General features: G+C 60.8%; 45 protein-coding genes and 2 pseudogenes. 29 read left to right on the top strand and 18 right to left on the bottom strand.

The window, feature by feature from the left end:
• Nucleotides 1-17: 17 nt before the first annotated feature.
• The 4 genes from BXY39_RS00230 to BXY39_RS00215 all read right to left on the bottom strand — a co-directional run bounded on the left by BXY39_RS00230 (nucleotide 18) and on the right by BXY39_RS00215 (nucleotide 7,000).
• On the bottom strand, nucleotides 18-2,426 hold the full coding sequence (locus BXY39_RS00230) for an aldehyde dehydrogenase family protein (RefSeq protein ID WP_121936838.1): 2,409 nt from the start codon (nucleotides 2,424-2,426) through the stop codon (nucleotides 18-20).
• A 27-nt stretch (nucleotides 2,427-2,453) separates the two neighbouring features.
• Nucleotides 2,454-3,518 (bottom strand): deoxyribose-phosphate aldolase, encoded by a 1,065-nt coding sequence (gene deoC, locus BXY39_RS00225; protein WP_121936837.1) that lies wholly within the window; start codon nucleotides 3,516-3,518, stop codon nucleotides 2,454-2,456.
• 208 nt (nucleotides 3,519-3,726) lie between these two features.
• Nucleotides 3,727-5,367 carry a hypothetical protein gene (locus BXY39_RS00220; protein ID WP_121936836.1) on the bottom strand — a complete coding sequence of 547 codons (1,641 nt, stop codon included), beginning with the start codon at nucleotides 5,365-5,367 and terminating at the stop codon, nucleotides 3,727-3,729.
• 163 nt (nucleotides 5,368-5,530) lie between these two features.
• Nucleotides 5,531-7,000 (bottom strand): adenosine deaminase family protein, encoded by a 1,470-nt coding sequence (locus BXY39_RS00215; protein WP_121936835.1) that lies wholly within the window; start codon nucleotides 6,998-7,000, stop codon nucleotides 5,531-5,533.
• 232 nt (nucleotides 7,001-7,232) lie between these two features.
• Between BXY39_RS00215 and BXY39_RS00210 the strand changes: the two genes are divergently transcribed.
• On the top strand, nucleotides 7,233-7,865 hold the full coding sequence (locus BXY39_RS00210; protein WP_121936834.1) for a thymidine kinase: 633 nt from the start codon (nucleotides 7,233-7,235) through the stop codon (nucleotides 7,863-7,865).
• Between the two features lie 79 nt (nucleotides 7,866-7,944).
• Here the strand turns inward: BXY39_RS00210 and BXY39_RS00205 are convergent, their stop codons facing one another.
• Together BXY39_RS00205 and BXY39_RS00200 are read right to left on the bottom strand one after the other, a co-directional pair.
• Complete coding sequence (locus BXY39_RS00205) at nucleotides 7,945-8,691, bottom strand: hypothetical protein (protein WP_121936833.1); 747 nt, start codon at nucleotides 8,689-8,691, stop codon at nucleotides 7,945-7,947.
• Nucleotides 8,691-10,148: an aldehyde dehydrogenase family protein gene (locus BXY39_RS00200; RefSeq protein WP_121936832.1), complete on the bottom strand. Its 1,458-nt coding sequence runs from the start codon at nucleotides 10,146-10,148 to the stop codon at nucleotides 8,691-8,693. Before BXY39_RS00200 ends, BXY39_RS00205 begins: the two co-directional genes overlap by 1 nt.
• Nucleotides 10,149-10,434: 286 nt before the next feature.
• On the opposite strand from BXY39_RS00200, the gene BXY39_RS00195 reads away from it, so the two are divergent.
• The 4 genes from BXY39_RS00195 to BXY39_RS00180 all read left to right on the top strand — a co-directional run bounded on the left by BXY39_RS00195 (nucleotide 10,435) and on the right by BXY39_RS00180 (nucleotide 14,740).
• Nucleotides 10,435-11,646: a glutathione S-transferase family protein gene (locus BXY39_RS00195; RefSeq protein WP_121936831.1), complete on the top strand. Its 1,212-nt coding sequence runs from the start codon at nucleotides 10,435-10,437 to the stop codon at nucleotides 11,644-11,646.
• A gap of 184 nt (nucleotides 11,647-11,830) precedes the next feature.
• Nucleotides 11,831-12,517 (top strand): TetR/AcrR family transcriptional regulator, encoded by a 687-nt coding sequence (locus BXY39_RS00190; protein ID WP_121936830.1) that lies wholly within the window; start codon nucleotides 11,831-11,833, stop codon nucleotides 12,515-12,517.
• A gap of 189 nt (nucleotides 12,518-12,706) precedes the next feature.
• The gene (locus BXY39_RS00185; protein WP_121936829.1) at nucleotides 12,707-13,762 is read left to right on the top strand and encodes a saccharopine dehydrogenase family protein; all 1,056 of its coding nucleotides are present in this window, start codon (nucleotides 12,707-12,709) and stop codon (nucleotides 13,760-13,762) included.
• Nucleotides 13,763-13,834: 72 nt separating this feature from the next.
• Complete coding sequence (locus BXY39_RS00180; RefSeq protein WP_121936828.1) at nucleotides 13,835-14,740, top strand: haloalkane dehalogenase; 906 nt, start codon at nucleotides 13,835-13,837, stop codon at nucleotides 14,738-14,740.
• Between the two features lie 460 nt (nucleotides 14,741-15,200).
• Here BXY39_RS00180 and BXY39_RS00175 read toward each other — a convergent pair whose 3' ends face one another.
• On the bottom strand, nucleotides 15,201-16,895 hold the full coding sequence (locus BXY39_RS00175) for an EAL domain-containing protein (protein WP_121936827.1): 1,695 nt from the start codon (nucleotides 16,893-16,895) through the stop codon (nucleotides 15,201-15,203).
• 254 nt (nucleotides 16,896-17,149) lie between these two features.
• Between BXY39_RS00175 and BXY39_RS00170 the strand changes: the two genes are divergently transcribed.
• Entirely contained in the window at nucleotides 17,150-20,506 is a 3,357-nt protein-coding gene (locus BXY39_RS00170) for a S41 family peptidase (protein WP_121936826.1), read from the top strand.
• 181 nt (nucleotides 20,507-20,687) lie between these two features.
• Nucleotides 20,688-20,915: a hypothetical protein gene (locus tag BXY39_RS00165; protein ID WP_121936825.1), complete on the top strand. Its 228-nt coding sequence runs from the start codon at nucleotides 20,688-20,690 to the stop codon at nucleotides 20,913-20,915.
• Nucleotides 20,916-21,241: 326 nt separating this feature from the next.
• Here BXY39_RS00165 and BXY39_RS19235 read toward each other — a convergent pair whose 3' ends face one another.
• Both BXY39_RS19235 and BXY39_RS19610 read right to left on the bottom strand, forming a co-directional pair.
• On the bottom strand, nucleotides 21,242-22,348 hold the full coding sequence (locus tag BXY39_RS19235) for a hypothetical protein (protein ID WP_170163512.1): 1,107 nt from the start codon (nucleotides 22,346-22,348) through the stop codon (nucleotides 21,242-21,244).
• Nucleotides 22,349-22,461: 113 nt separating this feature from the next.
• Nucleotides 22,462-22,668, bottom strand: a pseudogene (locus BXY39_RS19610) (hypothetical protein); the annotation flags it as partial.
• Between the two features lie 260 nt (nucleotides 22,669-22,928).
• On the opposite strand from BXY39_RS19610, the gene BXY39_RS00145 reads away from it, so the two are divergent.
• The 7 genes from BXY39_RS00145 to hydA all read left to right on the top strand — a co-directional run bounded on the left by BXY39_RS00145 (nucleotide 22,929) and on the right by hydA (nucleotide 32,856).
• On the top strand, nucleotides 22,929-24,356 hold the full coding sequence (locus tag BXY39_RS00145) for an NAD(P)-dependent oxidoreductase (RefSeq protein WP_281269985.1): 1,428 nt from the start codon (nucleotides 22,929-22,931) through the stop codon (nucleotides 24,354-24,356).
• Nucleotides 24,349-25,713 (top strand): NAD-dependent dihydropyrimidine dehydrogenase subunit PreA, encoded by a 1,365-nt coding sequence (gene preA, locus BXY39_RS00140; protein ID WP_121936821.1) that lies wholly within the window; start codon nucleotides 24,349-24,351, stop codon nucleotides 25,711-25,713. Before BXY39_RS00145 ends, preA begins: the two co-directional genes overlap by 8 nt.
• Before the next feature lie 151 nt (nucleotides 25,714-25,864).
• Nucleotides 25,865-27,184 (top strand): omega-aminotransferase AptA, encoded by a 1,320-nt coding sequence (gene aptA, locus BXY39_RS00135; RefSeq protein ID WP_121936820.1) that lies wholly within the window; start codon nucleotides 25,865-25,867, stop codon nucleotides 27,182-27,184.
• Between the two features lie 68 nt (nucleotides 27,185-27,252).
• Complete coding sequence (locus tag BXY39_RS00130; protein WP_121936819.1) at nucleotides 27,253-28,749, top strand: CoA-acylating methylmalonate-semialdehyde dehydrogenase; 1,497 nt, start codon at nucleotides 27,253-27,255, stop codon at nucleotides 28,747-28,749.
• Nucleotides 28,750-28,847: 98 nt separating this feature from the next.
• Complete coding sequence (locus BXY39_RS00125) at nucleotides 28,848-29,717, top strand: nitrilase-related carbon-nitrogen hydrolase (protein ID WP_121936818.1); 870 nt, start codon at nucleotides 28,848-28,850, stop codon at nucleotides 29,715-29,717.
• Nucleotides 29,718-29,866: 149 nt separating this feature from the next.
• Complete coding sequence (locus BXY39_RS00120; RefSeq protein ID WP_121936871.1) at nucleotides 29,867-31,318, top strand: NCS1 family nucleobase:cation symporter; 1,452 nt, start codon at nucleotides 29,867-29,869, stop codon at nucleotides 31,316-31,318.
• Between the two features lie 95 nt (nucleotides 31,319-31,413).
• Nucleotides 31,414-32,856, top strand: a complete 1,443-nt coding sequence (gene hydA, locus BXY39_RS00115; RefSeq protein ID WP_121936817.1) for a dihydropyrimidinase — start codon at nucleotides 31,414-31,416, stop codon at nucleotides 32,854-32,856.
• Nucleotides 32,857-32,954: 98 nt separating this feature from the next.
• Here the strand turns inward: hydA and BXY39_RS00110 are convergent, their stop codons facing one another.
• The 4 genes from BXY39_RS00110 to BXY39_RS00095 form a co-directional block, all read right to left on the bottom strand.
• Complete coding sequence (locus tag BXY39_RS00110) at nucleotides 32,955-34,136, bottom strand: ABC transporter permease (protein WP_121936816.1); 1,182 nt, start codon at nucleotides 34,134-34,136, stop codon at nucleotides 32,955-32,957.
• Between the two features lie 3 nt (nucleotides 34,137-34,139).
• Nucleotides 34,140-35,297 (bottom strand): ABC transporter permease, encoded by a 1,158-nt coding sequence (locus tag BXY39_RS00105; protein WP_121936815.1) that lies wholly within the window; start codon nucleotides 35,295-35,297, stop codon nucleotides 34,140-34,142.
• Nucleotides 35,294-35,986: an ABC transporter ATP-binding protein gene (locus tag BXY39_RS00100; RefSeq protein ID WP_121936870.1), complete on the bottom strand. Its 693-nt coding sequence runs from the start codon at nucleotides 35,984-35,986 to the stop codon at nucleotides 35,294-35,296. Before BXY39_RS00100 ends, BXY39_RS00105 begins: the two co-directional genes overlap by 4 nt.
• A 147-nt stretch (nucleotides 35,987-36,133) precedes the next feature.
• Nucleotides 36,134-37,288, bottom strand: a complete 1,155-nt coding sequence (locus BXY39_RS00095; RefSeq protein ID WP_121936814.1) for an efflux RND transporter periplasmic adaptor subunit — start codon at nucleotides 37,286-37,288, stop codon at nucleotides 36,134-36,136.
• Between the two features lie 415 nt (nucleotides 37,289-37,703).
• Between BXY39_RS00095 and BXY39_RS19230 the strand changes: the two genes are divergently transcribed.
• The 6 genes from BXY39_RS19230 to BXY39_RS00070 all read left to right on the top strand — a co-directional run bounded on the left by BXY39_RS19230 (nucleotide 37,704) and on the right by BXY39_RS00070 (nucleotide 41,638).
• Nucleotides 37,704-37,859, top strand: a complete 156-nt coding sequence (locus tag BXY39_RS19230) for a hypothetical protein (RefSeq protein WP_170163510.1) — start codon at nucleotides 37,704-37,706, stop codon at nucleotides 37,857-37,859.
• Nucleotides 37,860-37,949: 90 nt separating this feature from the next.
• Entirely contained in the window at nucleotides 37,950-38,207 is a 258-nt protein-coding gene (locus BXY39_RS00090) for a type II toxin-antitoxin system RelE family toxin (RefSeq protein WP_121936813.1), read from the top strand.
• Between the two features lie 12 nt (nucleotides 38,208-38,219).
• On the top strand, nucleotides 38,220-38,570 hold the full coding sequence (locus tag BXY39_RS00085; protein ID WP_121936812.1) for a helix-turn-helix domain-containing protein: 351 nt from the start codon (nucleotides 38,220-38,222) through the stop codon (nucleotides 38,568-38,570).
• Between the two features lie 455 nt (nucleotides 38,571-39,025).
• Nucleotides 39,026-39,442 (top strand): rubrerythrin family protein, encoded by a 417-nt coding sequence (locus BXY39_RS00080; protein WP_121936811.1) that lies wholly within the window; start codon nucleotides 39,026-39,028, stop codon nucleotides 39,440-39,442.
• Between the two features lie 193 nt (nucleotides 39,443-39,635).
• Nucleotides 39,636-41,042, top strand: a complete 1,407-nt coding sequence (locus BXY39_RS00075) for a (Fe-S)-binding protein (protein ID WP_121936810.1) — start codon at nucleotides 39,636-39,638, stop codon at nucleotides 41,040-41,042.
• A complete protein-coding gene (locus BXY39_RS00070) occupies nucleotides 41,039-41,638 on the top strand; it encodes a DUF3501 family protein (RefSeq protein ID WP_121936809.1) in 600 nt (199 codons plus the stop codon). Before BXY39_RS00075 ends, BXY39_RS00070 begins: the two co-directional genes overlap by 4 nt.
• 43 nt (nucleotides 41,639-41,681) lie before the next feature.
• Here BXY39_RS00070 and BXY39_RS00065 read toward each other — a convergent pair.
• A pseudogene (locus BXY39_RS00065) lies at nucleotides 41,682-42,411 on the bottom strand (integrase core domain-containing protein); the annotation flags it as partial.
• A gap of 375 nt (nucleotides 42,412-42,786) precedes the next feature.
• Between BXY39_RS00065 and BXY39_RS00060 the strand changes: the two are divergent.
• The 5 genes from BXY39_RS00060 (at nucleotide 42,787) to BXY39_RS19080 (ending at nucleotide 48,891) form a co-directional block, all read left to right on the top strand.
• Nucleotides 42,787-43,344 carry an RNA polymerase sigma factor gene (locus tag BXY39_RS00060; protein ID WP_170163509.1) on the top strand — a complete coding sequence of 186 codons (558 nt, stop codon included), beginning with the start codon at nucleotides 42,787-42,789 and terminating at the stop codon, nucleotides 43,342-43,344.
• Nucleotides 43,345-43,348: 4 nt separating this feature from the next.
• Nucleotides 43,349-44,440 (top strand): FecR domain-containing protein, encoded by a 1,092-nt coding sequence (locus tag BXY39_RS00055; protein WP_121936807.1) that lies wholly within the window; start codon nucleotides 43,349-43,351, stop codon nucleotides 44,438-44,440.
• 111 nt (nucleotides 44,441-44,551) lie between these two features.
• Nucleotides 44,552-46,918, top strand: coding sequence for a TonB-dependent receptor (locus BXY39_RS00050; RefSeq protein ID WP_121936806.1), 2,367 nt, complete (start codon nucleotides 44,552-44,554; stop codon nucleotides 46,916-46,918).
• A 54-nt stretch (nucleotides 46,919-46,972) separates the two neighbouring features.
• Nucleotides 46,973-48,079: a PepSY-associated TM helix domain-containing protein gene (locus BXY39_RS00045; RefSeq protein WP_147453403.1), complete on the top strand. Its 1,107-nt coding sequence runs from the start codon at nucleotides 46,973-46,975 to the stop codon at nucleotides 48,077-48,079.
• Complete coding sequence (locus tag BXY39_RS19080) at nucleotides 48,076-48,891, top strand: Spy/CpxP family protein refolding chaperone (RefSeq protein WP_147453402.1); 816 nt, start codon at nucleotides 48,076-48,078, stop codon at nucleotides 48,889-48,891. The genes BXY39_RS00045 and BXY39_RS19080 overlap by 4 nt, the downstream gene beginning before the upstream one ends.
• 38 nt (nucleotides 48,892-48,929) lie before the next feature.
• On the opposite strand, the gene BXY39_RS00035 is transcribed toward BXY39_RS19080, so the two are convergent.
• Both BXY39_RS00035 and BXY39_RS00030 read right to left on the bottom strand, forming a co-directional pair.
• Complete coding sequence (locus BXY39_RS00035; RefSeq protein ID WP_170163508.1) at nucleotides 48,930-51,542, bottom strand: TonB-dependent receptor; 2,613 nt, start codon at nucleotides 51,540-51,542, stop codon at nucleotides 48,930-48,932.
• Between the two features lie 397 nt (nucleotides 51,543-51,939).
• Nucleotides 51,940-53,187, bottom strand: coding sequence for an APC family permease (locus BXY39_RS00030; RefSeq protein WP_121936802.1), 1,248 nt, complete (start codon nucleotides 53,185-53,187; stop codon nucleotides 51,940-51,942).
• Between the two features lie 168 nt (nucleotides 53,188-53,355).
• On the opposite strand from BXY39_RS00030, the gene BXY39_RS00025 reads away from it, so the two are divergent.
• A complete protein-coding gene (locus BXY39_RS00025) occupies nucleotides 53,356-54,036 on the top strand; it encodes a class I SAM-dependent methyltransferase (protein ID WP_121936801.1) in 681 nt (226 codons plus the stop codon).
• A gap of 211 nt (nucleotides 54,037-54,247) precedes the next feature.
• Here BXY39_RS00025 and BXY39_RS19075 read toward each other — a convergent pair whose 3' ends face one another.
• Nucleotides 54,248-54,544, bottom strand: a complete 297-nt coding sequence (locus BXY39_RS19075) for a hypothetical protein (protein WP_147453401.1) — start codon at nucleotides 54,542-54,544, stop codon at nucleotides 54,248-54,250.
• A 34-nt stretch (nucleotides 54,545-54,578) separates the two neighbouring features.
• Between BXY39_RS19075 and BXY39_RS00020 the strand changes: the two genes are divergently transcribed.
• On the top strand, nucleotides 54,579-55,436 hold the full coding sequence (locus BXY39_RS00020; RefSeq protein WP_121936800.1) for a MipA/OmpV family protein: 858 nt from the start codon (nucleotides 54,579-54,581) through the stop codon (nucleotides 55,434-55,436).
• Between the two features lie 144 nt (nucleotides 55,437-55,580).
• Here BXY39_RS00020 and BXY39_RS00015 read toward each other — a convergent pair whose 3' ends face one another.
• Nucleotides 55,581-57,074 (bottom strand): DcaP family trimeric outer membrane transporter, encoded by a 1,494-nt coding sequence (locus BXY39_RS00015; RefSeq protein WP_121936799.1) that lies wholly within the window; start codon nucleotides 57,072-57,074, stop codon nucleotides 55,581-55,583.
• On the opposite strand from BXY39_RS00015, the gene BXY39_RS00010 reads away from it, so the two are divergent.
• Nucleotides 57,073-57,252: a hypothetical protein gene (locus BXY39_RS00010; RefSeq protein WP_121936798.1), complete on the top strand. Its 180-nt coding sequence runs from the start codon at nucleotides 57,073-57,075 to the stop codon at nucleotides 57,250-57,252. The two genes, BXY39_RS00015 and BXY39_RS00010, sit on opposite strands and share 2 nt — an antisense overlap.
• 144 nt (nucleotides 57,253-57,396) lie before the next feature.
• Nucleotides 57,397-57,671 (top strand): acetyl-coenzyme A synthetase N-terminal domain-containing protein (locus BXY39_RS00005; RefSeq protein WP_211332014.1); only part of this gene is annotated, 275 nt, incomplete at its 3' end.

Here is a 57,671-nt window from a genome sequence, read left to right as displayed (position 1 = left end):
GGCCGGCCCTGTCACGATCAGTAGGACTTGCCACCCTCATTCCGGTCGCCGTAGGGCACCCAGATATTCTTGATCTCGATTCCGCGATCCATCAGCAGGCGGCTGGACAGGCGCGACGTGTCCGCCCAGTCATAGGCCTTGCCGCAGGCAAGCCATGTGCGTTTCATATTGTCGGTGGCGGCGGTCTCAATCGCCGCCTCGTCCGTTTCGGCGCCAAAGTACCACAGCCCGTCCACACCCAGATGTCTGGCCAGTTCCATGGCCAGCGCCTGCTTCGGACCGGTCACGATGTTGACCACGCCGCCGGGCACATCGGAGGTTTCGAGAAGCTGGTAAAAATCCGTGGCGATCAGGCCGTAACGCTCACTGGGCAAGAGTATGGCGGTGTTGCCGGCGGCAACGGCATGGCCCATGAGCGTGACAAAGGCCAGGAGCGGCGCCTCTTCCGGACAGACGATGCCGAGCACGCCGACAGCTTCCTTCATGGCGATGGCGACACCACGCATGGGCGGCTCATGCACCGTGCCTTCGTGCTTGTCGGCCACCGCCGCCGCGCGGAACAGACGGTCGATCGACGCCTGTACCTCATCCTTGGCGGCACCGGCGTCGGCCCCCGTCAGAGTGCGCAGCCGCGCCTCGAACTCATCCGAACGGTAGCCCAGATTTTCAGCGATGTAATAGAGGATCTGCGCTTTCAGATGCGATGTGCTGGCCGCCCAGCCGCGCGCCTTGTAAGCGGCCTCGACCGCGTTGCGGATGTCCTTGCGGTTGCCTTCGCCCACCACACCGGCAAAGCGGCCTTTCGCGTCCGCGACGACCATTGAATTGCCGCCGTCGGGCCGGGCCTGTTTGCCGCCGATATAATGCTTGGCCGTACGGTCCACGGGGATCATGCCCGTCACCGCCCTGGGCGGTTCGATGCGGGCCGGGATGTCGACGGATTTCACCGGTTTCAGCCGGGCCTCGAACGCCGGCCGCAGATAGGCGGCCATGCCTTCGCGCCCGCCCTCGCGGCCAAAGCCGGATTCACGGTATCCGCCGAAGCCGACCGCGGCATCGAACATATTGGTGCCATTGATCCAGACGACGCCGGCCTTCAACGCGGGCGCCACTTCGAGTGCGCGGGACAGGCTTTCCGACCAGACGGACGCGGCGAGGCCGTACCGCGTGTTGTTGGCAAGCGCCACGGCTTCGGCCTGCGTGCGGAACGTCATGGAGGCGAGGACGGGGCCGAACACCTCCTCGCGGATCAGCACATTGTCCGTGCCCACATCGGTGGCCAGCGTCGGCGGGTAGAAAATCCCGTCGCCAGGCAGTTCACACGGGGCCTGCCACACGGTCGCGCCCTCGTTCTCACCCTGCTGGACGAGACTGGCGATACGGTCCCGCTGTACCGCGTCGACCACCGCGCCGATATCGACACATTTGTCGAGGCTGTCGCCCACCCGCAGCATGGACATGCGGTGTTTCAGCTTGGTGTAAAAACGGTCGGCAATGCCCTCCTGCACAAGGAGGCGCGACCCGGCGCAACACACCTGCCCCTGATTGAACCAGATGGCGTCCACCAAGCCTTCGATGGCACCGTCAATATCGGCGTCCTCAAAGACGATGAACGGCGACTTGCCGCCAAGTTCCAGCGTCAGCTTCTTACCCGTGCCCGCGATGGCACGGCGAATGATCTTGCCCACCTCGGTCGAACCGGTGAAGGCGACCTTGTCCACGTCCGCCCCGACCACATGCGCGCCCGTCTCGCCCGCGCCGGTGACGATGTTCAGGACACCGGGTGGCAGGCCGGCCTCTTCGGCCAGTTCGGCGAACTTCAGCGCGCTGAGGGAAGTAAATTCCGCCGGTTTCAGCACCACGGTGTTGCCGGCGGCAAGCGCCGGGGCCACCTTCCACGCCAGCATCAGCAGCGGAAAGTTCCACGGGATCACCTGCCCCGCCACCCCCAGCGGTTCAAAGCCGGGAAATTCCTCATCCATCAGCTGCGCCCAGCCCGCGTGATGATAGAAGTGACGCGCGGCGAGCGGTATGTCGATGTCGCGGCTCTCGCGGATCGGCTTGCCGTTGTCGAGGGATTCGATCACCGCCAGAAGACGCGAATGCTTCTGGACCAGCCGCGCCAGCGCATAAAGATAGCGGGCCCGGCCGTGCCCGCCGAGCGCTGCCCATGTCCCTTGCGCCGCGCGCGCGGCGGCGACGGCGGCGTCGACCTGCCCTTTGTCCGCGATGGTGATGTCGGCGAGCTTTTCCCCCGTCGCGGGCGCATGGGACGGCAGGGTGTCGGCGCCGTCCGGCAGCACCCAGGCACCGCCGATGAAAAGACCGAAACGGCGCGCGCGGTCCGTCAGCCACGCATCGGCCTTGTCGCGGGCCTCGGGTGCCGGGCCATAGTCCATTGTCTCAAACTGTTCGCGAACGGTCATGATGTCTTCCCCTGACAGCCATGCGTCTTACGCCATGGCATGACGGTAGTCGGCGGAATAGCCGCCAAAGGCATGATATTCCAACTGACGCTCGATATCGCCGAGCAGGCTGGACGCACCGAAGCGGAACAGGTCCGGCTCCAGCCAGCGGCGGCCCAGTTCCTCTTTCATCAGGACAAGGTAATTCACGGCGTCCTTGGCGGTCCGGATGCCGCCGGCGGGCTTGTAGCCGACCCTGATGCCGGTGCGGTCGGCAAAGTCACGGATCTGCCGCACCATGACCAGAGAAACCGGCATGGTGGCATTGATGCCCTCCATCCCCGTCGATGTCTTGATGAAGTCGGAGCCCGCCATCATCGCGGTAAGCGACGCCTTCGCCACCTGTGTCAGGCTGCCATGCTCGCCGGTTGCAAGGATGGTTTTCATCAGCGCAGGGCCGCACGCTTCCTTGAAGGCGCGCACTTCGTCATACAGGGCCTGCCAGTTACCGGTCAGCACATGGGCCCGGGTGACGACAATGTCGATCTCGCCCGCACCGGCGGCGACGGACCGGCGAATTTCCTCCAGCCGTGTCTCCATGGGGGCGAGACCCGCCGGAAAGCCCGTTGACACCGCCGCCACGGGCACACCGCTGCCGCTCAGGGCGCTGACCGCTGTCGGGACCATCTGATGATAGACACAGACGGCTCCCGTGGTCAGGCCGATGTCGGCAACGCCGAATTTTTCCAGAATATCCGGACGCACGGGCCCTTTGGCCTTGGCGCACAGTCGGCGGACACGGCCAGGCGTGTCATCGCCGGCAAGGGTCGTCAGGTCAATGCAGCTTATGGCTTTCAAGAGGAAGGCGGTCTGCGCCTCTTTCTTGACCGCGCGGCGACCCGGCAGGCTGGCGGTGCGGCGTTCCACCGCGCTTTTGTTGACACGAATGCCGTCCAGCCAGTCCCCGTGAAAATCCGTGCCCTGATTGGGCCGGTGCCGGTCCGCGCCCGGCAAAACGGGGTTTTGCGTATCGCCGGCGCGGTCATTGGCCGGGGCCCGATCCAGAGCTTGGGCCTGGCTGTCTGCGTCTTGCGCTGTACCGTATGCGGTCATGGTCGGTTCCAATCGTCCCGGTGCATAGCTTCGTGTCTTCGGCAAATACTGCGATACCGGCGAACGGTCATGGCAGAAATCTGACCGGTTGGTCAAGAATTAGTCAACAGACCGAACACCGGCTTTCGCACACCTGTCTGGACCAGTGCCCGGTGTATTTCCCGGTGCGCTTTCCGATCCGCTTTCCGGGCCATTGCCCGGATCGCCGTCACGACGACGCTGTACCTGACATCGGCTTTCGCCTGATGATGCCGAACAAAATCAGCATGGTGCCCGCCACAGCATAGCCCAAAGCCAGCCGGTATCCCATCAGTTCCGCACCGCCAAGATCGGGCATGGCCCACGGCACATACATACCGGACGACGGCAGCACCGAATGGATGATCCCGAACAGCGTCAGGGCCCCGGCGGCGAAAGCGGCGGTGGCCGCACGTTTCATCCTGCCGTCAATGATCCAGACCAGCATGGCCGCCCAGATCATGCTGGTCAGGATATATCCGCGCGACATGGTCCCGAGCAGAATATAGGACAGTGCCCAGTCCGCCGAAAGCAGCTCGCGGGCCGCCGTATCCATCAGGCCGTAAAGCTCGGACACCTTGGTGTGGGTGTAATTGAGAATGGCCGGCACCAGCGCGAACAGCAATGCAGGTGCATGGCGCACATCGCCGGACGAGAATGCCAGACGCAGGATATCGCACGCCACCACCACCAGGATCGGTTTGAGCACCGCGGCGGGAATCATCTGCGAGGCCAGCGCAATCACGCCGAGGAAGCCGCCGACGGCAATCACGCCGGCGGCCCCCAGCGAATAGCCCGTGCGCGCGCCCATGCGTTTGTATGTGGTGTGGCCGAAATAGGGGGTCGTCTGCACAACCCCGCCGAACAGCGCGGAGACGGCGGTCGACGCCGCGTCGATCCGCACCACGGTGCGGGGGTCATAGGTATCGCCGATCAGCCGCGCGCCCGCCACCACATTGACGCTGCTGGCGGCAATCAGAAGCGCCAGCGGAATGATCAGACCGAGATAGCGCGTCACCTCGCCAAACAGGCCGGCAAAGCCGAGCAGCGAGGGCACCGGCAGGGCCGGGACCAGCGGCGGCAGCTCGCGCACCACATAGCCGTTGCCGAAACCGCCGACGGCCAGCGCGTAATAGATCAGCGTGCCCATCACGATGGCCAGGATCGCCCCCGGCAGGCTGTAAGGCAGACGGTGGCCGGCGATCAGCGCAAAGGCCATGATGAAGAGGGACACGATGCCCACTTCCGGCAGTTCGAAAATGCCGAGAAAAGCATCCGCCCCGAGCCATACGGTGGCAATACCGGCCATCGCGCCGATCAGCGCGGTTTGCGGCAGGCCATCCTGGATAAGACGGCCGAAGAAAGAAAAAACCAGTTTGATGGCGGCCATCCACAGGGCACTGGCCATGCCCACATGCCATGCGGCGGTGGCCGCCGCCATATCCCCGACGGCAAGACGCTGTTCGGCATAGAACGGCCCCATGATGAAGAACACCATGCTCAGCACCGTCGGCAGGTCGATGCCCTGCGGAATGGCGGTGAGCCCTTCCTGGCCGGTCTTTTTCGCCAGATGACGGGCGTAGCGGATATAGGCCAGGTTGCCGAACAGGATACCGACGATCGCGCCGGGTATGATGCGGCCGAAAACAATCTCGCCGGGGAAGCCGAAAGCGCCGATCAACAGGCCCGAGAGAACGAACAGATTGACCACGCAATCGAGAAAGAAGGCAAAACCGGCATTCACATCCGCGGCCAGTTGCGAGGACGGGCGGTCGGCGCTGAGAATATCCTGCGGGCCGGAACGGTCCTGAAGACGGGTATCTGCGCTCATACAGGCCTTTCCATCGGGCTAAAATCGGGCCATCGGGCTAAAATTGGGCCATCGGGCTAAAATCGGGTTTTGTCGGCAAAAAACGGAAACGGGCATCGCGCGGTCCGCGCGTCATGGATTGCGGTCGGATGGTTTGCGGCCGCCCGGTTTGCAGCCGGGGCGGTCAACGCGCGCCGGCCTCAAAACGGCGAAACCGCTCTTCAAGGGTCAGCATAAGACGCTCTTTGACCTCGGGGTCAAGAAAACTGTACTCGATACTGGCCCGCGACAGCGTTTTGAGATCGCCGTAGCCGAGATTATATGTTGTGACCGCGCGCTGATATTCGTGCGTCAGATCAATGCGCGAAACCCCTTCATCATCAGTGGACAATGCCATCGGCACACCCGCCGCCCGGTACAGCGCCCACGGGTGATCACTGCCCGCGACCCCGAGGATCACGTCGTTGCTGGTCAGGTTGATTTCGACCAGAATGCCATTTTCGGCCATATGGGCCAGCAGGCCGTGGCTGTCATCCTCATAGGCAATGGCGACACCGTGGCCGATGCGTTTGGCATGGCCCAGTTCAATCGCCTCGCGGATGTGGAAGCGCAGTTGTTTGGGCCGTACCAGACCCAGCGTCAATTCGCCCGCGTGCAGGGCCACATTGCGCGCGCCTTCATTGCGGTACAGATGGTCGATCATGCGCATGTGCAGCGTATAGTCGCGCAGGGCGATAAAGCCGTCTTCCGGTGCCACAAGATTCATCCCCACATAGGCCGGTTCTTCCGCCACGGCGGCCCAGCCCAGGATGAATTGCGCGAACACCAGCGCGGGCTCAAACTCGCGTATCACCTGATGCAGCAGGCGGATTTCCACGTCGCAGCCCGCTTTGGCCTCGTCCGTGCCGCAGCCGAGCAGTGCGTCCTTGCGGGCGTAGGCCGCGGCGATCTGCCCGCGCATTCCGGCCACAAGGTCACCGCGCGCCGCGCCGAAGGGGCTGTCCATCAATGTGCGGTAATCCGCCGCCACATCGCCCGTCATTTCAAGCCCGCCGACAAGGGGGAAAATATCGCCAAAGCCAAGGGTATGCATCAGTTCCAGATACAGGATGTTCTGCCGCGCGGCCCGCTCGGCAACAGCGGCCAGCATATCGCCGAAGCGTTCGGGCCTGGCCGTGGTCCGGGCGAAGGTGGCGAAAAACTGATTGTGTCCCGACCACCCCGCATAGGGCAGAAAACTGCGCAGGCTGACACTGTCGATAAAGGTGCGGCGCGCATCCTCGATCAGCCGGGCATTGGCGGCAGTGATCCCGCCGTCCGCGTCGCAGCCCCCCTTGCCGGGCATGACGATGGACTTATAGGTCTTGTCCAGGCACAGGTCGTCTTCGGCCGCCCAGTCCAGCCATGTTTCGGCATAAACGGCGCCGGTAAGATGGGAGTGCAGCTCGCCGCCCTTGGGAAAGGCCTGGAGGAAACGACGCAGTTCCGGCCCGTTGCCGCGCACAACCTGCAACATGCGGGCGGCATCGTCCTCATCCGCCGCGACCGGGGCCGCCACACCGATGCCGAGCACCATACAGACCACAAGGCGGACAGCAAGACCCGCCGCAGCCCAAACATGCCTGCCAAAGCCTTTCCTTGCGATGCGTTTCATCACGCTTGCCTCTCCCCCGCCTTTGTATTCGGGCTTTGTATCGGGCGTTCGTATCCGAATGTCCGACTTCGTATCCGGGATGTCATCCCACCGGCCGCAGGACCGGCCGATCCGTCATGCAGCCTGCTCCTTGCCGTTGCAGGGCCGCTTGCCTATGATCGCGCGGCTTCAAAACAGCCGGTCGAACCGGCCTTGGATAACGGACGCTTCAGACAACGGATGCTTCAGGCCGATGGCCAAACTGTATTTTTACTATTCCGCCATGAACGCAGGCAAGTCCACCACCTTGCTGCAATCGAGTTTCAACTATCAGGAACGCGGTATGAACACAATATTGTTCACCGCCGCGATCGACGACCGCTACGGCGAAGCGGTGATCTCATCGCGCATCGGACTGGAGGCCACGGCACGGGTCTTCGATGAGGCAACGGACCTGTTTACGGTGGTGACGGACAGCCTGAAGACACGCCCGCTGCACTGCGTGCTGGTGGACGAGGCACAGTTTCTGTCAAAGGATCAGGTGTTCCAGGCGGCGGCCATTGCGGACAGCCTGCGCATTCCCGTGCTGTGTTACGGACTGCGCACGGATTTCCGCGCCAACCTGTTCGAGGGCAGCAAATGGCTGATGGCGCTGGCGGATGAACTGAACGAGCTGAAGACCATCTGCACCTGCGGCAAGAAGGCGACGATGAACCTGCGGATCGACGGCGAAGGCCGCGCCGTGCGCGAGGGCCAGTCGATCGAGATCGGCGGCAATGACCGCTATATCGCGCTCTGCCGAAAGCATTTCATGGAAAAACTGTACGGGCCGCAAAGCGGTCCGGACACCATGAATGCCGCCCCCGGTGAAAAGGATAAAGGCTGATTGGCCCCACCGGCCGGCACAGGGCGATCAGGGCGATCAGGGCGATCAGGGCGATCAGGGCGATCAGGGCGATCAGGTATCACACCAGCCGGAAATCCGACTGGCGCAACCGGAAAATCAACAGGGCGATCCCGCTTAAGACAAACAGGGCGGCGCTGAGCGATGCCGTCATGATCAGCGGGTTGTTGAAATCATCCCGGCTTTCGTAATCCATGATGTGCAGCATCCAGAAAAAGTCGTAGAGCCGCCACGTATCCGTGCGGACAGCGCGGAGATGGGCGGTTTCCGGGTCCAGATAGGCCACCGTGCCATCCGCGTCGTCCATGGCGACCCGCCAGACCGGCACAGGACCGCGATAGTCGATGGGCGCATGGTCCAGCAGATCGATGGACAACGGCAGGGGCGCATGCGCGAACGCAGCGCGCGCGGCCTCGGCGATCAGGGTGGCATCAACGGGTATCCGACGCCCCGTCGCCATATCGATGAGGGCGCAGGTGCCGTCGGCAAACCGCGTTTCAATAACATGGCGCCCGGCAATATCGCGCAGGGTGATCTCCCGCAGGCCGCTGGTCCCGTCCACCCTGGCAAGGGCCTTGACGATGTCCAGTGGCGGGGCGGCGATATCCACCGCCGGCCGGCGCAGATGTTCGCCGCGCACCTCCTGGATCGGGATCCAGCTCATGATCACACCGCTGGTCGTCCAGAACAGAAACTGCACGACCAGCAACAGGCCCATCAGCTTGTGCACCCGGCTGAAAAACAGATGCAGCCGTGACGCCACGCGCCGCCTGCCGTGCGGGTTTGACGCCGGCGCCCCGTCAGGCATCAGGCCGCATGCCCGGCATCGTCCGCGAAGCCCATGATTGCCTTGACTTCCAGATAATCGTGGAAGGCGTAATCCCCCCATTCCCGGCCATTGCCGGACTGTTTATAGCCGCCGAAGGGAGCCGTTATATCATTGGGCGCACCATTGATATGGACGATACCGGTGCGCAGGCTCTGTGCCACGTCGCGCGCCCGCCCGGCATCCGCCGCCGTGACCGCGCCGGCCAGTCCGTACGGGGAATCATTGGCCATGGCGACCGCCTCTTCCTCGCTGTCATAGGGCAGGATTGACAAGACGGGGCCGAATATCTCCTCGCGCGCGATGGTCATGTCCGGCGTGACATCGGCAAACACGGTGGGCTGCACGAAAAAACCGCCGTTCGGCGCCCCTTGCGGCCGGCCCGGTCCACCAGCCACCAGCCGCGCGCCCTCGGCCATGCCCTTTTCAATCAGGCTTTGGACCTTTTCATACTGATCGCGGTGCGAGATGGGGCCCATCTGCGTGGCCGCGTCACCGGGCGCCCCGGTGACGACGGTTGCGGCGGCGGCGGCGGCGGTCTCCGCCGCCCGGTCCATCCTGTCACGCGGTACGAACATACGGGTCCGGGCCGTGCAGGTCTGGCCCGTGTTCATCATGACGCCGAGCGTGTCACGCGTGACAGCCGATACGAACGCGTCGTCGCTCAGATCGTCCAGCAGGATATTGGCGGACTTGCCGCCCAGTTCCTGGGTCACGCGTTTGATCGTATCGGCGCCGGCGGCCTGCACGGCACGTCCGGCACGGGTGGACCCAGTGATCGAGACCATGTCCACATCCGGGTGAGCGGCAATGGCCTGCCCGACAGTCGGACCTTCGCCCCATATCATGTTGAATACACCGGCAGGCACCCCGGCCCTGTCGACGATTTCGGCAAACAGTTCAGCGCTGTATGGCGCAACCTCGCTGGGTTTTAAAACCATTGTGCAACCGGTGGCGATGGCCGGCGCCACCTTGCAGGTGATCTGGTTGATCGGCCAGTTCCACGGCGTGATCATACCGACAACGCCGACAGGTTCCCGGGCAACCCGGGTGGAGCCGCGATCTTCATGGAAGGAAAAGGTTTCGAGCATTTTCCGCGCCGTCATCAGATGTCCCAGACCGGACGGTGCCTGGACCTTGCGGGCAAATACGGCCGGTGCCCCCATTTCCTCGGTGATGCGGGCGGCCATATCGTCAATCGCCGCCTGATATTCGGCAATCAGGGCGTCCAGCAGATCCAGCCTGTCCTGGCGGGTGGTGCGTGAAAACGCGGCGAAAGCGGCGCGGGCCGCAGCCACCGCCCTGTCTACATCCGCCGCATCGCCAAGGCGCATATGCCCCGACGGTTCGCCCGTTGCCGGATTGACGATGGTACGATGGCGTTCCTCATGGTCGCGAACCCACTGGCCGCCGATATAGTGGCTATCGAGCATCCGCATCGATATCTCCTCTGTCCGGATTGCCGAAAAATGCATTCATAAAAAGGGGGGTGCCCGTCAAAAGCAAATGCGTCCGTAAAATCCCCACCACTTCCGCCTGACAAGATGCGCCAAGCCGGCGCCCGCGTCCAGCCGAACCGACATGAAAACGGACGTTCACCTTACGTTTGGCACCGGTCCCCAAAGTGTTATTTGGCTGTCCGAACAGCGTGGGCCATAGTGATGCCCGTATGGTTATTTCATTGGAATATATGACTTTATAGCGCCAACGGCGGAAAGACGGTTTATGACGCATCCCCATATTATGTATGGCAGCCCGGTTTCGCTTTATTCGGGTAAATTAAGAAGTTATCTGCGCAAAAAGGCCCTGCCCTTTGAAGAACGCCTGCCGGCCCATCCGGCATTTGCCCGCGACATAGTGCCCGCCGTCGGGCGGGTGGTGCTGCCGGTGCTTGTCGCGCCGGAGGGGGACGTTCTTCAGGATACGACCGAAATCATCGACGTTCTGGAAGACCGTCATCCCGAACCCGCCCTTGTCCCCCGGGACCCGGCCCTGAAAACGGTCGCGCGTATCCTGGAACTTTACGGTGACGAGGGCCTGCTGCGTCCGGCCATGCATTACCGCTGGAATTTTCCGGACGCCAACGACCATTTCATCAGCCTGGAATTCGCCCGGATGGGGGCCCCGGCTACACCGGACGATCAGGCGGACACCGTGGCCGCGCCGTTGAAAGCCCGGATGAGCGGCCTTCTGCCGTATCTTGGCATTACAGCGGACACCATTCCCGGTATCGAAGGCCGATACCATGAACTGCTCGGCCTGCTGGACAGGCATTTCGCCGACCATCCCTATCTTCTGGGCCTGCGTCCGACCATTGCCGATTTCGGCTTTATCGGCCCGCTGTATGCGCATCTGGGCCGGGATCCCCATCCGGCGGCCCTGATGCAGCGGCAGGCCCACCGGGTGTGGCGCTGGGTGGAACGGATGATGGCCCCCGAATGGACGGCCCCGGAGTTTCCGGAGCATACATTTGCCGGTCCGGCACCATCCGCATCATCGTCCCCATCATCTGGGCAGGCTTACGGCGAGGACGGTCTTTTCAGGCCGGCAGCCCTGCCCGAGACCTTGAAGGATCTGTTGAAAATGATGTCCCGCGAACATGCCCCCGAACTGGCCGCCTGTGTCGCTTTTCTCGACGATCATGTGCGGACAACACACCCGGCGGACGGTGCGGCGGTTTTGGGCGACAGCGGCAAACGGACGCTGGGACGCATCCGCTTCCACATCGATGGCACCCCTTATGAGGCCGCCGTCCGTCAGTATGCCGTCTGGATGCTGAACAGGGCACAGGACAGCCTGGCGGCCTTGCCCGAAAAAGAGCGTGCGGCACTCAGCCGCATTCTTGAAGAGACGGGTTTGTCCGATCTTCTGGGAAAATGTCCGCCATGGCGCATAGAACGGCACGCTTACCGCGAGATATGGCACATCCTGTCATGATGACCTGTCTTAAACTGCCCGCAATACCGCCTGTTTTGCGCCACAGTCTGACGGTATCAAATTAATGCCATTTTGCCGCGTATCTTGACAGAAGTAATGGCACGTACCAATTGATTGGATATCTGCGATTGTACCAATTGATTGTACGCTCGCTACTGTAGATAGAAGAGTTAGGTGAGTAATCATGACAAATCCCGGAAACAATAGCCGATCGCAAGCCACCCGCGATGCCCTTCTGTATGCAACGGAACGCATGATCGCGGAAAAAGGCATGCTGGATGTTTCGACCCGCGATATTCTGCGCGCCGCCGGGCAACGTAATCAATCCGCCCTTCAGTATCATTTCGGCACCAAGGATGACCTGATCAGCGCGACCATCTCGCGGCGGATTGAACTGATGGATGCCCGCAGGCGCCAGATGCTGGAGACTGTGGAGAGCAGGGACGATCTCAAATCCCTTATCGCCGTCGTCATTCAACCCTTGATTGATCTGGCCCTCAGTGACGACGGCGCCGTCGTCCTGACATTTCTCGCCCAGGCCATCACACGGCCGGAATACAGTCTGCGCCAAGTCCTGTCCCTGGCGGAGTCAAGCGCCCTGGACGAAACGCTGGACGCCATCGCGGACGCCCTGGACGGTCTTTCACCGTCGGAACTGTCGCTCAGATTTTCAATGGTCGTGGACCTGACCATTCTATCGCTCAACCGCTGGCTTCTGGCCGAACCGACACCGGGCGGCATTGTAAGGGCCGGCGCCCTGTCGGACCGCTACGGCGAAATCCAGCCGGTCACCATGTCGGAGCTTTCAGGGCGTCTTCTGACAATCGGTGTCGACATTATGACCGGTTCGGGCGCGAAACCGGCATATTAGGACACATCCCGCATGGCGGACCGTTGCGATGCCCGGCATAAACGTGTCGGGCATTGTTTTATCACGCGTGCGTGTCTTTCCCCGGCCGACCTGTTTGCATTAGGGTCTGTATCGATTTCAGGGTGATGGTGCGCAGAATGGCTCCGATCTGTACCCCTACAGACCCGTGAACCCTTCTGGGAAAGACCGATGAAGAAACCCATCCTGCTATATGGTGCAACCGGGTATACGGGTCGTCTGATCGCGCGCACCGCGAAAACACGGGGGGTCACCCTGCGCCTGGCTGGCCGCAATGCCGAAAAACTGCGCGTGCTTTCGCAGGAAACCGGTTTTGACTGGACGGCCTTCCCCGTCAGCGATGGCGCGACCATATCCAGGGCCCTGGAGGCAAGCGCGCTGCTGTTGTCAGCCGCCGGGCCCTTTTCCGCCACAGCCGCGCCGCTTATGGATGCCTGTATCGCCGCCGGCATCTCCTATCTGGATATAACCGGCGAAATCGATGTTTTCGAAACGGCTGCCGGGCGCGATGCCCCGGCCCGACAGGCGGGTATTACCATCATGCCCGGTGTCGGGTTTGATGTGGTGCCAAGCGATTGTCTTGCCAAACACATCTCGGACCGTGTGAAGACCCCGGTGCGCCTGGTCCTCGGTGTCAAGGGATTGGGCATGCCGTCGCGCGGCACCGGCAAAACCGCTGTCGAGACCCTGAAGACGGGTGTGCGCATTCGCAAAAACGGCGTTCTGACGACAGTCCGTCCCGGCAGTCTGGTCCGGGATCTGGATTACGGCCTTGGCGACGGCGCGGAACGCCATGTCGCGGTTCCCTGGGGGGATGTCTCGACGGCCTTTCGGTCGACCGGTATCGGCGATATCGAGGTTTATTTTCCGGCAACGGGACCTGTGATGGCACTGGCACGGCTCGGCCACTGGCTCGGCCCCCTGCCGGGGCTGCCCCCGGTCCAGAGGTTTCTCAAGGCGCAGATTGACAAACGGCCCGAAGGCCCCGGCGCCGAGGCCCTTGCGGTTGACAACGCCACACTCATGGCCCTGGTGACCGATGCGGACGGCACCGTCGTCAAAAGCCGGCTGGAAACCCCGAACGGATACACACTGACGGCGGATGCCAGCCTGAAAGCGACCGCGGCGATCCTGCAAAATCCCGTGCCCGGCTACCAGACGCCGGCGACGGCCTTTGGCGGCGGTTTCCTGGATCAGCTTGAAGGCTGCCGCCTGACAGACCTTTAAACCGAGCGACCTTTATCCCCCTGCCCCTTTGGCCGGGACAGCCTCTTCAACCCGTTTATCAAGGAGTGTGGAATGCCCGAGACCCCCTTCAGCACCGAGGAACTGCCCCAGCGGACGGTGAACGTTCTGGGACGCACCATGGCCTATGTGGACCTGCCGGCACAGGACAGCGCAAACCGCCGAACGCTTGTCTTCCAACACGGCAATCCCACATCGAGTTACCTGTGGCGCAACATCATGCCGCATCTGACCCATCATGGCCGGTGTGTTGCCGTGGACCTGATCGGTATGGGGGCATCGGACAAAATCACGCCGTCCGGTGCCGGAACATATGATTACTTCACCCAGCGGGAGCATCTGTATGCCGCGTGGGACGCCATCGATCTGGGGGACGATATCGTTTTCGTCGTGCATGACTGGGGATCGGCGCTGGGCTTTGACTGGATCAGCCGCAACGCCGAGCGTGTTTCGGCCTTCGCCTATATGGAGGGGATCGTCTGCCCGGTCAGGGACTGGGACGCCTGGCCGGAAGCGGCACGCGGTATCTTTCAGGGGTTCCGTTCCGATATGGGCGAAGAGATGATTCTGGAAAAGAATCTTTTCATCGAGCGGGTTTTACCGGGATCGATCCTGCGGCCCCTGAGCGACACGGAAATGGAGATATATCGCCGGCCGTTTCTGGAGCCCGGCGAAAGCCGCCGCCCGACACTGGACTGGCCGCGCCAGATTCCCATCGGCCATGAGCCGGCCGGCGTTGCCGCCGAAGTCGAACGCTACAGCCGTTTCCTGGCTGAAAGCGACCTGCCGAAACTGTTCATCAACGCCGACCCCGGCGCCATTCTGATCGGCGCGCAGCGGGACTTCTGCCGGACCTGGAAAAACCAGCGCGAAGTCACCGTATCGGGCAGCCATTTCATTCAGGAGGACAGTCCGGTCGAAATCACCGCGGCACTGAATGCCTGGCTTGCAGAGCTGTAAGCCGGTACGACACCGGGACGGACACCCCTTGGGCAGACGATTCTTGGTCAGGCGGCCTCCGCGAGGTCGCCGCCATTGGCCAAGTCGCAGTCAGACTTCCGCGCCCAGGGGAAATCCATCAGGGGGTCGGCGTTCGGGATTTCCGGTTTTCGAGTTTCAACCGGTGCCGGCTTTTCGGCGGACAGGGTTTTTCCGACAAGCAAGGCGCCGTGACACGCGCCCCAGTCGCGCAGGGCGGTGTGTATCGGATTACCGGTTTTTCAGACTGTGACTTTACGGTCACAGTCTCCTTTTAAGCTGTACAGACCAAAAAGACCTGTACATCCTCAAAGGATACCGGAATTTCATATTGCCGGCCAGACCGGCCATATCCATGCCCTGCCCGAACACCCGACACACGGGCAACCGGACAGAGGCAAACATGGATGCCTTGAATACCGAATTCCGCCGAGAACGGGCTTCAAACCGAAACGGCGGCCTGGTCACCGCCCGGCTGATAATTCACCTTCACATTCACCAGGGAGACTTTCGGCCTGCTGAAATAATAGCCCTGCCCGTATGTCACGCCAAGCCGCCGCAACAAATCGGCCTGACGCCTGGTTTCGATCCACTCGCCGACAGTGATGATATCAAGCTCCTGGCACAGGCTGATCATGGACTTCAGAAAAGCCTGATCGATTTTGCTGTTGACCGCATCGCGGATGTAGCTGCCGTCAATCTTCAGCGCATCCACTTTCAGGTCGCGCAGATACTGGAAGCCGGCGGCACCGACACCGAAATCATCCAGATAGACCTTGAACCCCAGTGTCTTGATCCGGCTCAGGGCGTCGCCGAGGGTCTCAAGGTCCTGAATTTTGGAAGATTCGGTGATTTCCAGCGACAAATGGCCCGACAAAAGACTCAGCTCTTCAAGGCGTTGCAGAAGATGGGCGACAAAATCCTGGCTGGACAGAGACCGTCCCGAAACATTGACAGCCAGTTTCGGCGCGGTGTCCGCATCGCGCTTGACCATGGGCAGCAATTTCTTGGCGGCCCGGTCCATGACCGCCCGGTCGAAGTCCATGATCAGGCCGACATCCTCGGCGAAACAGATCATGTCGAACTGGCTGTATCCCGGTGTCGGCCTGTCAAACCGGCTGAGCGCCTCAAAATGGTGCGTGCGCCCGGTTTTCATATCCACGATGGGCTGATAGACGAGGGAAAATCCGCCTTTATCCAGAACCTGGCGAAATTCCCTGACACGGGCGGCGGTCTCGTCGATAAGGTCGGCGTATCCATCCTCAAAAGCCTGGATCGTATAGTTTTCCGCCCCTTCGGCGAATTTCTGCAGGCCGAACAGAATCGCTCTCACGCTGTCATCGTCGCGCAGATCGGCTTCCTGCGTGTTCATGGTGGCCGACGCCATGCGGACGCCCATGCGCCGTTCGATCTCGCCGACGAAATCGCTGCGGTGACCGCCGGGCGCGCTGTCATGCAAAACCGCGAACTTGTTGGTATCCAGTGAGGCGGCGGTGCCGCCGCCGACCGACATGGAATTCAGCAACCGGTCGATACGATCCTGCTCGGATGTGCTGAGGGGGTGGCCCGCCGCCGTTTCGAGGACCGTTACGCTGAGGTTGCCGTCGGGGTCGTCCGACAGCATGTCGCCGACCCGGGTCAGGAAGTCCTGTTTTTTTTCTTCCGGCGAACGGGCATCCTCATGGACCCGCTCGGAGGCCAGTCCAATACGGTGGGGCAAGGACAGCACGGCAAAAATCCGGCCGGGTTTCATATCCAGCCGGGTCAGGAACAGGGCGGACGGCCGCCTGTTGGCGATCAGCTCGGAGCGCACACGCGGGTCGACCGGATTCCAGGCCGTCTCCGGTGACGGATCCTTCATGTCGCCGGAGCCCGGCGTGACCGTATCCAGATGAACGAGGATGGGGCCAAGACGGTTTTTTCCCGTCAGCGCGCTGACCGCGCCCTTGACCATCTCCTGCTCGTGGGGCAGCAACCAACTCAGAAAAGCGACACCGGTCAGGGATTTCGCCTCCAGACCGAGGACAGTCTGCGTCGCACCGTCGGCATTGCGAATTCTGAAATCGTCGTCCAATTCCAGCAATGCGTCGCCGACGCAAAAAGCGTAACCGAGAAACCTGTCAGGTACTTTTTTCATTATCAATCACCGCACCGCTCACCGCGTGGTGTCACCGTGCGAACCGTACCTTTCCGTCGCGCCGGTAAAAACTTGTATGTCTGCCACTTGTGACTGTACTTTCCCCCGATAGAGCCTCACGGCTTTTCTGGACAGTGCCATGACGCTCGCATAGCATCGGGCCAAAGACGGTGACGTTAGCATGGGTTAATCACTGCAATTCATACGCTTATTGGCATCGTGCTTTTTTCTTTGCATTTTGGGGGAGGAACATCATGCAAACGATCACGTCCATCTATCCAGGGTGGAAACGCAATACCATACTGACACGGCTGACTTGTACGCTTGGCCTTGTCATGGGGGCCGCTGTCACGGCGGGGGCACAGGATACCCGGTTGCTGCAGGACCCCGCCGTTTCGGCGGACCATCTTGCCTTTGTCTATGCGGGCGACCTGTGGGTTTCCGACCGCGACGGCGCCAACCCGCGCCGACTGACCAGCCATGCGGCGGACGAGGGACATCCGCATTTCTCGCCGGATGGCGACATGATCGCATTCACCGCCAACTATGGCGGCAATGACGATGTCTATGTCATCCCGACGGCGGGCGGTCAGCCCAAACGACTGACATGGCACCCCGGCGACGATGTGGTGACCGACTGGACACGGGACGGATCGTCCGTCGTCTTCACCTCGGCCCGGGAAATGAAGAACGGCCGCAGCAGTCAGCTTTACACGGTGTCCGTCGACGGCGGCTTTCCGGACAAGGTCATGGACGCGGTGATGGCGGAAGCCGCCTATTCCCCGAACGGACGGCAAATCGCCTACCGACCCTACAGGCAGGCCAATAGCGGCGCCAGCGGCTGGCGGCTGCACCGGGGCGGGTCGACGCCGCCGATCTGGATTATCGGCGCGGACGGCGAGGACTGGGTGAAAATCCCCCGCGGTGACAATTCCGAGGGCCGCAGCAACGACACCAACCCCTTATGGATGGGCAATACCCTCTATTTCCTGTCCGACCGGGACGACACGGCGGTCAATCTGTATGCCTATGAGACACGCGGCGGCGGTGTGCGCCAGGTGACGACGGAAGTGGACTGGGACATCCGCGCGGCTGACGGCCACGGCGACCATATCGTCTATTCCGTCGGCGGCCAGTTGAAGGAACTGACCCTGACCGACGGCAGCGTACGAAACATTTCCGTCACCATCCGCCCGGACCTGCCGCAAACGCGGCCGCAATGGAAGGACGCCAGCCGCACGGTGGAACGGGCACGCCTGTCCCCGACGGCGAAGCGGGCGGTTCTGACAGCGCGCGGCGATATCTTCACCGTGCCTGTCAAGGACGGCAGCACGCGCAATCTGACCGCCACGACAGGCACGCGTGAAATGGATGCCCTGTGGTCACCGAAAGGGGACCGGATCGCCTATATCTCGGATGCCGGCGGCCGCCACAGTCTGGTCATTCAGGCGCAGACCGGGGGCGGGGCGGTGAAAACCGTGCCCTTGGCCGATACCGGATATTTCAGCCTGCACGGCTGGACGGCCGACGGACGCCGCATCATTCTCGGCGACAGCAACCTGCGGCTTTGGGCGCTGGACCTGGACAATGACGGCCTGAGCCTGATCGAGACCGCCGAGCGGCGGGACCTGTGGGAGACCAGCCTGTCACCGGACGGACAGTGGCTGGCCTATACCTCGGTGCGGGCCAATTTCTTCAGCGACCTGATACTGTACAATCTTGCCACCGGCACCAGCACACGGGTCACCGACGGCATGGCGGACATTGGCTCCGTGGCCTTCAGCCCGGATGGCAAGTATCTTTATTTTTCCGCCTCGACCAATGCCGGGCAGCAGTCCGTGGGCCTGGACATGTCGACCCAGGAACGGCCCCTGCGTTACGGGCTTTATGTGGCGGTTCTGGCGGCGGACGGCACATCGCCCATGCTGCCCAAGACCGGCGATGAAGACAGCGACGAAAACGGGGACGAAGCTGGGGACGAAGCCGGGGACAAGGACGACGACAACGGTGACGAGAACGGCGAATCCGACAACGGCCTGACGCCGACCCGGATCGATCTGGACGGTCTGGCGTCCCGCATCAGTGCACTGCCGGTGGCCGAACGCAATGTGGACAGTCTGGGCGTCGCGTCGGACGGGGCGCTGTTTTACCTGCACCATGTCCAGCCCGGCAGCAGCGTCACCCCGCCGGAGGCCGAGTACAGGGCCACCGCGACCCTGCACCGCTATGATTTCGAGGAGCGTGAGGACACCGGCGTCCTGAAGGGCGTGGCGAATGTCACCTACAGCGCCGACGGCAAACAGTTTCTGGCGGAAGTGGCCGGCCGCAAGCATACGGTCGGCAAAATGGCCAAGAAACCGGACGGCAAGCCGCTGAAAACGGGCGACATGAGGATGCGTGTCGACCCCCGTGCCGAATGGGCGCAGATTTTCGACGATACCTGGCGCATGGAGCGGGATTATTTCTACGACCCCGGTCTGCACGGTCTGGACTGGTCGGCGATCCGCGCCAAGTATGAGCCGCTTGTGGCCCATGTGGGCCGGCGCGAAGACCTGACAAAGCTGATCGTCGAGATGATCGCAGAAATGCAGGTCGGCCATAACCGCGCCTGGGGCGGCGACGTCCACAGGGAGACCACGGTTCCCGTCGGCCTTCTCGGCGCCGACCTGCGGGTTGAAAACGGGGCTTATCGCATTGCCGCGCTCTATACCGGCGAACGGTGGAACCCCTTTCTGAAGGCGCCGCTGGCCGAGCCGGGCCTTGGTGTCGGCGTCGGCACCTATATCCTCGGCGTCGATGGGCAGGCGGTCAGCGGACGGGACAATATCTTTGCCCTGTTCGAGGGGACGGTCGGCAAACAGGTGCGGCTGGATGTGGCGGACAATGCCCGCGGACGCAACCGGCGCACCGTGACGGTGGAGCCCATCGCCAATGACCGCTGGCTGCGCCGGTGGAACTGGATCGAGGAAAACCGCGCCTATGTGGCGGAAAAGACCGACGGGCGCGTCGGCTATGTCTATCTGCCGAATACGGCCGGCGCGGGCTATACCTTCTTCAACCGCATGTTCTTCCCGCAGACGGACAAGTCCGCCATGATCGTCGACGAACGGATGAACGGCGGCGGACAGGCTGCGAACTATATCACCGACGTCCTCAGCCGCACCTATCTGTCGGGCTGGAAAGACCGGGCCGGTCTGGTGTTCGACACGCCGGGCGGCGCCATTTACGGGCCGAAAGTGATGCTGATCGACCAGGATGCCGGGTCCGGCGGGGATTTCCTGCCGTACAGCTTCCGCCATATGGGGATCGGCACCCTGATCGGCAAGCGCACATGGGGCGGCCTGATCGGCATTTTCGCCAACCCGCTGCTGATTGACGGCGGTTATGTCAGCGTGCCCTATTTCCGCTTCTTCACGCCCGACGGGCAGTGGACGGTGGAAAATCAGGGCGTTGCCCCCGACATCGACGTCGACCTTGACCCGGAAGGCGTCAACAAGGGCCGCGACAGCCAGCTTGACCGCGCCATCGAAGAGGTCCTGCGGCAACTGGAAGACCACAGCCCGATCCGCCGCGAGCAGGCCCCGCCCTATCCCACCGCACTGGGTCAATAAGCACCGGGGTTAAAAAAGCATAGACCGACAGGGGGCACATGCCCCCTGTTTCTTTTGATCCACTGGGGGGCACATGCCCCCTGTTTCTTTTGATCCACTGGGGGCACATGCCCCCTGTTTCTTTTGAGCATCCGGGGCCTGCACTCCGGCTTCCTGTGACCGACACGGGGCACTCCGGCCTGTGTTTTCTTTGCAGGCCGCCGCCGTGCCGCATACACTGTACACCATGGACCTGATGCAGTTGCTTTTGCGCGCCAGCCTGTGGGTGCGCCGCCGCCCGTCGCGGGAATTTGCCTATGCAGCGCTTGCCGTCGTCGGGCTCGTGCTGTTTGTCCTGCTGGTGGCAAACACCGTCGGCTGGCCGGAAAACTGGCAGGTCACCAAGACCCCGCGCGTCCCGATCCGCTGACACACGGACAGAAGCGGTCCCCCTGCCCGGTGATCCGGGACACAATCGGTCCCGTTTTCACAAGGGGCGGCCCGGTTCCGGCTTCTTCGATGTCAATGCGCGCACCGGCAATCTTTTGAGCGGGGAAATTATGCATCACCGCCACGTCGCTGACCCACGATCCGGCGGTGAAGGCTGTCGTCTTCCAATGACGTTGGGGAAGCGCGGTTTGATGCCACTTGCCTCAGGAAACGCGGCCCCGCAGACGCGCTATTTTGACATTCAGTTCGTTCTCTGAGTTGGCCACGACATCCGCGAATTACGCATATCAGGCTGAACTGAAAAAGTTATTGAACAGCTGCAATCATTGCCTGAACCATCTCAAACCTGATTGATTCTCCGGATTCCCCCGGCATGGAATGCACCTCTTGCATGAATGCTATTATCCCTGAGCAATAATCTTTATGAGTGGTGTCACCTTTAAGCAAGGCCTGTAGCAAATCATCAGCCATGCCGGCCTGGGAAAGACCGAAAACAAGAATCATATAATCCAGTTCAGAGGGTGGGTTTGGCGTTTGAACACCATTCTCGAATGCATTTCTTGCAAGCAGCAAATTCCTGACAACAGAGACAAGCTGTTGACTATACTCAGATATGACAATGTTTAGGTCTTCTTCGGTTAGGTTTTTGCCTCCATTGGAAGCAACTTGTATACAGAGATCCGGTTGATCTTCAAATTTCCTCAGCACATCGATATTGGTTTTTAGTAACTCCTTGCGTTGCCCGTCGGTCATTGCGGAGCCGTAAGCAGCCAAGGAAAGACGAAAATTTACAGCCTCTTCCCAAAGTATTTTCCTCGTTTGCTCGCGACTTCCAAATTCGGATTTGCGCGCATACAGACGATCTATGAGTGCATCCATGTCGTTTGGAGCAATTTTGTCTACTTCGTGCCAAAAATCAGCAAGCTGTCCATTCAGCATTATGTCCCGCATCTGCGCTTTCGAAATGTCCCAACCGGACCCCGGTTGAGGGCCATGGACAATAGCGCTGTACGTTCCGCCGGCCAGATTCCAGAGACCGGCCAAGGCCAGAAAAAACACAAGGACCGACGCCAAAATTCTTCCCAAAGAGCGGCTGTTCACCGGTTTCGTCGGATTAGATTTATACGGCAGGATCAAGACGACCAAAAAAACGACGGCACCCGCCATCAAACCCGTAATGAGTTTATATCTTTGAAGGGAAAAAGGGCTGTGTTCATTAAGAGCGCGGATACCGCCGTCGAAAGCGTTTAATCCAACGATTACAGCAACTGTGAGGAGAATGATCCAAAGGAATTGGGATTTTTTACCTCTGTTTCCAATAATGGCATATCGGAATAAGACGGATGCCGGATACAATATGATTGCCACCCCCAGCGAAGCGCTAAGCAAGTGCGCAAAATTATAGCCGAACATATGACTTATCCCCCAAGGACAACATTTATTTGCGTTTACGGAATATAATTTTTACGATTTTTTCTGGCAACTCAAGGTCGAAAAACGAAATTGCCTTTTGAGAGAGGCAAAGTTCAAACCAGAGCAATTTCCGGCCATCCCAAGTCATATCCGGCGGCAGTGCCGTCGTTCTGGTATTCGCTTTGTGTGACGGTTTGGATGGCTCAGGCGATGGTATCCCATGGCTCGCCGTTGGTTCGCGCGGCGGTCTCTGCATCAGGGAATGCCTTGAGTTTTGAGAAAGCCATCTCAATGGGATTAAAGCCGGGCGAATATGGCGGCGGGACCGAGCCTGTAAAACCGCCCGCTGACCCGCAGACAGGACCGGTCCCCCGTCCCCATTGGACCGGGACACAATCTGTCCGATTTTTACCTGATATCGTCATATATGAATATGCGGGATCATCTCGAACGCAATAACCTGACCAATTGGTCAAGATTTGACTTGACGCGCCCATGAACATGGCAGATTCTTTACATTCCCTGATTGCTGCGGCACAAGCGGTGCGGTGCAACATGGAAGACGGTGTAGGAGGGTCTCTTGAGTGAACGGTCTCAGGCATCCAGGGACGGGCGGCAACTGACGGCGGAGCAGATCGCGGACAATTTCGCCGACCTGCACACACCGCTGGACGGCATGCAGGCGATGGTGGAGGCGGACCGCTGCCTGTATTGCTATGATGCGCCCTGCATCCGCGCCTGCCCCACCGCCATCGACATCCCCACCTTCATCCACCAGATCGGCACCGGCAATGTGAACGGCGCGGCCCGCACCATACTGGACGCCAACATCATGGGCGGCACCTGCGCCCGTGTGTGCCCGACGGAAGAATTGTGCGAACAGGCCTGCGTGCGCAACACGGCCGAGGACAAACCGATTGAGATCGGCCTGCTGCAACGCCACGCCGTCGACCATCTGATAACCGACATCGACACCGGCAAGACGCCCTATCCCTTCACCCGCGCGGAGCCCAGCGGCAAGCGCGTCGCCATTGTCGGCGCGGGGCCGGCGGGGCTGGCCTGCGCGCACCGGCTGGCCATGCTGGGCCATGAGACGACAGTGTTCGAGGCCAAGGCCAAACCCGGCGGGCTGAACGAATACGGCCTGGCCGCATACAAAATGGTGGACGACTTCGCGCAGCGGGAGGTCGCCTTTCTGATGGAGATCGGCGGCATCACCGTCGAGCATGGCAAGGCGCTCGGCCGGGACATCACGCTGGAGGACTTGCGCGGCGGCTTTGACGCCGTGTTCCTCGGTGTCGGGCTGACTGACACCAATCGGGCGGGCATCGACGGCGATGACCTGGACGGTGTGGAGGACGCCATACATTTTATCGCCGCGCTCAGGCAGACGACAGGCGACCTGACAGCACTGGCGCCCGGCGACAGCGTGGTCGTCATCGGCGGCGGCAACACCGCCATCGACGCCGCCGTACAGGCCAAACGGCTGGGGGCGGAAGATGTCACCCTGGTCTACCGGCGCGGGGCGGACCACATGTCCGCCACCGAGTGGGAGCAAGATCTGGCCAGAACCAACGGCGTCAACATCCGCCTGTGGTCGCGGCCCGTCGCCTTCATGGGCGAGGGACATGTGGACGGCGTTGTCTTTGAACGCACGGAACTGGACGCGGACGGACGGCTCGCCGGCACCGGCCGCACCTACACCCTGCCCGCCGACCGGGTGCTGAAGGCCATCGGCCAGAAGCTGACGGCGGACGATGTGCGCGGCGTGACCGTCCACCGTGGTAAGATAGAGGTGGACGAGACATACCGGACCAGCCTGCCCGGCGTTTACGCCGGCGGCGACTGCATCGCCAGCGGCGAGGATCTGACCGTGCAGGCGGTGGAAGACGGCAAGCGCGCCGCCCATGCCATCGACGCCTGCCTGAAGGGCGCAACGGACCGTCAGGAAACAGACAGTCAGACAGGGGCAGCGACCGGTGCGACAAAGGAGACAACCAATGTCTAATCGCAATGGGTTCAAGCACAACGGCTCTTATCCAAACGGCTCCGGCGTGAACGGGTTTCACATCAACAGGGCCGGCGCGAAGGCCGATCTGTCCTGCCGCATCGCCGGTATCGACAGCATCAACCCCTTCTGGCTGGCCTCGGCCCCGCCGACGGACAAGAAATACAATGTAGTGCGCGCGTTCGAGGCCGGGTGGGCCGGCGCGGTGTGGAAAACGGTGGGCCCGGAACCGCCGGTGATCAATGTCACCAGCCGCTACGGCGCGCATTTCGATGCCGGGCGCGGCATTGTCGGCTTCAACAATATCGAACTGATTTCCGACCGCCCGCTGGACGTGAACCTGCGCGAGATCGAGGAATGCCGCCGGGAATGGCCGGACAGGGTCATCATCGGGTCGATGATGGCGCCGATGGACGAACAGGCGTGGAAGGATATCGCCGTCGCGCTTGCCAATGCGGGCGTGCACGGGATCGAACTGAACCTGGGTTGCCCGCACGGCATGTGCGAGCGGGGCATGGGCTCGGCCATCGGACAGGTGCCGGACTTTGTCGAACAGACGACCAGATGGGTGCGCGAGGCCGTGAACCTGCCGGTGTTCACCAAGCTGACGCCCAACATCACCGACATTCTGGTGCCCGCCGAGGCGGCGAAACAGGGCGGCGCGCACGCCGTGTCGCTGATCAATACGGTCAATTCCATCGTTTCGGTCGATCTGGACGCCATGGCGCCGACACCGACGGTGGACGGCAAGGGCACGCATGGCGGCTATTGCGGGTCGGCGGTCAAACCCATCGCGCTGAACATGGTGGCGGAAATCGCCCGCCACGCTGAGACCCGCGACCTGGAAATTTCCGCCATCGGCGGCATCGGCACATGGCGCGACGCGGCTGAGTTCATCGCGCTGGGCGCCAACGGTCTTCAGGTGTGCACGGCGGCGATGCTGTACGGGTTCCGCGTGGTCGACGACATGATCGACGGGTTGCAGGCCTATATGGACGAAAAGGGCTACCGCACGCTGGAGGATTTTCGCGGGCGCGCCATCCCCAACACGGTGGACTGGAACCAGCTCAATATGAGCTACGACCTGAAAGCCCATATCAGCGAGGACAAATGCATCGACTGCGGGCGCTGTTTCATCGCCTGTGAGGACACCTCGCACCAGGCGATTGAAATCACCGCGCAGGAGGACGGTAGCCGCCGCTTCACCGTGGTGGAAGAGGACTGTGTCGGCTGCAATCTGTGCCAACATGTCTGCCCGGTGCCGGACTGTATCGACATGCGCCCGGTGGACAATGGCGAAGCGCCGGTGACATGGCCGGAACACCCCCTGAACCCGCAGCGCCAGGCCGCAGAATAGAAAAGGGCCGCCGAATAAAGATCCCAAGCATAACAGGGCGCCGGATCAAGGCCCTTTGCGTTTCACGGAGCCCGGCGCCGCCGTCTTGTGCCCCCCGTGCGTCCATCGTCCTGAGTAACAGCCACAACAACAGGATAGAAGCGACACAGCCATGAGCGACATGCGCCCGAACGACCTGAAAGCCTACTGGATGCCGTTCACCGCCAACCGGCAGTTCAAACAGGCGCCGCGCATGGTGGTCGGCGCCGAGGGCATGTATTACAAGCTGGCCGACGGGCGCGACCTGATGGACGGCATTGCCGGCCTGTGGTGCTGCAACGCTGGGCACAAGCGTCCGCGCATTGTCGAGGCGATCCGGAAACAGGCGGGGGAACTGGACTATTCGCCCGCTTTTCAGATGGGACATTACAAGGCGTTCGAGCTGGCCAACCGGCTGGCCAATCTGATGCCCGGCGATCTAAACACTGTGTTCTTCACCAATTCCGGCTCTGAGTCGGTGGAAACCGCGCTGAAAATCGCCATTGCCTATCACCGCGCGCGCGGCGAAGGGCACCGTACCCGACTGATCGGTCGGGAAAAAGGATATCACGGCGTCAATTTCGGCGGCATGAGCGTGGGCGGCATGCCCGCCAACCGCAAGATGTTCGGTGCGCTGGTCGCCGGGGTCGACCATATGCGCCACACCCACGGCATCGCGGAAAACCGGTTTTCCCGTGGCCAGCCGGACCACGGCGCCGAGCTGGCGGACGATCTGGAACGGCTGTGCCAATTGCATGACCCATCCACAATCGCCGCCGTGATCGTGGAGCCGCTGGCGGGGTCGGCCGGGGTGATCCTGCCGCCGAAGGGGTATCTGGAACGCCTGCGCGCCATCTGCGACCGGCACGGCATCCTGCTGATCTTTGACGAGGTGATCACCGCCTACGGCCGGCTGGGCGCGCCGTTCGCCGTGGATTATTTCGGGGTGGAGCCGGACATCGTCGCCACGGCCAAGGGACTGGCCAACGGGGTCATCCCCATGGGGGCCGTCTTCGTGCAGGAGAACATCCACGACGCCTTCATGTCCGGGCCGGAGACCATGGTGGAGTTTTTCCACGGCTATACCTTTTCCGGCAACCCGATGGCCTGCGCGGCGGCGCTGGCCACGCTGGACACCTACGAGGAAGAGGACCTGTTCGAGAAAGGGCGGGTGCTCGGCGACTATTGGGCGGACGCGGTGCAGTCGCTGAAAGACTGTCCCAATGTGATCGACCTGCGCAATCTGGGGCTGATCGCCGGCATCGAACTTGAGCCCATTGCGGGTGCGCCGACCAAACGCGCCTTCGATGCTTTTCTGCGCGCCTATGAGAAAGGACTCCTCATTCGCACAACGGGCGATATTATCGCGCTGTCACCGCCGCTGATTATCGAGAAGGCGCATATCGATTTCGCCTTCGATACGCTGCGCGCGGTTTTGCGAGAGGTCGCCTGAGGGCAGGACACCGCCGAGACCGCGAGGCGTCCAGCCGGAGGGGACACGGGATGGGGAGTTTATATCCGATGAGCACTGTACAACATATTATCGCCGGCACCGAGACCGCCGGCAGCGGCACCGGCCTGGGGCCGATCTTCAATCCGGCGACCGGCGAGAAAATCGGCGATGTCACCATGGGTGGCGGCGCCGAAATCGAGGCCGCCGTCGCCGCGGCCAAGGCCGCACAGCCGGCCTGGGGCGACACGTCACCGGCCAAACGCGCCCGCGTCATGTTCGCGCTGCGCGCCCTGATGGTGGAACACGCCGACGAGATCGCGCGCACCATATCGGTCGAGCACGGCAAGGTGCATGACGACGCCCTCGGCGAGGTGCAACGCGCGCTTGAGGTGGTGGACTATGCCTGCGGCATCCCCGAACTGCTGAAAGGCCAGTTCAGCCGCAATGTCGGCCCCGGCATCGACAGCGCCGACGAACGCCAGCCGCTCGGCGTTGTGTCGGCGATCACGCCGTTCAATTTCCCGGTCATGGTGCCGGTGTGGATGATTTCCATGGCGATTGCCTGCGGCAACGCCGTCATTCTGAAACCGTCCGAGCGCGACCCGTCGAGCGCCAACCTGATCCACAAGCTGTTCGCCGAGGCGGGCCTGCCCGACGGCATCCTGAATGTGGTGCATGGCGGCAAGGACGCGGTCGACACCATTCTCGACCACCAGGACATCGCCGGTATCAGCTTCGTCGGTTCCACCGCGATTGCCGAATATGTCTACAAGCGCGGCACCGCCGGCGGCAAGCGGGTGCAGGCACTGGGCGGCGCGAAAAACCACATGATCGTGCTGCCGGACGCCGATCTGGATCAGGCGGCGGACGCCCTGATGGGCGCGGGCTTCGGCTCGGCCGGGGAACGTTGCATGGCGGTGTCCGTTGCCGTGCCGGTGGGTCAGGACACGGCGGACGCGCTGGTTGAAAAACTGGCGCCGCGCGTCGCCGCGCTGAAAATCGGCCCCGCCACCGATGCGGACGCGGAAATGGGCCCGGTCATCACGGCGGCCGCGAAAGAGCGGATCGAAGGCCTGATCAGTGAAGGCGAGAGAGAGGGCGCCGAGGTGGTCGTCGACGGGCGGGGCTTCTCGCTTCAGGGGTATGAGGGCGGTTACTGGGTCGGCGGCACGCTGATCGACAAGGTGACGCCGGAGATGACCGTCTACCGGGAAGAGATTTTCGGCCCCGTGCTGTCCGTGGTGCGGGCCACGGCCTATGACGAGGCGCTGAAGATGGTCAACGACCATGAATACGGCAACGGCACCGCCATCTTCACCCGCGACGGGGACGCGGCGCGCGATTTCGCCAACCGGGTGCAGGCCGGCATGGTCGGCATCAATGTGCCGATCCCGGTGCCGGTGGCGCATCACAGCTTCGGTGGCTGGAAACGCTCCATCTTCGGGGCGCACGGCATGTACGGCCATGAAGCGGTGCACTTCTACACCAAGCTGAAAACGGTGACAACGCGCTGGCCCACGGGCATCCGCTCGGGCGCGCAATTCAATTTCCCGAGCCTCGACTAGGGGCTTGGGACAAGGCGCGCCCACAAGGTGCGCCACAGGACCACATGCCCCGACAGGGAAAATCCCTGCCGGGGCGGAAACAGGGGGGAACAAGACCCATGACCAAGCTTCGCGGTGGCCTCATCCAGATGGGGCTGAAAGCGTCCACCGACCAGGACCCGGACACCATCCGCAAGGCGATGGTGGACGCGCACATTCCGCTGATTGAACAGGCGGGCGCCGACGGCGTGCAGGTGCTGTGCTTTCAGGAGGTCTTCACCCAGCCCTATTTCTGCCCCAGCCAGGACACCAAATGGTATGCGGCGGCCGAGACCATCCCCGACGGGCCGACGACGCGGCTGATGCAGGAGTATGCCGCCAAATACAATATGGTCATCGTGGTGCCGATCTATGAGGCGGACGCGGTGACCGGTCTGTATTACAACACCGCCGCCGTCATCGATGCCGACGGCACCTATCTGGGCAAATACCGCAAAACCCACATCCCGCAGGTGGCGGGCTTCTGGGAGAAATTCTTCTTCCGTCCCGGTTCCAGCGAGTGGCCGGTGTTCGAGACCGCCTACTGCAAGCTTGGCGTCTATATCTGCTATGACCGCCACTTCCCCGAGGGCTGGCGGGCCCTGGCCCTGAACGGGGCGGAATATATCGTCAACCCGTCGGCCACGGTCGCGGGCCTGAGCGAATATCTGTGGAAACTGGAACAGCCGGCGTCGGCCGCCGCCAACGGCTGCTGGATCGGTGCCATCAACCGTGTCGGCACCGAAGCCCCGTGGGACATCGGCGAGTTTTACGGCCAGAGCTATTTCGTCAACCCGCGCGGCCAGATCGAGGCCATCGCCAGCCGCGACAAGGACGAATTGCTGATCCATGACATGGATATGGACATGGTCCGCGAGGTCCGCGACCTGTGGCAGTTTTTCCGCGACCGCCGGCCTGACACATACTGGAGCCTGACCGACAGTGAATAAAACCCGCCCGGCCAAGGGGCAACGGCAGCAAAGGGCCACAGAAGCATAACAGCGGTACCGGGCAGGACACATATGGGGCAAAAATTCTTAGGGGGCCTATGACCGACGCCACCAGCGCAAGCGATGCAGTGACCACCACGGCAACCACCATGACAGCCACTATGGCGGAAGGGGCCGACAGCGCCCTGTGGAACGAGGACCTCGCCCCCACCGCCGCGCGGGACCGGACCTGGGACTGGCGGTCCTTCGCGGCCCTGTGGGTTGCCATGGTGGTGTGCGTGCCGACCTATCTGCTGGCCGGGGGACTGGTCAGCGAGGGGATGAACTGGTGGCAGGCGGTGATGACCGTCTTTCTCGGCAATGTCATCGTACTGGTGCCGATGCTGCTGGTCGGCCATGCCGGCGCGAAACACGGCGTCCCCTTTCCGGTTCTGCTCAGATCAGCGTTTGGCACCACGGGGGCGAAAATCCCCGCGCTGGCGCGGGGGCTGGTCGCCTGCGGCTGGTTCGGCATCAACACATGGGTCGGCGGGTCGGCGATTTACGTCATCCTGAACGCCCTGACGGACAATCTGTTCGCGGGTAGTCCCTTACCCGTCCTTGGCATCGACCCGGCGCAGACGGTGTGTTTTTTCGCCTTTTGGGGGCTGCATATCTATTTCATCCGCCAGGGCACGGAAAGCATCCGCTGGCTGGAAATGCTGGCCGCGCCCTTTCTCATCCTGATGGGACTGGCGCTGCTTGCCTGGGCGTATGTGACCGCCGGCGGTTTCGGCGAAATGCTGTCGGCCCCGTCCGCCTTCGCCCCCGGCGGCGCCAAGCAAGGACAGTTCTGGCCGACCTTTTTCGTCAGCCTGACGGGCATGGTCGGCTTCTGGGCGACCATGGCGCTGAACATTCCCGACTTCACCCGGTTCGCCCGCAGCCAGCGCGACCAGATCATCGGACAGGCCGTGGGCCTGCCGGTGCCGATGGCGCTGTTCACCTTTATCGGCGTGGCGGTGACATCGGCCACGGTGGTGATTTACGGCGAGGCGATCTGGGACCCGGTGCAACTGGCCGGGCGTATGGGCGGGCTGGGCGTCATCGTCGCGCTGGCCGCCCTTGTCATCGCCACGCTGACCACCAACATGGCGGCCAATGTGGTGGCGCCGGCTTACGGCTTTTCCAATCTGGCGCCCGGCGCCATCAGTTTCCGCATGGGCGGCTATATCACCGCCGGCATCGGGGTCGCCATGTTCCCGTGGCGACTGATGGAGACGGCGGGCGACTATATCGTCACCTGGCTGGTGGGCTATTCCGCCCTGCTCGGCCCGATAGCCGGGATTCTGATCGCCGATTATTATCTGATCCGCCGTACCAGGCTGACAGTGGAGGAGCTGTTCCGCGAGGACGGCCGTTACAGTGGAAACGGCGGCTGGAACCGCGCCGGCATCGTCGCGCTGATCCTTGGCATCCTGCCGAGCCTGCCGGGGTTCCTGGCGAATGTGCGTCTGGTCGACGATGTGCCCGGCGTGCTGGCCGTGCTGTATGGTTATGCCTGGTTTGTCGGCTTTGGCGTGGCGGCGCTGGCCTATCTGCTGCTGGCGCGGCGGGGCTGAAAAAACCGACGCTTGCGCCAGATCAAGGACAAACACCACCGGAACGGGTCATACAGGACGCCCGGATCAAGCCGAAGTTTGGAAGGAGACACGCCATGTCGCTGATTATCAAGGGGGGCACGGTCGTCAATGCGGACCGGTCCTTCAGGGCCGATGTTTACTGCGAGGACGGCGTGATCAAGGCCGTGGGCACGGACCTGGACACGCCCGGTGATGCCGAGGTGATCGACGCGGGCGGGCAATATGTCATGCCCGGCGGCATCGATCCGCACACCCATATGCAACTGCCCTTCATGGGCACCGTCGCGTCCGAGGATTTCGAGACCGGCACCGCCGCCGCCATGGCGGGCGGGACGACGATGATCATCGATTTCGTCATTCCGGACCCTGAGGAAAACCTGATGGCGGCCTACCGCAAATGGCGCGGCTGGGCGGAAAAAGCCTGTGCCGATTACGCCTTCCACGTGGCCGTCACCTGGTGGGACGACAGCGTCCATGCCGACATGGGCACACTGGTCCGGGAAGAGGGCGTCAACAGCTTCAAGCATTTCATGGCGTACAAGGGCGCCATCATGGCCGAGGACGAGGTCCTTTATAACAGTTTCACCCGCGCGCTGGAGCTGGGCGCCATTCCCACCGTGCACGCGGAAAACGGCGAGCTGGTCTGGCAGTTACAGCGCAAGCTGCTGGAGATGGGTATCACCGGGCCGGAGGCCCACCCCCTGTCCCGCCCGCCGGAGGCCGAGGGCGAGGCCGCCAACCGCGCCATCCGGCTGGCGCAGGTAATCGGCTGTCCGCTGTATATCGTGCATGTGTCCTGCCGGCAGGCGCTGGAGGAAATCGCCCGCGCCCAGGCCGAGGGCAGCCGCGTTTTCGGCGAGGTGCTGGCCGGACACCTGCTGATTGACGAAAGCGTGTACCGCCACCCGGATTTCGATGTGGCCGCCGCCCATGTGATGTCGCCGCCTTTCCGTGCCAAGGAACATCAGGCCGCCCTGTGGAAGGGACTGCAATCGGGCACACTGCAAACCACGGGGACGGACCACTGCTGTTTCTGCGCACCGCAAAAGGCCATGGGCAAGGATGACTTTTCCCTCATCCCCAACGGCACCGGCGGGGTCGAGGACCGCATGTCGGTCCTGTGGACCCACGGTGTGACCACGGGCCGCCTGACGGTGGAGGAATTTGTCGCCGTTACCAGTACGAACGCGGCCAAGATTTTCAACATCTATCCTCGCAAGGGCTGGGTCGGCGAAGGGGCCGACGCCGACATCACCGTGTGGGACCCGGCGGCAACGAAGACCATTTCCGTCAAAACCCACCACCAAAAGGTGGACTATAATATTTTCGAGGGGATGGAGATCACCGGCCTTGCCTCCCACACCGTCGCGAACGGCAAACTGACCTGGGCGAACGGGGACCTGCGCGCGGTGCGCGGCGCGGGGTCTTATGTGAAGCGCCCGGCCTTCCAGCCGGTCTTCCACGCGCTGGAGAAAATCGCCCGGGCGAACGTGCCCACGGCGGTCGCGCGCAGCTGAACGCGTGGACAAAGCATTACGCGGACAAAACCAAAAAACGCCCCGCTCCGGACATATGCCGGTGCGGGGTGTTTTGTTGTCTGCCTTAAGGCCGGCCGCTAGCTGAAGGCTTCCACCACGGGCATGCGCGCGGCACGCCAGGCCGGGAAAAAACCGCCGATCAAGCCGACGGTCAGCGCCATGACAATGCCGTTGACGATCAATTGCGGCGAAAATTCAAAGCGGAAAACGACCTGTGTGAAACTGCCGCCGAGCGTGGACGCCGACAGGCCGTCAAACAGCAGGAAGGCGGCGAGGGTGCCGATGACGCCGCCGATGATCGCCAAAACCAGACTTTCCGTCAGCGTGCCGACGAAAGCAGAGAGACCGCCGAAGCCGATGGCCCGCAGCGTGGCAATATCCCTGGCGCGGGAGGAGACGGAGGTGTACATGGTGTTGAGAGCCCCGGCCAGCGCACCAAGCGCCATGGCCACGGCAAGCGCATTGCCGATGATGACCAGACTGTCCAGACCGGAGGCCTGATCGGCGAAATAGTCCTTTTCCGTCACAATGTCGAAATTCAGCCTGGGGTCGGCCTCGATGAAATCGCGGATCGGGTCCACCACGCCCGGCTCGGACAGTTTCAGCCGCATGCTTTGAAAGCTGTTGCCGCGCCGGAACTGGCTTTGCACCATCAGGGCATCGGCCCACATTTCCCCTTCAAAAGCGGAGCCGCCGGCGGAAAAGGTGCCGACCACCTCCCATGTGGTTTTGCCGAAGGTCACCCGGTTGCCCAGCTCAAACCCGGCGAACTGGCGCAGGACACCCTCGCCGACGATGATTTCGTTGCGGCCGGTCTCGAACATGCGGCCGTCGACGATGGTGATGTTTTCGCGCAGGGTCAGGCCCCGCTGGTCAATACCGCGCAGCGGCAGGTTGACCTCGGTGCCCGAGGATTTCTTGATGCCGTCGACAATGACGTACAGCTCGCCCGAGACAAGCAGCTGTCCGTCCGTCTGCCTGGCGATGCCCGGCGCGGTTTCGAGGATGTTGAGCTGATCGCGTCCCAGCACACTGTTCACTTCCGAGCGGGAACCGACGCGGGTGACGACAGCCACCTCGTCCGAGCCGCTGCCGGCAAGTGTTTGCTGGAATCCGTTGCCCATGGCCTGAAACGCCAACAGGACGGCCACGACCACCGCCACTGCCAGAATAGCGGCCAGGGACATCCAGAAGCGTTGCGGCAGGCTGCGGATATTCATGGCGATAACGGCGCTGATCTGCGCGGATAGGGAACCCATGGCCTATTTCCTTGACAAGGCGGTGATGACATTGAGGCGCATGGCGCTGACTGCCGGAATGATCCCGGTCACCAGCCCCAGCAGGATCATGTACAGAAGCGAGACAGCGACGATCTCGCCGTCCATGATCAACTGCGGAATGGGCAGGCCGGGAATGCTGTTGGCCGCCTGCAACAGCATGAAGGCAAGGCCGAGACCGAGTGCCCCGCCCATGATGGACAGGATAAGCGATTCAGACAGCACCATGCGGAAAATCCGCGGCGCGGGAAAGCCCAGCGTCTTCATCACCGCGATCTCGTTGGTGCGCTCACGGATGGCCAGCACCATGGTGTTGCCGACGATAAACAGGATGGTGAAGAACGCGGCCCCGACGACCGAGGTGATGATCAGCCCGATATTGCCGATCTGCTCGATGAAGGCCTTGTTGAACACTTCTTCCGGCACGGTTTCGGTCTCGAAGAAACTGTTGGCGAATTGATCGTCAATGGCCTTGATGACCTGTTCGTTCAGGGCCGGGTCGCTTGTGCGCACACCGACAAAGCCGAGATAGTCGCGCCCGAAAGAGCGGCTTTCATTGAAATAGTCATAGTGGAAATAGACGCTGATGGTATCGAACTGGGGGTCGGACCCCTCATAAATGCCGACCACATCGAAATCCCATGTCTGTCCACCGGACGTCTGGGAAAAGATATTGGACGACACCGGGATACGGTCGCCCACCTTCCAGCCATATTGTTCCGCCGTAGTCTTGCCGGCGATCAGACCCTGCTGATTGCGCAAAAAGGCTTCGCGCTGATCATCGGGCAGGACGATTTCCTCATAGACCTGAAACAGTTCCTCGGGCGAGGCCGCGAACATCGGCATGGCATTTTTCGGGTCCTGATAATAGCCGCCGAACCAGTTGAAATGGGCGGCGGCCTCGACCCCTTCGATACCCTTGATCCGGTTGAAGTAGGCGTAAGGCAGCGGCTGGGTGAAATTGACCTTGTTGACCACGACAAGCCTGTCGTCCGCCGCCAGGTCCACACCGGCATCGAGCGCCGACTGGAACGCCGCCAGTGCCCCGTAAATGACAAAGGCGATGAAAATGGCAAACAGCGTCAGTGAAAACCGCAGCCATTTGCGTGTCAGATTCTTCAGGACAAGATACAGGTCGTTCATAGCGCCAGTTCCTTCTCGACAAAGCGGCCCTTGTCGAGATGCAGGGTGCGCTTGGCGTATCTGGCCGCTTCGGGGTCGTGGGTGACCATGACGATGGTCTTGCCGTAATCGCGGTTCAGCGTTTGCAGCATTTCCAGAATTTCATTGGCGGTCGTGCGGTCCAGATCCCCCGTCGGCTCGTCGCACAGCAGCAGTTTGGGGTCGGAGACAATGGCACGGGCAATGGCCACGCGCTGCATCTGCCCGCCCGACATTTCCTTCGGCGAATGGCCCGCCCGGTCGGCCAGACCGACCAGTTCCAGCGCGGCCGCCACGCTCTGCCGGCGCCGCTTGGACGACAGGTTGGTCAACAACAGCGGCAGTTCCACATTGCGCGCGGCGGTCAGCATGGGCATCAGATTGTAGAACTGGAAGATGAAGCCGATATTATCGGCACGCCAGCGTGACAATTGCCCCTCGTTCAGGGTGTCGACGCGTGATCCGTCGAACCAGATTTCGCCGCTGGTGGGCTGATCGACACCGCCGAGCATATTGAGGAGGGTCGTCTTGCCGGACCCGGACGGCCCCATGATGGCGACGAAATCCCCTTCTTCGATGGCCATGTCGAGGCCGTCGAAAATCGTGATGGTTTCCTTGCCCTTGGTGAAACGTTTACCGATGCTTTTCAGATCGAAGAGAGCCTTCGCCATATCATGCCCCTTAAGGTTTGTTCCATCCGTCCGGCGGGTCCGTGGCGGGTCCGTCACCGGCTGTTTCCATTATCAGCCGTTTATACCCCCGGAAATACCCGCCAACTGTTCACAGACAATCAGCTGTTGGCAATCAGCTGTTGGCAATCAGCTGTTCGCCCGCAAAAACGCCACCTTGACCCCCATGTCGGGCAGGATACGGTCATCCCGCACGCCGATGGCGATCCGCACCCGCACCGTCGCCTTGTCACGGTTGGCCGTCGGGATGATGGCAATCACTTCCGCCGGTACGTCCCAACTGGGATAGGCATCCAGGTTGGCCAGAACCGTCTGCCCTTCGAACACCCGGCCGATGAAGGCCTCGTTCACGTCCACCTCGATTTCCAGCGAGGTCATGTCGACAATGGTGCAGATCCCCGTCCGGGTAAACCCGCCGCCCGCCGAGACGGGTGAGACGATTTCACCGGGCTGCGCGGCCTTGACCGTGACGACGCCGTCAAAGGGCGCGCGGATGGTATGATCGTCCAGCCGTTCCTTCAGCCGGTCGGCCTCATAGCGGGCGACATCGACGCTGGCCTCGGCATTGGCCAGTTGCGCCTTCAGCGCCGCCAGATCGGCCTGGGCCTGGGTGACGCGCGCCTCGGTGGCGAAATCATTCTTGCGCAATTCGGTCGCGCGAGCCAGGTCCCGCTCCGCCTCGGACAGGTTGGCGACAATGCGGTCCACTTCGGTTCTGGCCTGAACCACGCGGGCATTGGCCAGATTATAGTCGGCGCGGGCAATGGCATCGTCCAGCCGCGCCAGCACCTGACCCTGGGAAACACCCATGCCTTCCTCGATCAGTACGGATTTGATCAGGCCGGTGATTTCCGCCGACACCGTGGCGATACGGCGCGCGGTGATGTAGCCGGACGCGTTGAGAATGCGGTTATCGCCCTGCGGCGCAGCGGCGACGGCGGGCTCGCGGGCCTGCATAACGCGAGGCTCGACCACATCGCCGGCGCTGACATCCTGAAGACGGGCATCCTGAAGACGGGCATCCTGAAGACGGGCATCCTGAAGACGGGCATCCTGAAGGTCGGCACGATCGTCATTTTGCCGAGGGGCCGCCGCATCGGCGGTGACCGTGCGGTCCCCGTGGCCGGTGCGGTCACTCACGACCCACCAGGCCGCGCCGCCACCGACCAGCAACACGGCAACAATACCGGCGATCACCAGCCCGGCCCGGCCGCCACTGGCGCCGGAGGCGCGCTCATTCCGGTCGATCTTCAACTGAGACAGCAATTCTTTCTGATTGCTCATACGATTTTATATCCCCTTGCCCGCATGCCGTACCGCGACAACGGACATTTATTATACTATTATCAGGCGCGGCTTTATCCCAGCGATCCATAACCGGCGATGACCGCCTGTCCTGCACGCTACGCAAGAAACGCCGCACAGGATCAACCCCTTGATCTTATAGACGGCCATTGATGCCCGCCAATGTCTTTTAACATGTTACGGGCGCCCTGCCCCCAGCGGCTGCGATTTCAGCGATTTTTCCGAAAATATGTCGCCATTTTGTTACAGGGATAGCCCGGTGCCACGGGACCGGCCGTGCTTTTTCGCCTAGTCTTTTAACAGGCCTTTTCAACACACTGTTACGGCGATGCCGGACCTGACAGGGCATGACGCGGCGTATGCACTACCAGCCTCCGGAAAGCGTGGATGCTTTGTGTCCCCGCAGAGTTCCCTCTACCGGGCGGCTGAAAACATGATCGCCTACATGAATGAGACGGATGAAACCATCCCGTGGACAGTCGCGGAAATGGCCGCCGGGCGCTACATCAAGGATGACCAAGGACGCGGCATGATCCATCACACGGTGTAAAAGTCCGGCAAAATATAACAATACGTTATATTTTTGAATTGCGGCATATATAACAAACTGTTATGTTTCTCTCCGTAAGCAGGGAAACCCATGGACATCATTCTTGATCGCGCGGTGCGGCGTAAGCTGAAACAGCTAGACCGAAAAACGGCCGCCCGCCTTGTTCAGAAGGTCGAACACCTTGCCGCAAACAGGCCGGATTTGCAGGCCAATATCCGACCGATGGCGGACATGGAAAACACGTACCGGCTGCGCGTGGGTGACTGGCGTATCCTCTACCGGGTCGATGATGATGACGGTCCGCTTGTCGTCCTGAAAATCGGGTCCAGAGGCGATGTGTACAGATAGGAACAGCAAAGCATGAATATTGAAACCCGCAAGGACGACACGGGCACTATCGTCAGCTATATCGTCCCGGCCGACCGGTTCGAGGATATGCAGGACAGGCTGGACGCAGCGGAAGCGTCCCTGCGCGTGCGCGAGGACGGCGGTATCCCCCTGGCCGTGGTCAAGCTGGAACTGGAGGGAAACACACCGCTTGCCGCCTGGCGGAAATACCGGGGTCTGACGCAGGCGGGCCTGGCGGAAAAGGCGGCCGTGCGGCAACCGTATATTTCGGCGATTGAAAGCGGCAAGCAACCGGGCACGGTCGATACTCTGAAGGCCCTGGCGGATGCCCTGGATACCATTGTCGATAACCTGATTGACTGACATCAGCCCCACCCTCCCCGGCGTGCCGGTCAAACCCTGGCCGGCAAATTGATCGCCGGGTTCGATTTCAGGGCGGGACCGGCCATACTTTTTCGCCAAGCCTTTTCAGCGGACTGTCACGGCGATGCCGGGCCTGACAGGGCATGACACAGCGTTATGGAGACCGACCTATCAGGACAGAAACCTCAGGGTGATAATTAATCGCAAAAATCGATTATAAATATCGCTTTTAGCCATTTGAAACTGTCAAGAAAACGGCGTAGCGTGTGCCCTGCGGAGATGCGCCGCGAGTCCAGAGTATACAGACCGGGGGTGCGTGTGTGCCGTGTACTGCCCCTTGTGTTTCTGTTCGTTTCAAGTTGTTTCCTGTTTTGAGTGCGTGCTCGCGGAACACCGTCAGCCGGTGTCCTGCCTTCATGGCGGGACACCCTTGTCTGTTGCAACGGGAGATACCCATGACTGACCTCAAAGGCACTCAAACCGAGCAAAATCTCAAAGACGCGTTCGCGGGCGAAAGCCAGGCCAACCGCCGTTATCTGTATTTCGCCCAGAAGGCCGATATCGAGGGCTACAACGATGTGGCCGCCGTGTTCCGTTCCACGGCGGAAGGGGAAACCGGCCATGCGCACGGCCATCTGGAATATCTGGAAGAGGCGGGCGACCCGGCCACGGGCCTGCCCTTCGGCGAGACGGAGGAAAATCTGAAATCCGCCATCGCCGGCGAAACCCACGAATATACCGATATGTATCCCGGCATGGCGAAAACGGCACGCGAAGAGGGGTTTGACGAAATCGCCGACTGGTTCGAGACCCTGGCCAAGGCGGAAAAATCCCACGCAGGACGGTTTACCCGCGCCCTTGACGAAATGTGACGCCGCCGGTCCGCGTCGTGCCCAGACGGACGCGGTGTGAACACGGTGTGAACAACGATGTGAACAACGATGTGAACTCTGGGGGGCGGCCGAGCCCGTCGGAACAGTCTTTTCCCCGGACGGGTGCGCCCGTCCGGCACGGTAGTCGTGACCCTGTCGCCAGACATATCATCCAGCAAAAAGGGGACATTCCATGCGAGAAGGCAGCCTTGACGCACCGATGCGTCATCCCATCGACTGGCAGGAGGACGATTTTTACGACGAGGCCAAGCTGGACGAGGAATTGCGGCGGGTTTTCGATATCTGCCACGGCTGCCGGCGCTGCTTTAATCTGTGCGACAGTTTCCCGCGCCTGTTCGACCTGATCGACGGGTCCGACACCGGCGAACTGGACAGCGTGGACAGCAAGGATTTCAAGCCGGTCGTCAATGCCTGCACGCTGTGCGACATGTGTTTCATGACGAAATGCCCCTATGTGCCGCCGCACGAGTTCAATCTGGACTTCCCGCATCTGATGCTGCGCTACCGCGCCGTGGAAAACAAAAAGGGCGATGTGGCCACCATGGCCAAACAGGTGCGCAAGACCGACCGCAACGGCAAGCTGGGCTGCGGATTTTCCGGGCTGGCCAACTGGGCGACGCGGGAAGACAACCGCCTGACCCGCACGGTGATGGAAACGGTGGCGGGCATAGACCGCCGCGCCGCCCTGCCGAAATACGCCGCGACGCCGTTTACCAAACAGGCGGCGAAGTCCATGCCCGCCGTCAACGCGGACGCCCCGGCCCACGGGCGCAAGGCGGTGCTGTACGCCACCTGTTTCGCCAATTACAACAACACCGATATCGCCGACGCCATGCTGGCCCTGCTGGCGCACAACGGCGTGGAGACGGAGGTCGTCTATCCCGAATGCTGCGGCATGCCCCAGCTTGAGGCCGGCGACATCGCCAAGGTGGCGGACAAGGCGAAAAGCGTGGCCCGGACCCTTGCCCCTTATGTGGCGGAGGGCTACAGCGTCGTCGCGCTGGTGCCGTCCTGCGCCCTGATGCTGAAACAGGAATGGCCGCTGATCCTGCCCGGCGACACGGCGGTGAAAACGCTGAGCGAGGCCAGCTACGACGCCGCCGAATATATCATGGACATTGCCGGGAAAGAGGGCCTGGCCGACGGGCTCGCCCCCATCGGCGGCGAGGTCACGGTGCATATTTCCTGCCACAGCCGGGCGCAGAATATGGGTCAGAAGGCGACGCAGCTGCTGCGTCTGATCCCCGAGACGAAGGTGAGGCCGGTGGAGCGGTGTTCCGGTCACGGCGGCGCGTGGGGCGTGGAGACAGACAATTTCGAAACCGCGCTAAAGGTCGGCAAACCGGTGGTCAAGCAGGTGACGAAACATGTGGCCAAGGCGGACGGCCCGGCCTATGTGGTGTCGGAATGCCCGCTGGCGCGCGAGCATATCGTGCAGGGCATGACCATCGCCGAGGCCGACACCACGAATATTCATACCGGCATGGATAGTGGCATTCAGGCCTTTCAGCATCCGATCCAGCTTCTGGCCCATGCCTACGGGCTGGACGCGCCAACAGACCGGGAGACCAGTTCATGACGGCAGCCGTCACCAAAAAACGCAGTATCGAGCGCAGCGATATTCTGGACGCGGCCACCTATGCCGCAGCGCGCAAGGCGCGCCGCGCCGAAATCATCGCCATGAAAAAGAACCGCCGCGTCCATGTCGGCCCGCACCTGACGCTGTATTTCGAATGTTATGAGACAATGCTGTATCAGGTGCAGGAAATGCTGCATGCGGAAGGCGGCGGCGAAGAACAGCTGCAGGACGAATTGCTGGCCTACAATCCGCTGATCCCGCAGGGCAATGAACTGTCCGCGACCCTGATGATCGAGGTGAACGAACCGGTGCAGCGCGCGCGCCTTCTGGACAGCCTTGGCAGGATCGAGGAGCACGTCTCGCTGCGCTTTGGCGGGGAGACGGTACAGGCAACCTGGGAAAACGATGTGGACCGCACCACGCCGGACGGCAAGACATCCAGCGTCCATTTCCTGCATTTCCATATGACGGCGGAACAGGCTGCCGCCTTTGCCGCACCCGGCACCGAGGTGATCGTCACCGTCACCCACCCGAACTATACCCATATGGCCGGTTTGCGCGAAGACATGCGGGCGGAACTGACGCGCGACCTTTAAGGCCGGTCTGGAAGCGGTGGCCGGCTCCCCGATGAGTCCGGGATTATAAGTTAGCCCTGTTCCGGTTTTGGTCTTTCATTGACCGGTTGGCATATTCGTATGGCATCAGGCCAGCCAAGCCGGAGTGAGACCGGTTATGATTATAGTCGCTGCGCCATGCCGCGACCCTGTGGCAGGCATGGCGTAGCGCGGCGCACAGGTGCTCATTGAGGCAGTCTTCGCGCATACGCCCGTTGAAGCTCCCGACCAGACCGTTCTGCATCGGCTTTCCAGGTGCGATGTATAATGCCAGCCGACCTTTCGATCCTGCTGCCATTTGAGCATGGCATTGCCGGTCAGCCCTGTGCCGTTAGTCGGAGATGATCAGTTTCGGATAGCAGCGCATCTCGGCGACCCGGTCCAATTCAGGCACAACGCATTCTCCTGGCAGGGGGGGGGGGGTGTTCGGCCACCGAGGTCAGGCATTCCCGGCTGAAGTCATCGATTACACTGAGCACAAGGAACCGGCGGCCGTCTTCCAGACAGTCGGACATAAAGTCTGGAGACCATCTCTGGTCCGGTCGGTTCGGGGGCGCCATAGGCCGCCGTCTGCCGATGGCGCATTTGCGACCACCACGCTTGCCCACCGTCAAGTCTTCCTCGCGACACAGAGGATAAAGCTTCTGTCGGTTCACATACCGGCCCTCCCGCTTGAGCAGGATATGCAAGCGTCGATCCCCGAACCGTCGGCGCTCTGACGCCGGCTCTTTCAAGCACACACGCAACATACCGTCTTCGATGGAGTGTCCGCTTTTGACCGGAAACAGGCGTTCAATACGTTCGACAACGTACCAGGCCCCGCCACCAAATCCCGCCACCAATTAAAGGGCGGACTCCAAAACACGGCCCGGCCTTTCGACTTTGATCCGTGGGCCTGGTGAATGGAACTGTGTTCAAGCCTTCTGAACCGTTGGTGAGTTGCGAGTATTCCTGGGATATCTGTCATGCTGCTTATTTTAGTTGCAAATGATTATCAAATGCTGGATAGCCAAACAGGTATTGTGCAACGTTGTAGCCGCCAAGCGTTCAACACGCTGAGAATGTCATGTCTGTAGACAATCAAATGGGTGCCGTCAGCGCCGGAGAGATCCCTTTTGGAGAGTCCGGGAGTGACACGGGATCGGGCGCCCCCCCCCTCGCAGACAGCAAAAGTCGACAAACACGAAATCGAAAAGCTTTATAAAAGACATATCGGCCCTCTTGCGCGATTACTGCGGAAGATGTTTGGTGACGGTCCACCAGAACCGGAGGATATCGCCCACCTGGCCTTCCAAAAACTTCTTGAACGCCAAGAAACCACGCCGATCAGGAACCTGGAAGCCTTTTTGTGGCGAACGGCGCGCAACCTTTTTCTAAACGAGCACCGGGCCCGAGAAGTTCGCTCGCGCTACGATTATGAGCTGGAACAACTTTATTTTGCAGAACGGGGTTCCACCCTGGAGCCTGAAAGGGTCGTAAGTGCAAGGGTGCAAATAAAAGCGATTCAGAAGATAGTCGCGCAGATGACCGCGCCTCGGCGACAGGCCTTTATTTTGCATCATGTCGACGGACTAAAAGCCGCTGAGGTTGCTCGAGAAATGGGGATAAGCAGAACCGCGACGGTCAATCATCTGGCGCGGGCATTTGCACAAATTGACGCGGCGTTGCGACCGGACGCCAAGGACTGACGCTATGGACGAATATCCGAAATCACAGCTTGATGCCATTGCCTTCGCTTCGCACGCATGGCGTTTGAGGCTGAAAGACGGCGACATGGATGAAGCTGAGAAAAGTGCTTTTGAAGCATGGCTCAAGAGCGATATTCGGCATGAAGAGGCTTTCGACCGCGCAGTCACCATTGCTTCTGCGCTTGAAACGCTGAGCCCGGAGACATTCGCACTGCCAGAGACTTTTGTTTCTCCGGCGACAACGACACCTTCCGCTGCCCATTTTGCCTTTACAAAGCGCTTCTTCTCCCTGGTCGAGGGCATGCTGCCGCCTGTGTCAAGCCGCCCTGTTCAGGCTGCCGCGGCGGCATGCCTGGTGGTTTTATTTATGGTGTTCGGGGCTTTCTCATTCATTGGTGAGAGCGATGGAACGCGCGTGAGAGCATCATTTGAAGGGACGTTTCAGACAAGTCGTGCGGAAGTTCGCACCATAGCCCTCGTTGATGGAACGGACGCCACTCTTGGTCCGGCATCGCATCTGCTGGTCACATACACAGATGAGCGCCGGGAGTTGCAGCTGGTGAGTGGAACAGCATTATTTGACGTAGCGCATGATGCGGACCGGCCCTTTGCGGTCGAAGCAGGGAGGCTGACCGCCACGGCGCTCGGTACCGTATTTGACGTCCGACACAGTGCTCAGGTCGTCCGTGTCGCCGTGGCCGAGGGGGCTGTCAATGTTCAGTTTCCTCTTGCTTTTGGGTCAGGCCGCACAGAAATGATGACCAGAGATACCCTGGCCGCCGGCCAGCAGATCGTTGCTCGCGACGGCAGGCTTAGTGATATCTGGACGATCGATACGGAGTCGGTCGGTGCCTGGCGCAGCGCCCGGCTTGAATACATTGAGGCCAGTCTGGCAGAACTTGTCGCAGATGCGCAAAGATACTCCGACGTCGCCATAAAAGTAGTCGACCCGGAGGGTCGGCTCGCCGATGTCTCGGTCTCAGCCTCTTTTGATGGGGCCAATATCGAAGCAATGCTCTCAATGCTGCCTGATGTCGCGCCGGTCGTGGTGGATCAATCCGACCCTGGACGCGTGATCCTTCGCTACAGCGAATAATTCAGTCGATATAAAAGAAATAATTTCTGTCAGGGTGTCATTTCAGCCGGCCCGCGTGTCTCTCCTAATATATGCAATTAACAGCTATTTGCAGAAAATTTTGGGGGATGTATGACTGTTTTTTCCGCGACAGGAAGCACGAAGGCCGCATTCATGGGGATGGCATCGCTTTTGGCGGTGACTGTCCCGACCATGTACACTCCGGCATTCGCCAGCCAGGAACAGGCGACTGCTCAGGCCCTCGACATACCAGCAGGCCCATTGGACAAAACTCTTTTCGCTATCGCACGCCGATATGAAATCGACCTTCTCGCGCCTCGCGACCTTGTCAAAGGCAAGCAAGCCCATAAAGTTGAAAGAGCGCTCACCTTCGCGGACGCTGTCGCCCAGGCTCTTGAAGGGTCGGGGCTGGACGTTTCTCGGCGGCCCGGCGGCCAGTACCTCGTCGTGCGCCGCGAAAATGTTTCAGGCAAGCCCGCAAACGAGAATGATGCTCCCCCCCCTGACAGTGACAGTGACGGTGATTTCGCGGAGGAAATCATTGTGTTGGGGATTATCTCAGAGACCGAAGGCGCTATTAGAATTGGTGGCGAGGAAATACAGAGAAATTTAGCGACCACGATTGATGAGCTGTTTCGAAACACAGCCGCGGTCGAGGCAATTCAGGGGCCAGGCAGACAATTTTTCGATTTCAATCTACGAGGCACCGAAGGCGCGAACAGTGTTGTCATTTCCATTGATGGCGCGGAGAAGAACCTTGTTACGACCAAGCACGGAACGACGTTTAATCCCGTCTTCATCGTACCGGAGTTTTTAAAGCAAGTAACACTGATCCGTGGTCCGGTCTCGAATACATTCGGCACAGGATCAATCGGCGGCCGCGTCCAGTTCGAGACAATAGATCCGAACGATTTTGTCGATGGCGGCAACGATTTTGGCGGTATGTTTGCAGCAGGCGCTGAGTCAAATGGTAACGGCTATTACGGCTCGTTCGCCGGTGCAGCCTCGGTGAACGACACCATATCCATTCTTGGCGGCGTGTCATACCGTGAATACGACAGCTATGAAGACGGCGGTGGCGAAGAAGTTCTGAATAGTGGCAATGAGACACTGGCAGTGCTGGGGAAAGTCCAGTGGCAACCCAGCACCAATGTCGATGTCGAGGCAACCTACCAGCGGGCAGAGTTCAACTATATCGGCTCAAACATTTTTGCCCAAAGCAACATCCGCCAAGATGCTGATTTTGAAAATGATGTGGTGGACAATTCACTCTCGCTCGCCGTCGACTATAAAGTGGAGAGTATTAAGGGCCTGATCTTTCATGCCGATACCTTCTACACGGATACCAAGCATGTGGAAACGTTGCTTGAGAACAGGAGAGGCGCTGGTGGCGACCCGGGCGAATTTGATGCACGGGATATCAAGAGCATCGGCGGTAAAGCCTATGCCGGATATCGCTTCAATGCCGCAGGCATGTCCCATGACCTGTATGTGGGCGCAAGCGGTGTAAAGGACGATTTAGAGTTTGTAGGCGACTCCAGTGACGTGAGCGGTACGCGTGCGTCCTATGGTTTCTTCGTTCAGGATCGCGTTAAGATAGGTGATTACATTACGTTAATCCCCGGCCTGCGGTATGAATTATTCGATCTGAAGCGCGATAACGGGCCCGGTTCAGAAGGCGACTTTTTCTTACCCAAAATCACAGCCGCGGTGTCGCCCCTTGGTAGGGATTCCGGGCTTGAACTGGTCGGCAGCTTTTCGAAAGGTCTCACCGCACCCAGGCTCAGCAACCTGACGGTTGACCTTACGACCGAGCGCACGCGCCGCGGCTCCACAACCGTGAATGTCATTCTTGCCAGTGACAACATCCAGGCGGAGTTATCCAACAGTTATGAACTGGCACTGCGATACAGGGGCGCGTTATTCGGCGGCGACTTCCTGCGGGCGTCAGTGGGCGTTTTCCGAAACGATTTCTCCAATCGCATTGAAAACGTGATTCTTGACAGTCGCACGGAAGGCAATGTGACGACGATTACCCAACAGTTGCAAAACATTGGCGAGGCCAGGATCGAGGGTATTGAAGTTGATTTTCGATACGACGCGGGAACCTATTTCGCAGGCGGGCAGTTCTCAGCCTCAGACGGTGAAAGAAAAGATACGGACGTCCCCCTCAATTCTGTGAGGCCCGTCAGAGGATCACTGTTTCTCGGTGTTCGCCTACTGGATCAGAAACTTGAACTTGGCACTGAAATGGAGAGTTTCGGCAGCCAGACGGAATTTGGGGAAAATCAGAATGTCGTTGGTGACAGCTCGGAAGGGGCAACAATTTTCAACCTCTTCGGAGCCTATCGCTTCTCATCCCGGACCGCTTTGACCACCCGCATAAACAATGTCACTGACAGGCTTTATCGCCGTTTCGATCAGATCGACAACTCCATAGGCCTGAACGCACGGCTCGCTCTGAATATAGTTTTCTGACACTCTTTCCCTGCCCTGTCACGGTGAGCGACCGTGGCGGGCCCGGAGGCGAACATGCGTCGATTCCTGAGACAGTGCCATCGTTGGATCGGTTTACCCGTCAGCATATTGTTTTTGATCACCTTAACGTCCGGGCTGATCGTCGGAGGCGAGGAGCTTGTGTCTGCATATAACAAAATGGAGCAGGCTTATGGCCCGACAACGGTCGCGGAAAATGCCCTGGCCATCGAAAAAATCACGGCTGAGGTGCGGGGCTTGCGATCAATCGTCATGCCCACACCCGACACACCATTTTATCAGGCGCGCGCGCAAGGTGTAATCCGGACATACAGGATCGGGGATCATAAGCTTATTCATGAACAGATATCTTCCCGGAGCGGTTTCTTTCAAACGGTTCTAAGGCTACACCGCAATTTTCTGATCGGCCGGGACGGGGCCTTCGGCCTGAGTGGCGCTGAACTCTCGGCGTGGGTTTCGTTGACAGCGATAACCCTCAGCCTGATGGGTCTGTATCTTTGGTGGCGAATGCGCCGCTCTTTCCGACTCAGGAAACTGTTGCCGAGCGGATCCAGGCGCGGGGACTTTTTCCAGTCACATATCCATGGCGGCATACTTGTTATGATACCAATCCTCATACTTGGCATCACAGGTGCGTCTATCACGTACCGACCAATCGCCCGTTCCGTATTGGAGGCGGAACAAGTTTCGGCCTCCGGTTTGAAGGACCATCCGTTTTATATAGTCGACAACTGGGCGAACTGGCTTTCAAAAGCAAATGCGGCCATGCCGGAAGGGGAACTCAGGTCAATTCATTTCCCGCGTGGCCGAAGCAACGGCAGTATGCCGGTTTTCGGTACCGTAGAGCCCCGAAGGGCGATCCAATTCCGCTATGTGACATCACGGGATTGGCTCGGCGTGGCCGGAAGCAGGGTTTATATCGATCCTGGACAATCCGGATTTTTGGGTGCCGCACCTTTCGACTCCCTGCCATTGGGTCAGCAGCTATATATGATGATTGTGCCGGTGCACACGGGCCGCAACGTATCCTCCGGCTACCTTGCTATTATGCTTCTCTTTGCGGCTCTCGCGACGGTTGTTACCGTATCGGGCATTGTCAGCATGACCAAACACCTGAGGCAGCAGAGTCAGGCAAAGCGATGATGACCGCCAAATCAAACCAGCCCACTGTCGACAAGGCTCCGCAACGGCATGCGGCTCAATACTCCTCAAGGAACATCAATTGTATGCTCAAATCTTCCTTCCTTGATCGTCAAAAGGTCTTTATTGCCCTCGTAGCAGGCATCCCATGGACCTTAACATTGCCTACAATGGCGGCAGACGCTTTTGCTGCCAGCGCGGCGACGGTTTCAGGCACGGATAACGGTCGACAAGACGCCAGCCCCCATAGGCAATCTCGCCGGCAAGAACAAGGGCCCGGTCGACGCGGCGGTGGGCGGGGCCCGGCAGGAGGCTCGGCGATTGTCTATGATGTTGATCCATCTGTCGGTTTCAGCATATCGCGCGCGGAAGAGTCACTTGCCCGTATGTCGGTTGCGTTGGACCTGAGTGAAGCGCAGCAACAACAGATCCGGGAGATCATGCAAGAATCGTCCACGGGGGTTCGGCAAATCGTACGCAGAGTTTCAACGAAGCGAAGGGTTCTCATGACGCTTGACAGCTCCGACGATGATTTCGAGGCTACCATGGATAGACTATCGCACGAGATAGCAACCGGCATTCAGGAGCTTTTGATCAGGAGCGTCAACCTGCGCGTGGACATCGGCCCCGTGCTATCCAAAGAGCAGCGGCAAAAGTTGATGGCGTTGCCAAGTACGATGCACCAGCGGCAGGGTACGAGACGCAGGCGCGGTCATGATGGGCAGGGTCATGATGGGCAGGGTCATGATGGGCAGGGTCAGGGGGGCGGCCACGAGCATAATGGCGACCGCACCCGAGGCAACATTGAGCGCTAAAGGTCCGTGAGGCAAGCATGGTGTCTTGAAAGCGCGCATTACCGGAACATTTTCCTGAAACGCAGCATAACCAGGCGCCCGACCGGGTCGATGTTATCGGCCTGGTATCTGTCCGGTGTCGCGCCTGTTCGATCAGTGACAGAAAGTTTGTCATCGAACATATTGCGCGCCTCAAGGCTCAGCCGGGCACCCCTTAGAAAAGGCAAAGATCTTACAAAAGCAAACCGCCGATTCATGTCGAGAAAAATCCGCAAATCTGCGGTTGCAAGGCTGGAAAACTGAAGATTATCCAGGTTGCCGTTTCCAGTCACGTTGGTTCCACTTCTCCAATTGAACGAGAGCCTTGTACCGAAACCCTGGTGCGAAAAACCGATGCGGGCATCGATCAGATGCCGCGGCGTGCCGCCAAAAGCGCCGGCAGCCGAGCCATTAAGGAAATCGAGGACAGGCACGCCGGGTGCAATCAGGGCCGTATCCGAGAGCTGGACCGAGTGATACAGGCTGAATTGGATGCGGCCTCCTGCCGCGCCCCGACGCCGGCGTCCGCCGCCCATACGCGTCTGACCGTTTGCTTTGTCCTGCGTGGCTTCGCTTTCCGCAGCAGCGCGTCTTTGTGCGAGCAACCCTGCCGGTGGTGGGGCCGCTGCAAGCGGCACGGAGTAGTCGAGGCCCCAACGCACCCGTTCATTGACCGTACGAGCCAGAGTAATCGCGCGCTGATCAACCGCGATCAGGGTGCCGTTCGGGTCCACGGTGAAGCGTTCACTGAATGCATCCCTGATTTCAGCGGTCGCCGTTGGTAGCGCAGCAACGGCATCGGTTGTCTGGCGATATCGATATTCAATGGTCAGACCCAAGTCGGCATGTGGGAGTGGGTCGATATTCAGGGCCGCCCTAAAATTTTCACGTGATTCAGCAACCAAGTCAGAATTACCGCCATCTTTTGTGGTTACAAACACAGTCTGACCGGTCATGAAATCGAATGTCCGCACAGCAGGCGTAATGATTTCAGGAGCGCCAAGCTGGAAAACTGTCGGTGCACGCTCATCGCGCCGATAGGACAACAACAAACGTACACTCCGGGCCGGACGCCAGTTGAGTCCTGAACCCCATCCCCTGATTGTCCCAAAATCACTCAAGTCCGAGACTTCCGCATTGAGGCTTAGCGACAGACCGCCCACGACACCGCCGCTGGCGAGCATGGGAAAATCAATACTGGAGCGAGCGCTCATCTCGTCGCGGGAGAGCGCGATCCGCCGGCTATCCGTTAGGGTTTCAAAGTCACTCGATTGTTGCTGACTGCTGTAGCCCGCCCTTATCGAAGCTGAAACCGCCCCTGCCGGCAATCGAAACAGGTTTGTTTGGACCAGCCCGTCAGCCTCTATCGTATCCGTGATGGCCTCAGAGAACTCCCGGTTGATTTCCGCCGCATTCTCTATCGCGCCGAACGGGTTGAAACTTCCGTCACCGGCATTAACAAATGATTGCGCGCGCGAGACATCCACACCGCGTTCGGTCTGGGATGTACTCTCCTCACGCCTGTAGCGGGCGGTGAGCGACCACCGCAGTGCACCGTCAGCACCATTGATAACAGAGGCCGCTTCCGTTGTTAGGTCGCGCCGGTCTCGATCAAGCGGATCTGTCCCCAGGCTGCGCGACAAGCTGGTATCGCCGGCGAATGGCGAGAAAGGGTTTGCCGCCGGCAACGTTAGTGTAAAGGCCGGCAGGCCGAGCCGGCTTTCCTGCCAACTGGCATCAATACCAGCTGAAATGCTGAGGGATGTTTTGTCGCCAAGCGGGCGAAAGAGAGAGGCATCCACCGAGACAGTTTCCTGCCGGGGTGCCAGTGTTCTAAAGACGGCCGGGTCCAAAAAATCAGGCTGCCCGGCAGTCGCTACAAAATCGTCCAGTGTCGGGGCGCTGTTGGAGGCGCCGGCCGGCACCGCGGCGACGAAGATCGGTTGGCCAACGAGCGCGGAAAGTGCACTGTCAATCTCCGTATCCGGTGAGACTGCGGATATATTGCCGCTGGTACTGAACAATTGTGCACTGTCATCATTGACGATGTCCCTTTCACTCTCAAAAAGCTCGTTTTCAAGGGATGCTTCAACCGCAAGACTCCAGCGCATTTTTGATCTGATCACCAGCAGACTGGCATTAAAGCCGGCAGTCTCCGCGCCGCCCTCGGTGGTGGTACTGCCGGTCAGTTCGGCTGTTACGCTGCGGAAGCGAGGCCGAAGCACAATATTAATGATTTTACTGCCCGCCGCATAACCATACCGGAGGGCAACTTCCTCAGGCAAAACTTCCACCCTGGCGATGGCCTCGGTTGGATAGGATCTGATCTCCCGAAACCCCGAGACACGCAGACCATTGACAAGCACAATCGGCGGACCGCTTGTGCTATCCAGTTGCGGTGCCAGCGCTTCAATCAACTCGTCAATTGAATGGGCGCCAAACGTTCTCATTTCGGCCTGGCCGATGCTGAAATCCGGTTCAATCGAGCCAATTGTCTGTCCTGTCAGCGGCCTTGCGGTGACGGCTATTGTTTCCACATCGGTCAGGCCAGAGTCTTTTGATGATCCATGTGGCTCACTGGAACCAGTGTCTTGTGCAATAACAGAGGTAACAACCGATAGTGCCGGAAGCATCGATAGTATAATTCTTCCAGCTCTTCTTTTTCGATGTCCATGTCCCCGACTCAGGCAATACCCAGCCATACACTTCCCTCAACCGGCTTCCACTCTGGCGCAGTGGACGCCAGAACAAATAATCTTTTTATTATAATGGTTTGCCTCAATGAAACGGCCCAAGCACCAAACCTGATCATCGATCGGTGCAGACCGATGAAACCCTGTGTATCAACCTGACCGGCTTATCACCGCGGTCAATTCATATACGCAGAACCGGCCACTGCCCTTCGCTTATACCAACGTATGAATTGTAAGATTTTTGTGCCGTATCGGGCCGTATAGCCTTTGCCATAAAGCCCGTGCATTTTCACGTAGTCCCCCGGAAGCATGACCATAATGCCGGCTAACGGCACAGTCAGTATTTCAGGGTGACGACCCGGACGGCGAGAATGCCGGCACAGGTCAGTGTGCCGGCCACCGGTACCCAGCGCGGCGTATCGAAGCCGCCACGCCCCCGCCAGTCCGCACCGCCCTGAAGGCGCCACAGGCTGGCATTGACCAGCACGAAAACGAACAGGATGATAAAGGACGTCAGTTCCGCCAGGGTGCCGAGCGGCAGCCATAGGGCGAAGGCGAGCACGCACCCCGCCACCAGCAGGGTCGCGGGGATGGGGGTCCGCGTGCGGGGATGGACGCGGGCGAGCCAGCGCGGCGCCAGCCCGCCGGACGCCATACCGTACAGCAGCCGGCTGGCCATGATGATCTGCACCAGGGCGCCATTGACCACCGCCACCATGCCGATGACGCTGATGGGCAGGGCCGACCGGCCGGTTTCCGTCATCAGGGCCGCCAGCGGCGCGTCGCTGGCGGCAAGCGCCTCGGGCGGGAGGGTGCGCTGCGATACCATGGCGACGACCATGTACAGCACGCATGCCATGATCACGGCGGCCAGGATACCGCGCGGCATGGTGCGTTCGGGCTGCTTGACCTCCTCGGCGATGTTGACCATGTCCTCAAAACCGATGAAGGCGTAAAAGGCGATAAAGGCACCGAGCAGAATACCGGTCGCGGGGATATCCACGGCTGTTTCCAGACCGATCGGTCGGCCAATGCCGTGCAGCCCCGCCCAGACCACATAGATCAAGCCGGCGACCTCCAGCACGGTGACGGTGACGATGACGCCGGCCGCCTGCCGGATGCCCCAGGCGGCGAGCCCGGTGACGGCCAGTACCAGCAGAACCATGACCGGTATGGCAGGCGCGGACAAAAACACATTCAGATAACCGACAAAGCCGCGCGTGATGGTGGCGGCCGACACCACGCCGGTCAGACAGACCAGCAGCCCGGCGGCCCGCGCCAGATCGGCACTGCCGAACCCGGCATGGACGAAAAGCGCGACGCCGGCGATGCGGGGAAACCGGCTGGACAGGGCGGCATAGGACAGGCCGGTCAACCCCGCCAGCAACCCCGCCACCGCGAAGGCCAGCACCAGCCCCTCGCCCGCATAGGCGGCGACCTCGCCGACCAGCACATAAATACCGGCGCCGACAATGGTCCCCAGACCGTAGAGGGACAGTCCCCACACCCCCAGAACCCGGCGCAGGCGCGGTGTCTGCGATGCCAGGGGCCCGCCGCCCGACGTATCGACATATCCGTCAGCCATGGAAGCAGCAAAGCCGCGCCGACGGCAGGGTGCATTGCCATTTGTCAAGAAATGCGGGGTGTGGTGCGGGTCAGGACGCCAAGCTCAAGCAGAACGCCAAGCCCAAAAGAGGAGACGGGCGTGTCGTTTCAACTTGAATATGTTATGTAATAACATAATAATATCGGCATGGATTTTGACAACACCCCTCCGTTCGATCTGGCCGATTATCGGCATATGCAAAAAGCCATTCCCGGTGTGGACGGCTTTTACACCCTTGTCCGGGCCATTGCCGAAACGGCTATCGCGCGCAAAGGGCGTATCCTGATCGTCGGCGCCGGCGGCGGTCGGGAGCTGGAGGTGCTGGGCCCCAGCGACAAGACGTTTGCCTTCACGGCGGTGGATCCGTCGACCGGCATGCTGGACACGGCCAAAGCCTGTGCCGCCGTCGCCGGCGCGGCAGAGCGCACCGAATTCATCGCGGGACTGGTGGACGATGTGCCGGCGGACGCGCCGTTTGACGCCGCAACCTCGCTGCTGGTGATGCATTTCCTGCCCGATGACGGGACCAAACTGGCCTATCTGTCGGCGATCCGCGACCGGATGAAACCGGGTGCCGTCCTGATCCACGCCGATGTCTGCCTGGACGGTACCGGCATGTTCAGGCGGACCGTGCCCTCTTTTCTGCGGCACGCGGTGCTGGCCGGACTGTCGGAGGAACAGGCGGCGCTGGGCCCCGATATCATCAGCGGCATGCCGACCATCGGCGAAAGGCGGACGCGGCAATTGTTCCGCGAGGCCGGTTTTACCGGCACCACTCTTTTTTACACCGGCCTGTGGTATCGGGGATGGACGTGCCGGGCCGCGTGAGCCTGACAGGGCGGCCATAAGAAACCCCATTGACTGACCAGTCAGTCAGTTAGTGCCCCAACCAAGGACCAGCTCCTTACAAGAATAAGCCTGCGGCAACGCTGGTGGATATCCGGACCGCGTGTGCATCAAATGGCGGCCATGAGAAAATGCGAGTGACTGACCAGTCAATCAGGCCCCGCTGAAATGAGGTTCCTGTCTTGTTCAGGCGTCACTCCGGCACTGCGGGCCACCGCAAACCGTACGGTGACAGCCAATAATGCTGCACCGCAATAATTTTCTTGTTTCCTGTCACAGTTTTGCCATACTTCGCCGCAATCAGTGGAAGCGGCGATAAAAATGTTATTGGAGATAACATTTTTTGATCCGTCGCCCGGCCCTGCTCCGTATGGGTGGGCACAACCATTAATTCTATCCTGTCTTCAGTCTTTCCGGAGTGCAGCGGCACGGATGCAGAAGCGTTCAAAAAGGCGCCACCAGCCTGCCGGGCCGTATCGAGATCAAACACGGGGCTGCCCAAAATCAGTCGAGGAGATACCTTTATGCGTCATGCCACTCTTTCGCTGTGCCTGATCGGTGCGGCGTTGCTTGCCCCCCTGCCCGCCGCCGCGCAAAGCGCGGGACAGGCGCCCGGTACACAGGCGGGGGCACAGGCCGGTGCCAGTCCGGCACAGCGGCAACGAATGCCCACGGGCTGGCAGGTGCAGGCCGGGGCCGGCGTCATCGTCAATCCCGAGTTCCAGGGCGCGGACAGCTATCAGGTTCTGCCCATTCCCTTTGTCGATGTCAGCTACCGCGACGCCAAGGGTACCAAGCTGTTTTTCAACGTGCCGCAGGGGCTGGGGGGATATTTCGTCCGCCACCGGGACCAGGACAGCGGTTTTCAGTTCAATCTGGGTGCCGGCGTCGCCCCCGGTTTCATCAATCGCGGGGAAAACGACATTCCGGGTCTGGACTCGCTGAACATCGCCATCGAGGGCCGTTTGTACGCCGAGGCGAACTGGCGCAATTTTTCCCTGACCCTGACCAGTGCGCAGGCCCTCGGCACGGGGCATGAAGGCTTCTGGTCGGAACTGGGCGCCAGCTACCAGACACGCGTCGGCATGCGCGGATTTTTCAGAGTGGGCCCGACACTACGCTTCGTCGACAATGTCTATGCCGACAGTTTCTACAGCATCAGCCTGCGTGAGAGCGAGGCCTCCGGGCTGGACAGCTTCGAGGCCGGGTCCGGCATCGAGAGCGTCGGCCTGCAAAGCGTTCTGTCGGTCCCGATCAAGGGGCGCTGGCGCTGGACCGCCGTTGCGGGCGCCAACCAGCTTCTGGGCGATTTCGCCGACAGCCCCGTGGTGCAGGACGAGACCCAGCTGTTTTTCCTGAGCGCCGTGACTTACAGCTTCTAAAGGGCACTTGGCAGCTTCTAAAGGGCATTTGCCAGCTTCTGACAGGCAACCGGTTGTTTTGTAAGAAGACGTTGCGGAAGAGGTTCCGATAAACAGGCGGGCCCGCGCCGAACCACGGGCCCGCCTGGTTGTTTTACCCGGTCCTCAGAAGGAAAACTTGGTCGAGAACTGCACCCGGTTCAGGCTGCCGGACAGGCCGTTTTCCAGCGTGCGTTCGGAAATGGTGTATTCCACCCCCACATCCAGTCTGGAGGCCAGTGAATAGATCAGGTTGGCGTGGACGCTCCAGGATTCGTCCGTCACGCCCATGGTCGTCAGGCGCACGGGATTGTCCGCCTTGAAATAGCCGAATGTCAGGTTGGAGCGCCATTTCTCCTCCCACATATGGCGATAGGAGGCGAACCCGGAATAGCTGGTGATCGGGTCCAGCGTGCCGTCGTCGCGCAGGCCCGCGCTGTTGACCAGGTTCAGGCCGACATAGCGGCCGAGCCCCTCGCCCACCGTGCCCATGAAGCGGAAATCGCTGCCCTTGCGCCCCACTTTCAACTTGCCGGACAGGGTCAGTCCGTAGGCCAGGGCGGAATCCTCGGCCGCGCCCATGACCATGTTTTCCTCGATATTCAGATTGCGCAGGATGCCGGCCAGACGCACATGCCCCCAGTCGCCCCGACTGGTGTACCGGACCACCGCATCCGGGACCGGGTCGCTGCCGGACAGGATGCGTCCGCCGTCGCGGGTGGTCACCGTGGTCTCGGCCTGTTCCAGCGCGAGTTCCCACGGACCCTTGGTATAGCGGATCATCGGCTGACGCTCGAAAACCGTGCCTTCGGTCGGTCCGATAAAGTCCAGATTGTCGGGCAGGGCCGATACATCCTGGAATGTGGACCATGCCTGCCCCAGCAGCCAGTCGTCAAAGCGGATATAGGCTTGGCGCATTCTCGGCACGAAACTGTTGGAAATCCGTTCATCCCCGCCGCCGGTCACCTGGAAGTCCAGTTCGATCCGGGTGGAGACCTTATGGTCGCCGATGGGGGTGTCGGTGTCGATCAGCAAGCGGGTTTCGCGCGGGTTGAAGTCGTTGACCCAGTCGCTGTCGATATCCTCGGCCGCGACCGGCACCAACCCCGGAATATAGAAATCCCGCCCGATATTGCTGGACCCCAGCACACCGTCGGAAAAATTGCTGAAGATGGTGTCCAGCTTGACATAACCGTGGATCTGGACGTTGGTGTCGCCCATCTGGAAACCGCCGGCCTCTTCCGGGCGTTCCTGGATGAAGGGGGTGGAGTTGGCGACCTGAATGACCCTTTCCTCGGTTTCCTCGACCTTCTGTTCGGTCTGGACGAGACGGCTGGCCTGTTCGACGATCTGGATTTCCTGCACCGACAATTTGGCGTCCTGATCTTCCAGCCGCGCGAGAATTTTGGCGAGCGTCGCCTCCAGCGCGGCGACACGATCGGCGAGATCGGGCGTGTCTTCCTGTGCCGCGAGCGGCATGGCAAGCCCGGCATGCACGAGCCCCGTGGTGATCAAAAGCGCGGCCGCCCGGCGGCGCACAGCCCCTGCCCGACGGGCAGGAACACTGGCGGCCGCGCGCCGGTGCGGCGGTTTATCGGCGGTTGCGGTGATAATGGACATGACGCTTGCCTCCCTTAAATGCCTTCTTGATGAGCGTGGCGGCGGTGTGCTCAAGGCCCTCTCCCCGATCCACCGCGGTCTGCCGCCGCTGCGGTTCGGCCCCTTTCGCGCCCGGCCGGCCCCTGCCCCCCAACGGCCGGAACCGGTGACCGGGCCTGCAAAGGGCATGGGCCTGTGACACCGTCATCATCAATTACACAAAGCAAGAGGGTCCATTAGACCTGTGTCTTACGACCATGGTCGAATGGTGCAGAATGCACAGTTCAGCGACACTTGAGGGCGAACATGACCCGATTTTACAGCCTATCCGAGGGAGGCCCCCATGCCTGACACCGTTCATCCCATCACCGACGGAACGCCTGAAAAGGCCGGCAACACGGCACCGGACGCCGTCTATCCCATCAAGCCCGACCAGCACACCTACTGCGACGAAGCATTATATGAGGCGTTGTACCGCCGGTCTGTCGAGGACCCTGAGGGGTTCTGGGCGGAGCAGGCGGGCCGCCTGGAGTGGATGCGGTTTCCGCAGACGATCAAGTCGACGGACTTTGGCGGGGATGTGGACATCCGCTGGTTCGAGGACGGCGTGCTGAACGC

The organism is Eilatimonas milleporae (assembly GCF_003688555.1).
Lineage (GTDB): Bacteria > Pseudomonadota > Alphaproteobacteria > Sphingomonadales > Kordiimonadaceae > Eilatimonas > Eilatimonas milleporae.
The sequence above is the reverse complement of the archived record's forward strand: the minus strand, read 5'-3'. Positions and strand labels throughout refer to the sequence as shown.

Excerpts from the sequence above, each read along its gene's own strand:
- BXY39_RS00195 (WP_121936831.1), top strand. The coding sequence starts at position 10,435 with ATGACGCATCCCCATATTATGTATGGCAGCCCGGTTTCGCTTTATTCG.
- preA (WP_121936821.1), top strand. The coding sequence starts at position 24,349 with ATGTCTAATCGCAATGGGTTCAAGCACAACGGCTCTTATCCAAACGGC.
- BXY39_RS00015 (WP_121936799.1), bottom strand. The coding sequence starts at position 57,074 with ATGTCCATTATCACCGCAACCGCCGATAAACCGCCGCACCGGCGCGCG.
- BXY39_RS00055 (WP_121936807.1), top strand. The coding sequence starts at position 43,349 with ATGGACGAATATCCGAAATCACAGCTTGATGCCATTGCCTTCGCTTCG.
- BXY39_RS00070 (WP_121936809.1), top strand. The coding sequence starts at position 41,039 with ATGACGGCAGCCGTCACCAAAAAACGCAGTATCGAGCGCAGCGATATT.
- BXY39_RS00230 (WP_121936838.1), bottom strand. The coding sequence starts at position 2,426 with ATGACCGTTCGCGAACAGTTTGAGACAATGGACTATGGCCCGGCACCC.
- BXY39_RS00080 (WP_121936811.1), top strand. The coding sequence starts at position 39,026 with ATGACTGACCTCAAAGGCACTCAAACCGAGCAAAATCTCAAAGACGCG.
- BXY39_RS00105 (WP_121936815.1), bottom strand. The coding sequence starts at position 35,297 with ATGAACGACCTGTATCTTGTCCTGAAGAATCTGACACGCAAATGGCTG.
- BXY39_RS00045 (WP_147453403.1), top strand. The coding sequence starts at position 46,973 with ATGCGTCGATTCCTGAGACAGTGCCATCGTTGGATCGGTTTACCCGTC.
- BXY39_RS00215 (WP_121936835.1), bottom strand. The coding sequence starts at position 7,000 with ATGAAACGCATCGCAAGGAAAGGCTTTGGCAGGCATGTTTGGGCTGCG.
- BXY39_RS00095 (WP_121936814.1), bottom strand. The coding sequence starts at position 37,288 with ATGAGCAATCAGAAAGAATTGCTGTCTCAGTTGAAGATCGACCGGAAT.
- BXY39_RS00125 (WP_121936818.1), top strand. The coding sequence starts at position 28,848 with ATGACCAAGCTTCGCGGTGGCCTCATCCAGATGGGGCTGAAAGCGTCC.
- BXY39_RS00110 (WP_121936816.1), bottom strand. The coding sequence starts at position 34,136 with ATGGGTTCCCTATCCGCGCAGATCAGCGCCGTTATCGCCATGAATATC.
- BXY39_RS00025 (WP_121936801.1), top strand. The coding sequence starts at position 53,356 with ATGGATTTTGACAACACCCCTCCGTTCGATCTGGCCGATTATCGGCAT.
- BXY39_RS00180 (WP_121936828.1), top strand. The coding sequence starts at position 13,835 with ATGCCCGAGACCCCCTTCAGCACCGAGGAACTGCCCCAGCGGACGGTG.
- BXY39_RS00210 (WP_121936834.1), top strand. The coding sequence starts at position 7,233 with ATGGCCAAACTGTATTTTTACTATTCCGCCATGAACGCAGGCAAGTCC.
- BXY39_RS00130 (WP_121936819.1), top strand. The coding sequence starts at position 27,253 with ATGAGCACTGTACAACATATTATCGCCGGCACCGAGACCGCCGGCAGC.
- BXY39_RS00120 (WP_121936871.1), top strand. The coding sequence starts at position 29,867 with ATGACAGCCACTATGGCGGAAGGGGCCGACAGCGCCCTGTGGAACGAG.
- BXY39_RS19080 (WP_147453402.1), top strand. The coding sequence starts at position 48,076 with ATGATGACCGCCAAATCAAACCAGCCCACTGTCGACAAGGCTCCGCAA.
- deoC (WP_121936837.1), bottom strand. The coding sequence starts at position 3,518 with ATGACCGCATACGGTACAGCGCAAGACGCAGACAGCCAGGCCCAAGCT.
- BXY39_RS00090 (WP_121936813.1), top strand. The coding sequence starts at position 37,950 with ATGGACATCATTCTTGATCGCGCGGTGCGGCGTAAGCTGAAACAGCTA.
- BXY39_RS19235 (WP_170163512.1), bottom strand. The coding sequence starts at position 22,348 with ATGTTCGGCTATAATTTTGCGCACTTGCTTAGCGCTTCGCTGGGGGTG.
- BXY39_RS00100 (WP_121936870.1), bottom strand. The coding sequence starts at position 35,986 with ATGGCGAAGGCTCTCTTCGATCTGAAAAGCATCGGTAAACGTTTCACC.
- BXY39_RS00185 (WP_121936829.1), top strand. The coding sequence starts at position 12,707 with ATGAAGAAACCCATCCTGCTATATGGTGCAACCGGGTATACGGGTCGT.
- BXY39_RS00030 (WP_121936802.1), bottom strand. The coding sequence starts at position 53,187 with ATGGCTGACGGATATGTCGATACGTCGGGCGGCGGGCCCCTGGCATCG.
- BXY39_RS00085 (WP_121936812.1), top strand. The coding sequence starts at position 38,220 with ATGAATATTGAAACCCGCAAGGACGACACGGGCACTATCGTCAGCTAT.
- BXY39_RS00035 (WP_170163508.1), bottom strand. The coding sequence starts at position 51,542 with ATGCTTCCGGCACTATCGGTTGTTACCTCTGTTATTGCACAAGACACT.
- BXY39_RS00075 (WP_121936810.1), top strand. The coding sequence starts at position 39,636 with ATGCGAGAAGGCAGCCTTGACGCACCGATGCGTCATCCCATCGACTGG.
- BXY39_RS00175 (WP_121936827.1), bottom strand. The coding sequence starts at position 16,895 with ATGAAAAAAGTACCTGACAGGTTTCTCGGTTACGCTTTTTGCGTCGGC.
- BXY39_RS00010 (WP_121936798.1), top strand. The coding sequence starts at position 57,073 with ATGACGCTTGCCTCCCTTAAATGCCTTCTTGATGAGCGTGGCGGCGGT.
- BXY39_RS00020 (WP_121936800.1), top strand. The coding sequence starts at position 54,579 with ATGCGTCATGCCACTCTTTCGCTGTGCCTGATCGGTGCGGCGTTGCTT.
- hydA (WP_121936817.1), top strand. The coding sequence starts at position 31,414 with ATGTCGCTGATTATCAAGGGGGGCACGGTCGTCAATGCGGACCGGTCC.
- BXY39_RS00170 (WP_121936826.1), top strand. The coding sequence starts at position 17,150 with ATGCAAACGATCACGTCCATCTATCCAGGGTGGAAACGCAATACCATA.
- BXY39_RS00205 (WP_121936833.1), bottom strand. The coding sequence starts at position 8,691 with ATGCCTGACGGGGCGCCGGCGTCAAACCCGCACGGCAGGCGGCGCGTG.
- BXY39_RS00050 (WP_121936806.1), top strand. The coding sequence starts at position 44,552 with ATGACTGTTTTTTCCGCGACAGGAAGCACGAAGGCCGCATTCATGGGG.
- aptA (WP_121936820.1), top strand. The coding sequence starts at position 25,865 with ATGAGCGACATGCGCCCGAACGACCTGAAAGCCTACTGGATGCCGTTC.
- BXY39_RS00190 (WP_121936830.1), top strand. The coding sequence starts at position 11,831 with ATGACAAATCCCGGAAACAATAGCCGATCGCAAGCCACCCGCGATGCC.
- BXY39_RS00200 (WP_121936832.1), bottom strand. The coding sequence starts at position 10,148 with ATGCGGATGCTCGATAGCCACTATATCGGCGGCCAGTGGGTTCGCGAC.
- BXY39_RS00220 (WP_121936836.1), bottom strand. The coding sequence starts at position 5,367 with ATGAGCGCAGATACCCGTCTTCAGGACCGTTCCGGCCCGCAGGATATT.